The sequence below is a fragment of the Caballeronia sp. BR00000012568055 genome (assembly GCF_029439455.1).
GTDB lineage: Bacteria > Pseudomonadota > Gammaproteobacteria > Burkholderiales > Burkholderiaceae > Caballeronia.
On sequence record NZ_JAQFVG010000268.1, the window covers coordinates 142,825 to 199,532 of the forward strand.

General features: G+C 61.5%; 53 protein-coding genes and 1 pseudogene (1 of these 54 running past the window's edge). 28 read left to right on the forward strand and 26 right to left on the reverse strand.

Features of this window, described 5'->3' with window-relative positions:
* Nucleotides 1–3,069, reverse strand: a 3,069-nt coding sequence (gene dnaE / locus P7F28_RS16260) for a DNA polymerase III subunit alpha (protein WP_277185541.1), incomplete at its 3' end; no start/stop codon positions are given.
* Nucleotides 3,070–3,320: 251 nt separating this feature from the next.
* Here dnaE and P7F28_RS16265 point away from each other — a divergent pair.
* Both P7F28_RS16265 and gluQRS read left to right on the forward strand, forming a co-directional pair.
* Complete coding sequence (locus tag P7F28_RS16265) at nt 3,321–4,187, forward strand: sulfurtransferase (protein WP_277185542.1); 867 nt, start codon at nt 3,321–3,323, stop codon at nt 4,185–4,187.
* Nucleotides 4,184–5,083 (forward strand): tRNA glutamyl-Q(34) synthetase GluQRS, encoded by a 900-nt coding sequence (gluQRS, locus tag P7F28_RS16270; RefSeq protein WP_277185617.1) that lies wholly within the window; start codon nt 4,184–4,186, stop codon nt 5,081–5,083. Before P7F28_RS16265 ends, gluQRS begins: the two co-directional genes overlap by 4 nt.
* Nucleotides 5,084–5,113: 30 nt before the next feature.
* Here gluQRS and P7F28_RS16275 read toward each other — a convergent pair whose 3' ends face one another.
* The 4 genes from P7F28_RS16275 to purT all read right to left on the reverse strand — a co-directional run bounded on the left by P7F28_RS16275 (nt 5,114) and on the right by purT (nt 8,762).
* Nucleotides 5,114–6,604, reverse strand: coding sequence for a DEAD/DEAH box helicase (locus P7F28_RS16275; RefSeq protein WP_277185543.1), 1,491 nt, complete (start codon nt 6,602–6,604; stop codon nt 5,114–5,116).
* Nucleotides 6,605–6,969: 365 nt separating this feature from the next.
* On the reverse strand, nt 6,970–7,326 hold the full coding sequence (locus tag P7F28_RS16280) for an MliC family protein (RefSeq protein ID WP_277185544.1): 357 nt from the start codon (nt 7,324–7,326) through the stop codon (nt 6,970–6,972).
* A gap of 19 nt (nt 7,327–7,345) precedes the next feature.
* Entirely contained in the window at nt 7,346–7,516 is a 171-nt protein-coding gene (locus P7F28_RS16285; RefSeq protein WP_277185545.1) for a DUF6726 family protein, read from the reverse strand.
* Nucleotide 7,517: 1 nt separating this feature from the next.
* Nucleotides 7,518–8,762, reverse strand: a complete 1,245-nt coding sequence (gene purT, locus P7F28_RS16290; RefSeq protein ID WP_277185546.1) for a formate-dependent phosphoribosylglycinamide formyltransferase — start codon at nt 8,760–8,762, stop codon at nt 7,518–7,520.
* Nucleotides 8,763–9,012: 250 nt separating this feature from the next.
* Between purT and P7F28_RS16295 the strand changes: the two genes are divergently transcribed.
* Entirely contained in the window at nt 9,013–9,555 is a 543-nt protein-coding gene (locus P7F28_RS16295; protein ID WP_370467334.1) for an META domain-containing protein, read from the forward strand.
* Nucleotides 9,556–9,715: 160 nt separating this feature from the next.
* Nucleotides 9,716–13,012 carry a DNA translocase FtsK gene (locus tag P7F28_RS16300; RefSeq protein WP_370467337.1) on the forward strand — a complete coding sequence of 1,099 codons (3,297 nt, stop codon included), beginning with the start codon at nt 9,716–9,718 and terminating at the stop codon, nt 13,010–13,012.
* A gap of 18 nt (nt 13,013–13,030) precedes the next feature.
* Here P7F28_RS16300 and P7F28_RS16305 read toward each other — a convergent pair whose 3' ends face one another.
* From P7F28_RS16305 to P7F28_RS16315, 3 genes are all read right to left on the reverse strand, one after another.
* Nucleotides 13,031–14,083 carry a transporter gene (locus tag P7F28_RS16305; RefSeq protein WP_277185548.1) on the reverse strand — a complete coding sequence of 351 codons (1,053 nt, stop codon included), beginning with the start codon at nt 14,081–14,083 and terminating at the stop codon, nt 13,031–13,033.
* Between the two features lie 95 nt (nt 14,084–14,178).
* Nucleotides 14,179–14,763 (reverse strand): antimicrobial peptide resistance and lipid A acylation PagP, encoded by a 585-nt coding sequence (locus tag P7F28_RS16310; RefSeq protein ID WP_277185549.1) that lies wholly within the window; start codon nt 14,761–14,763, stop codon nt 14,179–14,181.
* A 74-nt stretch (nt 14,764–14,837) separates the two neighbouring features.
* The gene (locus P7F28_RS16315; protein WP_277185619.1) at nt 14,838–16,031 is read right to left on the reverse strand and encodes a lactonase family protein; all 1,194 of its coding nucleotides are present in this window, start codon (nt 16,029–16,031) and stop codon (nt 14,838–14,840) included.
* Between the two features lie 319 nt (nt 16,032–16,350).
* On the opposite strand from P7F28_RS16315, the gene P7F28_RS16320 reads away from it, so the two are divergent.
* Complete coding sequence (locus P7F28_RS16320) at nt 16,351–16,503, forward strand: DUF3096 domain-containing protein (RefSeq protein WP_277185550.1); 153 nt, start codon at nt 16,351–16,353, stop codon at nt 16,501–16,503.
* A gap of 149 nt (nt 16,504–16,652) precedes the next feature.
* On the opposite strand, the gene P7F28_RS16325 is transcribed toward P7F28_RS16320, so the two are convergent.
* Nucleotides 16,653–16,901 carry a hypothetical protein gene (locus P7F28_RS16325; protein WP_277185551.1) on the reverse strand — a complete coding sequence of 83 codons (249 nt, stop codon included), beginning with the start codon at nt 16,899–16,901 and terminating at the stop codon, nt 16,653–16,655.
* On the opposite strand from P7F28_RS16325, the gene P7F28_RS16330 reads away from it, so the two are divergent.
* From P7F28_RS16330 to P7F28_RS16340, 3 genes are all read left to right on the forward strand, one after another.
* Nucleotides 16,842–17,327, forward strand: coding sequence for a hypothetical protein (locus P7F28_RS16330; protein ID WP_277185628.1), 486 nt, complete (start codon nt 16,842–16,844; stop codon nt 17,325–17,327). The two genes, P7F28_RS16325 and P7F28_RS16330, sit on opposite strands and share 60 nt — an antisense overlap.
* Nucleotides 17,306–19,168 carry a glycoside hydrolase family 15 protein gene (locus P7F28_RS16335; protein WP_277185552.1) on the forward strand — a complete coding sequence of 621 codons (1,863 nt, stop codon included), beginning with the start codon at nt 17,306–17,308 and terminating at the stop codon, nt 19,166–19,168. Before P7F28_RS16330 ends, P7F28_RS16335 begins: the two co-directional genes overlap by 22 nt.
* 328 nt (nt 19,169–19,496) lie before the next feature.
* Nucleotides 19,497–20,768 carry a polyhydroxyalkanoate depolymerase gene (locus P7F28_RS16340; RefSeq protein ID WP_277185553.1) on the forward strand — a complete coding sequence of 424 codons (1,272 nt, stop codon included), beginning with the start codon at nt 19,497–19,499 and terminating at the stop codon, nt 20,766–20,768.
* Between the two features lie 125 nt (nt 20,769–20,893).
* Here P7F28_RS16340 and P7F28_RS16345 read toward each other — a convergent pair whose 3' ends face one another.
* Nucleotides 20,894–21,526 carry a TetR/AcrR family transcriptional regulator gene (locus P7F28_RS16345; protein WP_277185554.1) on the reverse strand — a complete coding sequence of 211 codons (633 nt, stop codon included), beginning with the start codon at nt 21,524–21,526 and terminating at the stop codon, nt 20,894–20,896.
* A gap of 333 nt (nt 21,527–21,859) precedes the next feature.
* On the opposite strand from P7F28_RS16345, the gene rsxB reads away from it, so the two are divergent.
* The 3 genes from rsxB (at nt 21,860) to P7F28_RS16360 (ending at nt 23,797) form a co-directional block, all read left to right on the forward strand.
* Nucleotides 21,860–22,663 (forward strand): electron transport complex subunit RsxB, encoded by an 804-nt coding sequence (gene rsxB / locus P7F28_RS16350; RefSeq protein WP_277185555.1) that lies wholly within the window; start codon nt 21,860–21,862, stop codon nt 22,661–22,663.
* Nucleotides 22,660–23,304, forward strand: coding sequence for an endonuclease III (gene nth / locus P7F28_RS16355; RefSeq protein WP_277185556.1), 645 nt, complete (start codon nt 22,660–22,662; stop codon nt 23,302–23,304). The genes rsxB and nth overlap by 4 nt, the downstream gene beginning before the upstream one ends.
* A 61-nt stretch (nt 23,305–23,365) precedes the next feature.
* Nucleotides 23,366–23,797: a DUF1841 family protein gene (locus tag P7F28_RS16360; RefSeq protein ID WP_277185557.1), complete on the forward strand. Its 432-nt coding sequence runs from the start codon at nt 23,366–23,368 to the stop codon at nt 23,795–23,797.
* Between the two features lie 79 nt (nt 23,798–23,876).
* Here the strand turns inward: P7F28_RS16360 and P7F28_RS16365 are convergent, their stop codons facing one another.
* On the reverse strand, nt 23,877–24,245 hold the full coding sequence (locus P7F28_RS16365; RefSeq protein ID WP_370467335.1) for a cytochrome c: 369 nt from the start codon (nt 24,243–24,245) through the stop codon (nt 23,877–23,879).
* Between the two features lie 43 nt (nt 24,246–24,288).
* A complete protein-coding gene (locus tag P7F28_RS16370) occupies nt 24,289–24,654 on the reverse strand; it encodes a c-type cytochrome (protein ID WP_277185558.1) in 366 nt (121 codons plus the stop codon).
* Nucleotides 24,655–25,064: 410 nt separating this feature from the next.
* Here P7F28_RS16370 and P7F28_RS16375 point away from each other — a divergent pair, with 410 nt between their 5' ends.
* The 6 genes from P7F28_RS16375 to P7F28_RS16400 all read left to right on the forward strand — a co-directional run bounded on the left by P7F28_RS16375 (nt 25,065) and on the right by P7F28_RS16400 (nt 30,815).
* Entirely contained in the window at nt 25,065–25,907 is an 843-nt protein-coding gene (locus P7F28_RS16375; protein ID WP_277185559.1) for a MoxR family ATPase, read from the forward strand.
* Between the two features lie 9 nt (nt 25,908–25,916).
* A complete protein-coding gene (locus P7F28_RS16380) occupies nt 25,917–26,507 on the forward strand; it encodes a GNAT family N-acetyltransferase (RefSeq protein ID WP_277185560.1) in 591 nt (196 codons plus the stop codon).
* Nucleotides 26,508–26,531: 24 nt separating this feature from the next.
* Nucleotides 26,532–27,707, forward strand: coding sequence for a VWA domain-containing protein (locus P7F28_RS16385; RefSeq protein WP_277185561.1), 1,176 nt, complete (start codon nt 26,532–26,534; stop codon nt 27,705–27,707).
* Nucleotides 27,708–27,731: 24 nt separating this feature from the next.
* A complete protein-coding gene (locus tag P7F28_RS16390; RefSeq protein WP_277185562.1) occupies nt 27,732–28,928 on the forward strand; it encodes a benzoate/H(+) symporter BenE family transporter in 1,197 nt (398 codons plus the stop codon).
* 297 nt (nt 28,929–29,225) lie between these two features.
* Nucleotides 29,226–30,179, forward strand: coding sequence for a transaldolase (tal, locus tag P7F28_RS16395; RefSeq protein WP_277185563.1), 954 nt, complete (start codon nt 29,226–29,228; stop codon nt 30,177–30,179).
* 192 nt (nt 30,180–30,371) lie between these two features.
* Nucleotides 30,372–30,815 carry a VOC family protein gene (locus P7F28_RS16400; RefSeq protein WP_277185564.1) on the forward strand — a complete coding sequence of 148 codons (444 nt, stop codon included), beginning with the start codon at nt 30,372–30,374 and terminating at the stop codon, nt 30,813–30,815.
* Nucleotides 30,816–30,852: 37 nt separating this feature from the next.
* On the opposite strand, the gene P7F28_RS16405 is transcribed toward P7F28_RS16400, so the two are convergent.
* The 4 genes from P7F28_RS16405 to P7F28_RS16420 form a co-directional block, all read right to left on the reverse strand.
* A complete protein-coding gene (locus P7F28_RS16405; RefSeq protein WP_277185565.1) occupies nt 30,853–31,938 on the reverse strand; it encodes an FUSC family protein in 1,086 nt (361 codons plus the stop codon).
* A 107-nt stretch (nt 31,939–32,045) separates the two neighbouring features.
* Nucleotides 32,046–33,596 (reverse strand): monocarboxylate uptake permease MctP, encoded by a 1,551-nt coding sequence (gene mctP, locus P7F28_RS16410; protein ID WP_277185566.1) that lies wholly within the window; start codon nt 33,594–33,596, stop codon nt 32,046–32,048.
* The gene (locus P7F28_RS16415; RefSeq protein WP_277185621.1) at nt 33,593–33,832 is read right to left on the reverse strand and encodes a DUF3311 domain-containing protein; all 240 of its coding nucleotides are present in this window, start codon (nt 33,830–33,832) and stop codon (nt 33,593–33,595) included. Before P7F28_RS16415 ends, mctP begins: the two co-directional genes overlap by 4 nt.
* Before the next feature lie 168 nt (nt 33,833–34,000).
* Complete coding sequence (locus P7F28_RS16420; protein WP_277185567.1) at nt 34,001–34,885, reverse strand: spermidine synthase; 885 nt, start codon at nt 34,883–34,885, stop codon at nt 34,001–34,003.
* 181 nt (nt 34,886–35,066) lie between these two features.
* Between P7F28_RS16420 and P7F28_RS16430 the strand changes: the two genes are divergently transcribed.
* A complete protein-coding gene (locus tag P7F28_RS16430; protein WP_277185622.1) occupies nt 35,067–35,324 on the forward strand; it encodes a type II toxin-antitoxin system Phd/YefM family antitoxin in 258 nt (85 codons plus the stop codon).
* A 2-nt stretch (nt 35,325–35,326) separates the two neighbouring features.
* On the forward strand, nt 35,327–35,584 hold the full coding sequence (locus tag P7F28_RS16435) for a Txe/YoeB family addiction module toxin (RefSeq protein WP_306805921.1): 258 nt from the start codon (nt 35,327–35,329) through the stop codon (nt 35,582–35,584).
* Here the strand turns inward: P7F28_RS16435 and P7F28_RS16440 are convergent.
* Nucleotides 35,578–36,075 (reverse strand): DNA-deoxyinosine glycosylase, encoded by a 498-nt coding sequence (locus P7F28_RS16440; protein WP_277185568.1) that lies wholly within the window; start codon nt 36,073–36,075, stop codon nt 35,578–35,580. The two genes, P7F28_RS16435 and P7F28_RS16440, sit on opposite strands and share 7 nt — an antisense overlap.
* A complete protein-coding gene (locus P7F28_RS16445; RefSeq protein WP_277185569.1) occupies nt 36,072–36,689 on the reverse strand; it encodes a chorismate lyase in 618 nt (205 codons plus the stop codon). The genes P7F28_RS16440 and P7F28_RS16445 overlap by 4 nt, the downstream gene beginning before the upstream one ends.
* Before the next feature lie 133 nt (nt 36,690–36,822).
* Here P7F28_RS16445 and P7F28_RS16450 point away from each other — a divergent pair, with 133 nt between their 5' ends.
* Nucleotides 36,823–37,086 (forward strand): hypothetical protein, encoded by a 264-nt coding sequence (locus tag P7F28_RS16450; RefSeq protein WP_277185570.1) that lies wholly within the window; start codon nt 36,823–36,825, stop codon nt 37,084–37,086.
* A gap of 50 nt (nt 37,087–37,136) precedes the next feature.
* Here P7F28_RS16450 and htpG read toward each other — a convergent pair whose 3' ends face one another.
* Complete coding sequence (gene htpG, locus P7F28_RS16455; RefSeq protein ID WP_277185571.1) at nt 37,137–39,038, reverse strand: molecular chaperone HtpG; 1,902 nt, start codon at nt 39,036–39,038, stop codon at nt 37,137–37,139.
* A 108-nt stretch (nt 39,039–39,146) separates the two neighbouring features.
* Between htpG and P7F28_RS16460 the strand changes: the two genes are divergently transcribed.
* A complete protein-coding gene (locus P7F28_RS16460; protein ID WP_277185572.1) occupies nt 39,147–39,680 on the forward strand; it encodes a Rhs element Vgr protein in 534 nt (177 codons plus the stop codon).
* On the opposite strand, the gene P7F28_RS16465 is transcribed toward P7F28_RS16460, so the two are convergent.
* Nucleotides 39,660–41,099, reverse strand: coding sequence for a PLP-dependent aminotransferase family protein (locus tag P7F28_RS16465; protein WP_277185573.1), 1,440 nt, complete (start codon nt 41,097–41,099; stop codon nt 39,660–39,662). The two genes, P7F28_RS16460 and P7F28_RS16465, sit on opposite strands and share 21 nt — an antisense overlap.
* Before the next feature lie 162 nt (nt 41,100–41,261).
* On the opposite strand from P7F28_RS16465, the pseudogene P7F28_RS16470 reads away from it, so the two are divergent.
* The 6 genes and pseudogenes from P7F28_RS16470 to P7F28_RS16495 all read left to right on the forward strand — a co-directional run.
* Nucleotides 41,262–41,927 (forward strand): annotated as a pseudogene (locus tag P7F28_RS16470) (VOC family protein); the annotation flags it as partial.
* A gap of 131 nt (nt 41,928–42,058) precedes the next feature.
* On the forward strand, nt 42,059–42,982 hold the full coding sequence (locus P7F28_RS16475; RefSeq protein ID WP_277185575.1) for a DMT family transporter: 924 nt from the start codon (nt 42,059–42,061) through the stop codon (nt 42,980–42,982).
* A gap of 47 nt (nt 42,983–43,029) precedes the next feature.
* Nucleotides 43,030–44,226, forward strand: coding sequence for a PLP-dependent aminotransferase family protein (locus P7F28_RS16480; protein ID WP_277185576.1), 1,197 nt, complete (start codon nt 43,030–43,032; stop codon nt 44,224–44,226).
* A 24-nt stretch (nt 44,227–44,250) separates the two neighbouring features.
* A complete protein-coding gene (locus P7F28_RS16485; RefSeq protein ID WP_277185577.1) occupies nt 44,251–44,712 on the forward strand; it encodes a RidA family protein in 462 nt (153 codons plus the stop codon).
* Between the two features lie 106 nt (nt 44,713–44,818).
* Nucleotides 44,819–45,712: a PhzF family phenazine biosynthesis protein gene (locus P7F28_RS16490; RefSeq protein WP_277185578.1), complete on the forward strand. Its 894-nt coding sequence runs from the start codon at nt 44,819–44,821 to the stop codon at nt 45,710–45,712.
* Nucleotides 45,713–46,147: 435 nt separating this feature from the next.
* Nucleotides 46,148–48,586: an EAL domain-containing protein gene (locus tag P7F28_RS16495; protein WP_277185579.1), complete on the forward strand. Its 2,439-nt coding sequence runs from the start codon at nt 46,148–46,150 to the stop codon at nt 48,584–48,586.
* Nucleotides 48,587–48,589: 3 nt separating this feature from the next.
* Here the strand turns inward: P7F28_RS16495 and P7F28_RS16500 are convergent, their stop codons facing one another.
* From P7F28_RS16500 to P7F28_RS16520, 5 genes are all read right to left on the reverse strand, one after another.
* Nucleotides 48,590–49,048: a CopD family protein gene (locus P7F28_RS16500; protein WP_277185580.1), complete on the reverse strand. Its 459-nt coding sequence runs from the start codon at nt 49,046–49,048 to the stop codon at nt 48,590–48,592.
* Between the two features lie 169 nt (nt 49,049–49,217).
* The gene (parC, locus tag P7F28_RS16505; RefSeq protein ID WP_277185581.1) at nt 49,218–51,536 is read right to left on the reverse strand and encodes a DNA topoisomerase IV subunit A; all 2,319 of its coding nucleotides are present in this window, start codon (nt 51,534–51,536) and stop codon (nt 49,218–49,220) included.
* Between the two features lie 33 nt (nt 51,537–51,569).
* Nucleotides 51,570–53,549, reverse strand: a complete 1,980-nt coding sequence (locus tag P7F28_RS16510; protein WP_277185624.1) for a DNA topoisomerase IV subunit B — start codon at nt 53,547–53,549, stop codon at nt 51,570–51,572.
* Nucleotides 53,550–53,822: 273 nt separating this feature from the next.
* Complete coding sequence (locus P7F28_RS16515; RefSeq protein ID WP_277185582.1) at nt 53,823–55,757, reverse strand: ATP-binding cassette domain-containing protein; 1,935 nt, start codon at nt 55,755–55,757, stop codon at nt 53,823–53,825.
* 79 nt (nt 55,758–55,836) lie between these two features.
* The gene (locus P7F28_RS16520; protein WP_277185583.1) at nt 55,837–56,253 is read right to left on the reverse strand and encodes a DUF4399 domain-containing protein; all 417 of its coding nucleotides are present in this window, start codon (nt 56,251–56,253) and stop codon (nt 55,837–55,839) included.
* Between the two features lie 199 nt (nt 56,254–56,452).
* Here P7F28_RS16520 and P7F28_RS16525 point away from each other — a divergent pair, with 199 nt between their 5' ends.
* Nucleotides 56,453–56,635 (forward strand): rubredoxin, encoded by a 183-nt coding sequence (locus tag P7F28_RS16525; protein ID WP_277185584.1) that lies wholly within the window; start codon nt 56,453–56,455, stop codon nt 56,633–56,635.
* A 14-nt stretch (nt 56,636–56,649) separates the two neighbouring features.
* Here the strand turns inward: P7F28_RS16525 and P7F28_RS16530 are convergent, their stop codons facing one another.
* A protein-coding gene (locus P7F28_RS16530) for a bifunctional 2-polyprenyl-6-hydroxyphenol methylase/3-demethylubiquinol 3-O-methyltransferase UbiG (protein ID WP_277185585.1) crosses the window boundary here: on the reverse strand, nt 56,650–56,708 show its end. Its footprint extends 658 nt past the window's final position; 59 of the gene's 717 nt are visible here — the last part of the coding sequence; its start codon lies off the right edge, out of view; its stop codon occupies nt 56,650–56,652.

Genomic DNA, 56,708 nt, shown 5'->3' on the forward strand with positions numbered 1-56,708 from the left:
GTTGAATACGGTGACTTCGCACTGGCCGCTGCCATCGTCGAGATTGACGATCAGCATCTTGCCGCGCTGAGTCATTTGCGTGCGCAGCGAGGAAATCACGCCCGCGACGAGCTTCTCGCGCCCTTCCTTCAGTTCACCGATTTTCTGGCGCACGAAGCGGCGCACTTCGCCCTTGTAGGCATCGAACAAATGGCCGGACAGATAGAAGCCGAGCGCGGTCTTTTCTTCCTGCAAACGCTTCTTGTCGGACCACATGGGTTCATCGACATATTCGTGTTTGGCGAGCGGCGCGTCGCCCATATCGAACAGGCCGGCTTGCATGGCATTGGCGGCGGCCTGATCGGCGGCTTCCATTGCCATCGGCACCGAGGCGAGCAGTTGCGCTCGATTCGCATGCATGGAATCGAACGCGCCCGCGCGAATCAACGCTTCCACCGTGCGCCGATTCACCACACGCCGGTCGATCCGCTCGCAGAAATCGAACAGATCGACGAACACGCCGTCTTCACGCGCCCGCAAAATCTCTTCGATGGCGTTCTGCCCGCTACCCTTCACCGCGCCCAGACCATAGCGAATGGTCTTGGAGCGCGTGCCGTCCGTTTCCGCAACCGGCTCGAAGCGATACGCCGATTGGTTGATATCCGGCGGAAGCACCGCGAGTTTATTCGTCGCGCAGTCTTCGAAAAGAATCTTGACCTTGTCGGTATCGTCCATCGCGAGCGACATATTCGCCGCCATGAACTCCGCCGGATGATGCGCCTTCAGCCACGCCGTGTAATACGCCAGCAACGCATACGCGGCCGCGTGCGACTTGTTGAAGCCGTAGCCCGCGAACTTTTCCATCAAGTCGAAAATTTCGTCCGACTTGGCGCGCGTGAGGCCGTTGACCGCCGCGCCCTCCGCGAAAATCTCGCGGTGCTTGGCCATTTCCTCGGGCTTCTTCTTACCCATCGCGCGACGCAGCAAGTCCGCGCCGCCCAGCGAGTAACCGCCGATGATCTGCGCCATCTGCATCACCTGTTCCTGATAGACCATGATGCCGTAGGTCTCTTTCAGAACAGGTTCGACGCGCGGGTCCGGATACTCGGTGATTTCGCGTCCGTGCTTACGCGCGCAGAAGCTCGGAATCAGGTCCATCGGGCCGGGTCGATACAGCGCCACCAGCGCGATGATGTCCTCGAAGCGGTCCGGCTGCGCGTCTTTGAGCATGCCTTGCATGCCGCGACTTTCAAGCTGGAACACGGCAACGGTGTTCGCTTTCTTCAGAATCGAGAACGATGCGGGATCGTCCAGCGGCACCTGCGCGAGATTCCAGTCTTTCTTCGATTCATCCAGCCGGCGAATATAGCGCTCGGCCCAGTCGAGAATCGTCAGCGTGGTCAGGCCCAAAAAGTCGAACTTGACGAGACCGACCGCTTCCACATCGTCCTTGTCGTACTGACTGACGACGCCGCCGTCTTCGCCCTGCGTGTACAGCGGGCAGAAATCCGTCAGCTTGCCCGGCGCGATCAACACGCCACCCGCGTGCATACCGACGTTACGCGTCAGCCCTTCCACGCGCTGGGCGAGTTCGAGCAACTGATGCACGTCGTCTTCCGAATCGAAGCGCTCCTGAAGCGTCGGTTCTTCCTTCATCGCATCCGCGATGGTCACGTGCTTGCCCGGCTTGAACGGAATCAGCTTGGCGACGCCGTCGGTGAACATATAGCCGAGATCGAGCACGCGGCCGATATCCCGCACCGCCGCCTTCGCGGCCATCGTGCCGAAGGTCGCGATCTGCGAAACCGCGTCCGCGCCGTACTTGCCCTTTACGTACTGAATGACGCGATCACGCCCTTCCTGACAGAAGTCGATATCGAAGTCAGGCATCGACACGCGTTCCGGATTCAGGAAGCGCTCGAACAGCAGGTTGTAGCGAAGCGGATCGAGATCGGTAATGCCGAGCGCGTACGCGACCAGCGAACCCGCGCCCGAACCCCGGCCCGGACCGACCGGCACGCCATTGTTCTTCGCCCACATGATGAAGTCGGCGACGATCAGGAAGTAGCCCGGAAAGCCCATTTTGATGATGGTCCCGCACTCGAAATCCAGTCGCGAGTAATACGTCTCGCGCTGCGCTTCGCGTTCGGTGGCATCGGGATAAAGCTGTTGCAGGCGGACTTCGAGCCCTTCCTTCGACAACTGGATGAGGTAGTCGTCGAGCGACATGCCATCGGGTGTCGGGAACAGCGGGAGTTTGGGCTTGCCGAGTTCCAGCGTGAGATTGCATCGCTTGGCGATTTCGACCGTGTTCGCGAGCGCCGACGGAATATCCGCGAACGCCGCGCACATCTCGTCCTGTGTGCGGAAAAACTGGTCCTGCGTAAAACGCTTCTGCCGACGCGGATTCGCAAGAATATCGCCTTCGGAAATGCACACGCGCGCTTCGTGCGCGGTGAAATCGTCGGGCGTCATGAACTGCATCGGATGCGTGGCGACGACGGGCAAACGTAGCTTGGCGGCAAGCTTCACGGCATCGGCGATATACGTCTGTTCGCCCGGCTGACCGGAGCGCTGCAATTCGATATAAAACGCGTTCGGGAACAGCGTGGCCCAACGCTCGGCGTTGCGCTGCGCGCTCGCCGCATTGCCCGCCGCGAACGCCATGCCGATATCGCCGCTCTGCGCGCCGGACAATGCGAGCAAGCCTTCCGCAAGCCCTTCTTCCAGCCACTCGACCAACACTTCCGCGCGTCCGCGATACTGATTCGTCAGCCACGCGCGGCTCAGCAGTTCGCACAGATTGAGATAGCCCTGCTTGTCGCGCACCAGCAGCAGCAAACGCGAGGGCTTATCGCGATCAGCGGGATTGGTGATCCAGACATCGCAGCCGGCGATGGGTTTTACGCCCTTGCCGCGCGCTTCCTGATAGAAGCGCACGAGACCGAACGCGTTGCTGAGATCGGTCAGCGCGAGCGCGCCCTGACCGTCTTTCGCCGCCGCGGCGACGACGTCGTCCAGCCGCACGATGCCGTCGGCAATCGAGAATTCGGAGTGGACGCGGAGATGGACGAAACGGGGATCTGACATGGCGGTATTGTACATGCGGGTCATCGCGAAATTGCCTTGTAAGCCCGCGTTGGCCTATCGGATAAGGGCATGTTTCACAACGCGTGAACGGTCGATTTTGCGCTCACGCAAAAGGGACGCAACATCCGCGGCGAGGCCACGCCGGCGCGCGCGCCGTTTGCGGGATAATAGTGGTTTGGCGGGACATCACGCGCCCGCATTTTTTACCCTTTTTGTTTAAGCCGTCTGGCCGTATCCGGCATCACCTCACCATGAACATTCTGAACCTCTCCGCCTACAAATTCGTCACCATCGACGACTGCCCCGCGTGGCGGCCGCTCGTCACCGAACGCTGCAACGCGCTCGGCCTGCGGGGCACGATTCTGCTGGCGCCGGAAGGCATCAATCTGTTCGTCGCGGGGCCGATTGCGCAGGTGCGCGAATTTATCGACTACATGCGCACGGACGCGCTGTTCGAAGGCCGTTTCGCCGATCTGCAATTCAAGGAAAGCCTTTCCGCCAAGCAGCCGTTCCGCCGCATGCTGGTGAAACTGAAGCGCGAAATCATCACGATGAAAAAGCCCGCGATCAAGCCGGAACTCGGCCGCGCGCCTTTCGTCGATGCCCCCACGCTCAAAGGCTGGCTCGATCGCGGTCACGACGACGAAGGCCGTCCGGTCGTCATGCTCGACACACGCAACGCGTTCGAAGTCGATGTCGGCACATTCGATAACGCGCTGGATTACCGCATCACCAAGTTCAGCGAGTTTCCGGAAGTAATCGAGCAGAACCGCGCGGATCTGGAAGGCAAGACTGTCGTATCGTTCTGTACGGGCGGGATTCGCTGCGAAAAGGCCGCGATTCACATGAAGGAAGTGGGCATCGATCATGTGTATCAGCTCGAAGGCGGCATTCTGAAGTACTTCGAGGAAGTGGGCGGCGCGCATTACAACGGCGAGTGCTTCGTGTTCGATTACCGCACCGCGCTCGATCCGAATCTCCAGCCGACCGCCACCGCGCAATGCTTCGGCTGCCGCGCCGTGGTGAGCGTCGAGGCGCAGGAATCGCCGTTCTACAAGCCGGGCGAGACGTGCCCGGCGTGCCATCCGGACGCGAAGAAGGTCAGCCAGGCGGCATGACATATCGCGGCCGCTTCGCGCCCTCGCCGACCGGACCGCTGCACGCGGGCTCGCTGGTCAGCGCGCTCGCCAGTTATCTGGATGCGCGGGCGCACGGCGGAAGCTGGATCATCCGAATCGAAGATGTCGATACGCCGCGCACCGTGCCCGGCGCCGCCGATGAAATCCTCGCCACGCTCGCACATTTCGGCATGGTTTCGGACGAAACGCCGGTCTGGCAAAGCGCACGCGGCGATGCCTACGCAGAGGCTTTCGAGCGCCTGCAAGCCGATGGCTTTATCTATCCCTGCGGCTGCACGCGCCGCGAAATCGCCGATTCGCTCGTTCATGCACACGCGCGGCATGCGACGCTGGCTTATCCCGGAACGTGCCGCGATGGTCTGCATGGCAAGCCCGCGCGCGCGTGGCGGCTGCGCGTGCCGGATGGCGACGCGGCTGTCGTGACGTTCGAGGATCGCTGGCAGGGAACGCAGTCGCAAAATCTGGCGAACGAAGTCGGCGATTTCGCGCTGAAACGCGCGGACGGCTTGTGGGCGTATCAACTCGCCGTCGTCGTCGATGATGCCGAAGCGGCCATCACCCATATCGTGCGCGGCGCGGATCTGCTGGATTCCACCGCGCGTCAAATACATCTGCAACGATGTCTGGGCGTGCCAACGCCGTCGTATCTCCACGTTCCCGTGGTCAGCAATCACGCGGGCGAAAAGCTCAGCAAGCAGACGGGCGCGATGCCACTCGACCGCAGCACGCCGCTCGATGCGCTCGTGCAGGCTGCGCGGCATTTGGGTATCGAAACGAGAGAAACGGAATATCTCGATGCCTTCTACGCCGAAGCCACGGCGCAGTGGGCGCGGCGATTTGGGCCACACTCCGGGCCAGAATCCGGGCCAAAATAAAGGCAACCGCCAGGGTTGCCTTTTTCTACATCACGACGATTTACGCGGCATTCCAAGTCCACCGAGCAAGGCCGCAAGCGGCTGCTTCGGCGCACTCTTGCGCTCAGGCTCCGCGCTTTCTTCCTGACGCTTCATCGCGGACGGCGACGGCTCATAAGGCTTGAGGAAGAAGTCGTCGATTGGCTGCTGGCGCGAACGCGGACGATCATGCGACGTCCCGCTGCGACGGCGCGAACCCGCTTCTTCACGCGTCGAATGACGATGCTCGCTGCGCTCACTGCGCCCGAAGCGCTCTTCACGACGCGGCGCACCGCCATCGCGACGCGCAGGCGTGGTCACTTCCAGCGCTTCCACTTCCAGCGGACGTTTGATCAGCTTTTCGATATCGGCAAGCTGCTTGCGCTCGTTCGCGCTGCACAGCGACAGCGCATCGCCGGACGCGCCCGCACGCCCCGTTCTGCCGATGCGGTGCACATAGTCTTCCGCATTGAACGGCAGATCGAAGTTGATCACCGCCGGCAGTTCCGCGATATCCAGCCCGCGCGCCGCGACGTCGGTAGCGACCAGCGCTTCGATTTCGCCGCGCTTGAACGCGTCGAGCGCCTGCATGCGCTCGCTTTGCGAACGATCGCCGTGAATCGCGGTAGCGACGATGCCATCGCGCTCCAGCACACGCGCCAGCCGGCTCGCGCCGATCTTGCTGTTGCAGAACACGATCACCTGCTTCAGTTCGCGCTCGCGGATAAGCTGCGCGACCGCGCCCGATTTATCGCTTTCGTGTACTTCGTAGACGATCTGACGCACGTTCGCGTTGGTCGAATTGCTGCGCGCGACTTCGATCGTCTGCGGGTTGCGCAGATACGTCGATGCGAGCTTCTTGATTTCCGCCGAGAACGTCGCCGAAAACAGCAGCGTCTGACGTTCCTTCGGCAGCAAATTCAAAATGCGCTGCAAGTCGGGCAGAAAGCCCATGTCGAGCATGCGGTCGGCTTCATCGAGCACGAGCATTTGCACTTGACCGAGATTGACGGTCTTTTGCTGCACGTGGTCGAGCAGACGGCCCGGCGTCGCGATCAGAATTTCCACGCCGCGTCGCAGCGCGTCCGACTGCGGGTTCATATCAACACCGCCGAACACCACCGTGCTGCGCAGCGGCGTGTGCTTCGAATAGGTTTGCACGTTCGCGGCGACCTGATCGGCCAGTTCGCGCGTGGGCGTGAGCATCAGCGCGCGCACCGGATGCCGCGCCGGCGATGCGCTCGTGTTCGCGCTCGGCAGCAGACGCTGAATGATCGGCAGCGAGAAACTCGCGGTCTTGCCGGTGCCGGTCTGCGCCGCGCCCATCACGTCGCGGCCCGCGAGGACCACGGGAATGGCCTGTGCCTGAATTGGCGTCGGCGTGGTGTAGCCGGACTCGCGCACCGCCTTCAGGATGTCGGGCGACAATCCGAACTGGTCGAACGTAGGGGCGGCCTGCGCGGAATCGGCTGCGTGCGAGTTCGTGGCGACGGAATCTGACATGGTGATGATGTTGGCTTTCGCTAAAAGTCCGCTCGACGCGGTCCGCGTAAGGAAGCGGTCGTGATCGCCTGGTTACGCGTGGGTGATTCTGTGGCGCGGAATGATCCGCGACGGCCTGAGGCTCGGGCGCGGCGGTGAGAAACGGCGCGCCGCTCGGTGTTGCTCCTCGGTGTTGCTCGATTGCGCGCTCCGATGGAACACGGCTTCTATGACGTTTTCAAGGCACGGCGGCATGTGACGTCATGCACATATCGCGGGCGGCGGGTCGGATTGACGGCCGGCACCGGTTTTGAGTGCCGGAAAGCCCGACATTGTAGCACCGTGCGTCAAGCGGCTCCGACGCCCGCCGCGCCGGGCTTGCGGTCTTATTTGCTGCGTGCATGGCAATCCGCCAGCAGCGGCGGCGAATCTTTCGCGGCCATCTCGTCGTACAGATTGGCTTCGGGGCCTTTGGTCCACCACGTGTACTGATCGGCGACGTATTTCGCGCCCGATCCGGCGATCACGTTGACGAACAGAAGCTTGCGGCCATCCACGGTCAATGCCGCGAAGCTCTGGTGGTTGCGCGTGTTTGTGTACTGCACAGACACGCTCTTGCCGTCCTTGCAGTCATAACGCGTGGTTTGCGTCGATGCGGTCTGAATCTGCGGCACGGTGAGCGGCATCGCAGATGCGCTGATCGATGCGGCCAGCAAGCCGCACAAAGCCAAAAGTCGTTTCATGATTGGATCCGCTGCGGGTTCATGGATCGATAACGTCGGCGCAGGCATCGGTCGGGGCGGCGGCCACATGCCCGACCACCGGCACGATCTCCAGCCCCGCCGATGCCACTCTGCACGGCGCAGCAGCCAGTCCGCAGCCCGAAAGCGACACCGCCAGAAGCAGTAACGCGCCCGACACGATCCGTTTCATCTCACACTCCGTTGGCCGATACCGGCCGCACCTTCGATGCCGCCAGCTTCGCACGTTCACGTGCTTCGGGCACATCCGCGCCGGTCGCGAGCGCCACGCCCATGCGGCGCTTCGCAAAGCTCTCCGGCTTGCCGAACAGCCGCAGATCCGCGCCCGGCACGGCGAGCGCCTCAGCCACGCCTTCGAACGCGATGCCCTTCTCATCCAGCCCGCCATAAATCACCGCCGATGCGCCCGGCGTGCTCAAGGTCGTATCGACGGGTAAGCCGAGAATGGCGCGGGCGTGCAGTTCGAATTCGGAGAAACGCTGCGTGGCCAGCGTGACGAGGCCGGTGTCGTGCGGACGCGGGCTGACTTCGGAGAACCAGACATCGTCGCCGCGTACGAACAACTCCACGCCGAACAGACCGCGCCCGCCGAGCGCGGTCGTTACTTTCGCGGCGACGTCGCGGGCTTTTTCGAGCGCGGCGGGAGGCATGGCTTGTGGCTGCCAGCTTTCGACGTAATCGCCCGCGACCTGAACGTGGCCGATCGGCTCGCAGAAATACGTCTGCGTCTGGCCGCTGGCGGGATCGGCGGCGCGCACGGTGAGTTGCGTGATTTCGTATTCGAAGTCGATAAAACCTTCCACGATCACGCGCCCGTGATTCACGCGGCCGCCCTGCATCGCATAATTCCAGGCGGGTTCGATATCGGCGTCGGTCTTGAGCACGGACTGGCCCTTGCCCGACGAGGACATCACCGGTTTCACCACGCACGGAAAACCGATCTTCGCGATGGCCGCCTTCATTTCATCGAGCGACTGCGCGAACGCATACGGCGAAGTCGGCAAGCCGAGTTCTTCGGCAGCAAGACGGCGAATGCCTTCGCGATTCATCGTCAATTGCGTGGCGCGCGCGGTCGGAATGACGGTCGCGAGTCCTGCGGATTCGATTTCTGCCAGTGCGTCCGTGGCGATGGCTTCGATCTCCGGCACGATCAGATGCGGCCGTTCCTTCTCCACCAGCGCGCGCAGCGCCGACGCATCCGTCATGTCGATCACATGCGCGCGATGCGCCACCTGATGCCCCGGCGCATTCGCATATCGATCCACGGCAATCACTTCCACGCCCAGCCGCTGCAACGCGATGATCACTTCCTTGCCCAGTTCGCCCGCACCAAGCAGCATCACGCGCGTGGCCTGCGCCGACAAGGGCGTGCCGATGCGCTGCGGCGTGTCACTCTGGCTGTGTTGATCGGTTTGCATGCGTGCTCCGGAAGTCGTTCGAAATAACGGGGAATGCCATGAATATCAGCGAATTGGGCGCGATGTTAACACGCACCGCGAACTGCACACACCTCGTCCGTTCGGTCTATTGACAAGTCTCGCGCGACCGGAATTCCCTTGAGAAAATCGATCGAAACATCGCCGCCGATCATTTTGTTGCACGTGATGGCTAGACAAATCATAGGACCAGTGCGATACCCTTACGGTTTCGCCCGCTTCAGGACCTTCGATGCCTTTGTCACCCTTCCGCGCGCAGCCTTCGCGCGCATCGTCACGCTTCCTGTCCTGCATGGCGACACTCGCCGCAGCCGCTTTTGTCGCGGGCTGCGCACTGCCACAGCATCCCGACACAGCCGCGCCGCCGACCGATCCTTATAATCCTGCCGCCACGCAATTGCTCGATGACACGCAATGGGATCTCACGCGTTGGTCCGACGCAAATGGTCAGCCACGCACCTTGCCTTCTCTGCCTCAGAGCAGTCAACCGCTGTCGCTCGATTTTTCGACGGAAAGCGGTTATCGCCGGGCAAGCGGCTTTTCCGGCTGCAATCGCTTCACTGGCACGTACTCGCTCAAGGACGGCAAACTCGCGCTCGGTCCGCTCGCGGGCACGCGCATGGCGTGCGCGGGCGCGGCGGCATCGCTCGAACAGCCTTATCTCGACGCACTCGCGCATGTCGCCAAAAGCGGCGTGCAGATGAACCCGCCGCAAGCGCTCGAACTCACGCTCGACAACGGTCAGGTACTGATCTTCGCCCGGCGCGCGAAGTAAGCGTGTTGCGCGCCCGCACCATGAACGTCGGCGCGATGCGCCAGCCGTTACACTGCGACATCGACTCGAACGGCGCGTGCATGCCTGGCTTTACGATGCGCACGCCGCAGTATCCGTTTTATCGGTCTCACCCAAAACTGGTTCATTCTCAAGCATGCACATGGTAGTTCTCGGCTGGTTCGGTGCATCAGTCGTCTGGTTTCTTCCGCTGCTATGGCGCGTCGTCAAGACGATGCTGCCCGGCGGCGATGGCTTGCGCGGACCGGGCACCATCCGGCTGTGGTTCGGCTTTCTTTGCGTACTGCTTTCGAGTGCGACGCTCGAAGGCGCGTTGGCGGCTGCGTTCGAAACGCAGTTGGATATCAATCGCGTGGGACGTGCGCTGGCGGGCGCGCTGTCATCGCTTGCGCATCCGGGCGGCGCGACGGCGATTGCCGCGCTGGTGCTCGCGGTGACTGCGCCGTGGCTGGTCGAATTCAGTTGGCGTTCGGTTCTCGCCTGGGCGGACGAGTCTTTTGGCTTCGGACTGCCGCAAAGCTGGATCACGCCCGCGCCGCGCGAAGCGAAAGAGCGCGAACCGCGTCCGCGTCGCGAATCGCGCAAGGCCGCAAGCAAGACACCGAGCGATAAAGCCGGCTGGTGGCGCGAGCGCCGCGAACGCGAAAAGAAGCAGCCTGCCGACGCACAAGCGCGGGGTATCGGCGAACGGTTCGAGAGTACGTCGCCGCGCGTGGCGAGCGAAGAACCGACGATCGGTTTGCCGAACGGCAATAAATCCGGGCGATATCAGCGTCCGACCGCATGGAAACCGCCTGCCTCGACCAAAAGTGGCACCGTGAATCGCGCGGCTGCATCGGCTGATGCGCCGAAGCGCGCGGCACACGTCGAACCGATTGCACCGGCTGGCTGGCTGAAACCCGCTTCGGCATCGGTGGGCACAAGTGCATCGACGGCGGCGCGCGCTTCGCAGACGGTTGCGCGCGCGCCTGCATCCGTAGCGCCTTCGAATCGGCCCGCAGATGGTTCGCGTCCGGGCGGCACGAGCGTGAGTCCGGGTGCGCGCAAACCGCTTCCTTCTCAGCCGATGCCATCGCCGCAGCGGCAGGTCACGCAGGCATCGCCCGCGCTGGTGCGTCGCCCAATGCCGCCGAGACAGCCCGCGCCCGTCAGCGAATCCGCGCAGGATTTCGCATCGACGCTGTTTTCGCCGCCCGCGTTCTCGCGTGCGCCCGCTACGCCGAAACCACCGCCCGCGCCCGAGTCCGTGCAGGCTACGCTGCGTTCGATCGAAGAGAAAACGGCGCTGTGGACATCGCTTGCGGGCGCGAGTCTGGCGCGCCATCACGACGCGCTGGTGAATGCGGACGCACCCTCCCCTGCTCCGATCGAAACGAAGGAAGAGGACTTCACGCACGTCACGCCGTCGCCGATTCAGTGGGAAGACGTGCAAACGGCTGAGGCTGAGGCCGAACCGCCGCACGAATTGATGATCGCTGCGCCGTCGGCTTTCGTGCAGTTAAAGGAAGAGGAAGAACACGCGCCCGTTGAGCCGGTGCTGGCTCAACCGGAACCTGCCTTCGAAGCCCCCGCCGAGCCTTCCATCACGTTCGATTCCGATCCCGAACCCGTAGCGCCATCTCCCGACGACGCCTGGCTCGAGGCGCGCGCCGATTTCGCGCCGCCCGCCGCCGAGCCGGAACCGGAACTGCTTCCGCCGCCGCTGCCTTCGTTCGCGCCCGTGCATCTGCCGGAGCCGGAGCCTGAGCCAGCACCGCCGCTCGCCCTCGCGGAGCCGGAGCCGGAAGAAGAGGAAGACGAACCGCCGACGACTAACGTCGTGCGCTTTCCCATCGTCACGGCGGTCACAGCAGCCGTGCCGCAACCGGAAGCGCCGAAGCAGCCAGAAGCCCCGCGCGCGCCGATTCGCGGCTCCGCGCCGACCGAGTTCGAATTTCACGCGCCGCACGCATCATCGATCGAACTGCCTACGCTCGATTTGCTCGAACCCGCATCCGATACCGCCGAGCCCGTCTCCGAGGAACGCCTCAGCGAAACCGGCCTGCTGATCGAACAGCGTCTGCAAGAGTTCAAGGTGCCGGTCACCGTCGTCGGCGCATCGGCCGGGCCGGTGATCACGCGTTTCGAAGTGGAACCGGCGCTCGGCGTGCGCGGCAGTCAGATCGTCGGGCTGATGAAGGATTTGTCGCGCGGCCTCGGTCTCACGTCCATCCGCGTGGTCGAAACGATTCCCGGCAAGACCTGCATGGGCCTCGAATTGCCGAACGCCAAACGGCAGATGATCCGCCTGTCCGAGATTCTCGAAGCCGACGTGTATCGCGCGTCGAAGTCGAATCTGACGATTGCGATGGGCAAGGATATCGTCGGCAATCCGGTCGTCACGGATCTGGCGAAAGCGCCGCATATGCTGGTCGCGGGCACCACCGGTTCGGGCAAATCTGTCGCCATCAACGCGATGATTCTCTCGCTGCTTTACAAGGCGAAGCCCGAAGACGTGCGCCTCATCATGATCGACCCGAAGATGCTGGAGCTGTCGGTCTACGAAGGCATTCCGCATTTGCTCGCGCCGGTCGTCACCGATATGAAGCTGGCGTCGAACGCGCTGAACTGGTGTGTCGGCGAGATGGAGAAGCGGTATCGGCTGATGTCGGCGGTCGGCGTGCGCAATCTTCAGGGCTTCAATCAAAAGATTCGCGCGACCGAAGCCGCGGGCAAGAAGCTGACGAACCCGTTCTCGCTTACGCCCGACGCGCCGGAACCGCTCTCTACCCTGCCGCTGATCGTGGTCGTGATCGACGAACTCGCCGACCTGATGATGGTCGCGGGCAAACAGATCGAACAGTTGATCGCGCGTCTGGCGCAGAAGGCGCGCGCCGCCGGCATCCACCTGATTCTGGCGACGCAGCGTCCTTCCGTCGATGTCATCACCGGGCTGATCAAGGCGAATATTCCGACGCGCGTGGCGTTCCAGGTTTCCTCGAAGATCGACTCGCGCACGATTCTCGATCAGATGGGCGCGGAATCGCTGCTCGGCGCGGGCGATATGCTGTTCCTGCCGCCCGGCACCGGTTATCCGCAGCGCGTGCACGGCGCGTTTGTCGCGGACGACGAAGTGCATCGCGTGGTCGAGTATCTGAAGCAGTTCGGCGAGCCGGAGTACGAGGAAGGCATTCTCTCGGGTCCGGCGTCGGAAGGCGCGTCGCAGGATTTGTTCGGCGACTCGCCGGATACCGAAGCCGATCCGCTTTACGACGAAGCCGTGTCCTTCGTGTTGCGCACGCGGCGCGCATCGATTTCGTCGGTGCAGCGGCAGTTGCGCATCGGCTATAACCGGGCGGCGCGATTGGTCGAGCAAATGGAAGCGGCGGGCCTCGTCTCGCCGATGGGTAACAACGGCAATCGCGAAGTGCTCGCGCCGCCGGGACCGGGCGGCGACTGATCGGCGACTGGGCGCGCTTTACCAGAGGCGAAGTTTGCGCAGCAGATAAATCGTGATGGCGGCGCAACCCGTCATCACGCCGACCACGACCCAGAACGACGCCGGATCTTTCGTTCCCGGCAAGCCAGCCACATTCATCCCAAAGATGCCCGTCACGAGCGTGGCGGGCAGCAGCAAGGCCGACATGATCGCGAGCCAAAGCAGCTTGCGATTGATATCCTCGGACAGCGCTGCGGCGATCTCATCCTGCAGGAGCTTCGCGCGTTCGTAGAGTCCTTCGAGTCCCGCGCCCAGGCCGTTGAGCACCTGAATGGCCTGAATCAGCGCTTCCATGGAACGCGGCTCGGCCCATTCGAGTTTGCGCAGCACGAGTTGCGACAGCGCGTTGCGTTCGGGATCGATAAAGCGTTTCACTTCGACCAGACGGCGGCGTACATCGCCGAGTACGGCACGGCATTTCGAATGGCTGCCTTCGAGCACGTTCTCTTCGACATCGTCCAGACAATCGCCGATTTCATCGATACGATCCGCGAAAGTCTCGTTCAACGCGCGAATCAGGCCGGCGAACAGATCGACGGTATCGCGGAATTGCGTGCCTTCGAGCACCGCGTGGCGCAGCCGATCGGTCGATTGCAACGGCCGCGCACGCACCGTGATCATGCGGTTTTTATCGACGTAAAAGCGCAGCGCGCCGGTCGCGCGCACGACTTCGCGCAGATCGGGCGCGGCGGCATCCGGCGTCTTCGCGACCAGTTCAAGGTCCGCGACCACGCCGTACATGTAGTTGGTGCCCATGTGCACGCGCGGGCGCTTGTCCTCGCCATTGAGGAATTCGCGCGCGACATCGGGCATCGATGTGACGCCTTCGAGCCAGCCTTCCACGGTGTCGTCGTTGGCGGAAAGATGCAGCCAGGTCGGGCCGTCACCGGCGATCGCCTCGCGCGCTTCGTCCCATGAAAGCCGCAGCGCTTGTCCATCGACGAAACGGAACGCGGTGATAAAGCCCGGCGGCGTGACGCCTGCGCTTTGTTTGGCGCGACGATCCGCGCTGTAAGTCGAAGAGGTTTCCAAATCTTTTTCCCCGCTATTCACTTGCCATTGCCTTGCAAAATATTCAGGATACCTTTCAGTCGATGTGAGACTCAGGCATCTCGGCACGCATCGTACTAGAACTCGTAGCGGCCCCAGAAGAACGCGACATCGCCATCGTTCAGACCGGGAATGCGCGGAATGAATGTGCCCATGATCGACGCCTTCCGATACCTCACCGACGCGATCGGCAACGCCAGCGGCAAAGGCGCGTAATGCGCGGTGTCGCTGCGCGCGGTGACGCCGATGAAATAGCCGCCGCCCGCCTGCAAACCGCCGAGCACGGACTTCGTGTACCACTGCCGCGCATAACCGCCGATCGGCTCGAAGTTGTGATGCGAGTCGGAAAACGCGAAGGCGAACAGGATGTCTTCGTTGCCGTCGGCGTCGGTCCAATGCTTGCCCGCGCCACCGCCGTACGACCACGGATTCAGTTCCTTGCGGCGGCCGTCAAAGCCATCGATATGCCAGCCATAGCCGGTCACGTAAAGATCCCAGCTGCCGTCGCGCGCCACGCGCATCACGCGCTGGCACGCCGACGACATCCAGTCATGCTTGAAGTCGCATTGCCCGTCGCCCGCATCGCTCGATGAAGCGGCGAGCGTCGCGACCGACATGCACGACAGTGAAACGGTGAGCGCTGTGAGCAGAGTTTTTCTCATTTTCATCGGAACGCGTGCCGCTCTGGGTACTTCTTTTTAGCTGCTTTTTTCTGCGATGCCTGCTGCAAATCTCGTCACGATGGCGATACGAACTTGAAATCGACCGGCGAACCGATGGAAAGCTGCTTCGGGTCGGAGGCCAGTTCGCCCGTCTGCGGATCGCGCCGGAAGAAATACGCCGTATCGCTGTCCTGATTACCGACGATCAGCCATCGGCCGCTCGGGTCCATCGCGAATTCGCGCGGCGTTTTGCCGAGCGTCGAATAGCGCTTTTCCAGCTTGATATGCCCGTTCGGTTCGATGCCAAACTGCACCAGTTGATTCACGTCGCCGCGGTTGGTCGCATAGAGGAAGCGTCCGTCCGGCGAGAGATGAATCGCGCCGCCGCCGATCTTGCCTTTGAAGCCCGGCTCGGTCATGGCGACGGTTTGCACGGGCGTGAGCTTGCCGTCGTTGTAATCGAAGACGGTGACGGACGCGTTCAGTTCGGTGGTCAGGTAGGCGTGCTTGCCGCTGGCATCGAAGACGAGATGGCGCGGGCCGGAGCCGGGTTTGATCGGCACATAGCGCGCTTCGGTCGGACCGAACAGACCGCGATTGCTCGCGCCCGGATCGGGCGTGTATCGATACGCAAAGACCTTATCGACGCCCAGGTCCTGCGCGAACAGATACTTGCCATCGGGCGAGAACACGGTCGAATGAACATGCGAGTTGTCCTGTCGCCCTTTCACCGGACCGCCGCCTTCGTGATGCACGGTCAGCACGGAATTGCCGACCTGGCCATCGCCTGAAAGCGGGAAGACGGCGAAGCTGCCGCCGGGGTTCGCGGCGACAGAATAGTTGGCTGTCAGCAAATACTTGCCATCGGGCGAGAGCGCCAGATAACACGGATCGTTGCCATCGGATGACACGCGGTTCAGGAAGCTCAACTGTCCGCTCGCCCGATCGAAACGAAACGCGCTGATGCCGCCGCGTTGCGAAGCGGGACCATTGTCACCCGGCAATTCGTTCACCGCGTACACGTAATTGCGGTCACGGCTCACGACGAGATACGACGGATTCACCGTCTGCGCCGATGCCACGCGCGTCAGCTCACCATTGTTGGTATCGAAACGATAGACATAGATGCCTTCGCTTTTGCCGCCACCCGTGTACGTGCCGATCAGCAAGTCGTACACATCCGGCGACAGCGTGGCGGGCGCACCGCTGCTGCTTGCGGCGGCGGTCGGTGTCTGCGCGAAGGCCTGCGCTGCTGCCAGCGAAAGCATCACGGCGATACCCTTCGCCCATGATGATCGTTTGAGCTGGCGCGCAGCTTGCAAGGAAACGCTGCCGTCCGGCGCATAACGGGGTGCCGGGGACGTTGGAAGTGTTGGACTTGGGCGCATCGAAATCTCCTCATCGTCTTTTTGCTGCTTGTTCTCAGGAAGGGATGGAGCGCGTTAGCGTCCGAATGCTTCGAAGGTCTGACGAGAGCAAATTCTGCTCCCACGCGAACCAGGCGGAATCAAACGGAATCAAACGGAATCAAGCGCGAACACGCCAACCAGTTATCCGATACAACTCGAATCAACAAAAGGAGCTGCCATGACCATTCATTTAAGCCTCGCCCCGCTCGTCTCGCTGATTGCCGGGATTCTGATTCTGGTGATGCCGCGGCTGCTGAACTTCATCGTGGCGATCTATCTGATCGTGATCGGGCTGATCGGATTGTTCGGCATGAACGGCACGCATTTCTGAGTGCGTGTGCGTTGTGACGCCAATATGCGTCGGCGGTTCCGCTTACGGTGCGTAAGGGTTTAAGCGCGTGCGCAAATGCACGCGAGATGATTCGCGTGCTTGCGCAAAGTGTCACGGAAGGAGGACACGCGCGGCGTGCCCGTTGGAGATTAGTTGATCGTCAGGGAGTCGAGACGCATGCGCCCTTGCAGCGACAACGCGCCGACCGAAAATCCGCTCGTGCCAAAGGTAAAGCGATTGAAACAGCCGCGCTCCGTCAAAAACACGGCGGCATTGACCAGCGCATTGCGCGACAAACCGAGACGGGTGTGATCGAGTGCGAGCAAGGAATCTGTGTCATGAACGCGGCTCGCGGCAGACAGTATGGCGATGCAGTCGGCTTTCGACGGGTGGAGCATGATTCCGTTCCTCGTGAATTGACAACGCGTGAAGGGACGAACTGCGATGCTTCTGCGACCGAAAATACAGCTTACAAGAAGCTTCATTCTAAACATCAGTCGAATGAAAGATCAATGACTGAATCGGGCGTGATCGGCGCATCGCTCGCCGTTATCCGCCAGGCGGGCGCGGCATGCTGTCGCGGTCCATATTCGCTTGGTCGTACGCCCCATCGGACGACCCATCGAACGACGCACCGGACCGCTTTCCTGCCGACTCCGAACGATTTTGGCAGAATGCGGCGAGAACTTATGCGCGGGCGCGCCATCCGTACAAGTCGTGATGTTCGTATCGGCTATTTCGTTCAACCCGCGGTGCGCTGGCTTTTCTTTGAAGCGCACTGCCAGCAGGAAGATGTTTGCTTATGCCACGTTCGCCAGCTTTGATTGAAGACTATGCGATGGTCGGTGACGGCCATACCGCTGCCCTGATTTCCCGCGACGGCTCGGTCGATTGGCTGTGTTGGCCGCGCTTCGATTCGAGCGCCTGTTTCGCGGCGCTCCTCGGCAAACCCGAACACGGCCGATGGCTGATCGCGCCGGACGTGGCTGACGACGAGCAACCCATCGTGCGGCGCCGTTATCGCGGCGATACGCTGATTCTCGAAACCGACTTCGAGACGCCCGAAGGCGCGATCACCGTGGTCGATTTCATGCCGTTGCGCAACGGCCATTCGGAGTTGGTGCGGATTGTCGTCGGCAAGCGGGGAACGGTGCGGGTGAAGATGGAACTGGTGCTGCGCTTCGATTACGGATCGGCGGTGCCGTGGGTCAGCCGCTTACCCGACGATAGCGGCATTCGCGCCATCGCCGGTCCCGATCTCGCGGTGCTGCGCACGCCGGTCGAACTCGTCGGCGAGAACATGCGCACGACCGCCTGTTTCGATGTGAGCGAAGGCGAGCGCGTGCCGTTCTCGCTGTGCTATTCGCAATCGCATCTGCGGCTGCCGGCCGCGCACGATCCGCATACGCAACTCGCGCGTACCGAAAACCACTGGCGCGAATGGTCCGCGCAGAGCGAGCTGAAGGGCCGCTACGCGCCCGCGATCCGCCGCTCGCTCATCACGCTCAAGGCGCTCGCTTATGAGCCGACGGGCGGTATCGTCGCCGCGCCGACTACGTCGCTGCCGGAGCAATTGGGCGGCACGCGGAATTGGGACTATCGCTTTTGCTGGCTGCGCGACGCGACCATCACCCTGCTCGCGATGATGCGCGGCGGCTACTACGACGAAGCTCGCGCGTGGCGGGCGTGGCTGGGCCGCGCGATGGCCGGATCGCCTTCGCAGATTCAAATCATGTACGGCATCGCGGGCGAGCGGCGTCTGGCCGAGTGGGAAGTGCCGTGGCTGCCGGGCTATGAAAACTCGCAGCCGGTGCGTATCGGCAATGGCGCGGTCGATCAGTTGCAACTCGATGTGTACGGCGAAGTAATGAACGCGCTGCACCTCGCACGCGTCGGCGGCTTGCAAAGCGACGAAAACGCCTGGTCGATTCAATGCGCGATGCTCCAGCATCTGGACACCGTCTGGGAGCAGCCCGACGAAGGCATCTGGGAAGTGCGCGGCGGCCGCCAGCACTTCACGTTTTCGAAGGTCATGGCGTGGGTCGCGTACGACCGCGCGATCAAATCGGCGGAAATGTTCGAACTGCCGGGCCCGGTCGATCACTGGCGTGAGATGCGCGCCCGCATCCGCGCCGAGGTGCTGAAGAAAAGTTGGAATCCCAAGCTCAACTCCTTCGTGCAGGCCTACGGCAGCGACGCGCTCGACGCCAGCCTGCTCCTGATTCCATTGCTCGGTTTTTTGCCGCCAAACGATCCGCGTGTGACCGGAACCGTACATGCGATCGAGACGACTTTGACGCACGATGGTCTCGTCAAGCGTTATCACACCACCGAGGTATCGGACGGTCTGCCGCCAGGAGAAGGCACGTTTCTGGCTTGTAGTTTCTGGCTTGTCGACAATCTGGCGCTGCAGGGCCGTATCGACGAGGCGCATGAGATGTTCGAGCGTCTGGTCGGGCTGGCGAACGATGTCGGCTTGCTGGCGGAGGAATACGACACGGTGGCGAAGCGCATGGTTGGCAATTTTCCGCAGGCCTTCACGCACGTGGCGCTGGTGCACACGGGCATGAACCTGATGCGTCACGAGGAAGAAATGGCGAAAGCCACCGGCCAGCCGACGGGTTCCGAAGACGCAACCATGCAGGCGGCGACTGGGCGTCAGTAACTAATTTCACGATTCTTTCGTTTGAAGGAATGACGCTTAGCCGGTACGATGGTGCATCGCACAAAAATGTGTTGTGAAATAGCCGGTAAATTTGTACTAATTGGTTGAATTCATTGCACGTTGGCCGGAAAATGCTGCGAATCCGGCTCAAGTCTTTGATGTGAAGGGTCGTTATTCACATGGAGCCGGGTAGTTTTTCGGTAAGCAATTGCCTGATCGTGCCCCGGCGCGCGGAACAGCCACCGCGCATCGGGGATCATCAAAAGCCGTCGAAGCCCTTGCAGGTCCGGCGGACGTACCGGTAGAAACCGGAGTTACTGGGGCAAAAATGCTCTATCAAATCCACGAATTCCAGCGGGCTCTGCTGTCCCCCCTCACAGCCTGGGCCCAGGCCGCCTCCAAGTCTTTTGTGAATCCGGCCAGCCCGCTAGCCTATGTTCCCGGTTCGAGCCGTCTGGCCGCCGGTTACGAATTGCTGTATCGGCTGGGCAAGGACTACGAAAAGCCCGAGTTCGAACTGCATCAAATCGGCAAGGACGGCCATAACATTCCGATCGTCGAACAGACGGTCGTCGAAAAGCCGTTCTGCCGCCTGCTGCGCTTCAAGCGATTCGCCGACGACAGCGCCACCGTCACCAAGCTCAAGAACGAGCCGATCGTGCTGGTCTGCGCGCCGCTCTCCGGCCATCATTCGACGCTGCTGCGCGACACGGTGAAAACGCTGCTGCAAGACCACAAGGTGTACATCACCGACTGGATCGACGCGCGCATGGTGCCGACCGAGAACGGCCCGTTCCATCTGGACGATTACGTCGAATATATTCAGGAGTTCATCCGTCATATCGGCGCGAAGGATCTGCACGTCATTTCCGTGTGCCAGCCGACCGTGCCGGTGCTCGCCGCCATTTCGCTGATGGCGAGCCGTGGCGAAGACACGCCGCGCACCATGACCATGATGGGCGGCCCGATCGATGCGCGCCGCAGCCCGACCTCGGTCAACTCGCTGGCCAACGAGCACTCGTACGAATGGTTCGAGAACAACGTCATCTACACGGTGCCGGCTAACTATCCGGGCGTGGGCCGCAAGGTCTATCCGGGCTTCCTGCAACACGCCGGTTTCGTCGCGATGAACCCCGAGCGCCATCTCACGGCCCATTGGGACTTCTATCAAAACCTGCTGCGCGGCGACGATGAAGACGCCGAGCAACATCGCCGTTTCTACGACGAATACAACGCCGTGCTGGATATGGCCGCCGAGTATTACCTCGAAACCATCCGCATCGTGTTCCAGGAATTCCGGCTCGCGGAAGGCACGTGGGAAGTGAACGGCGAGATGGTGCGCCCGCAGGACATCAAGAAGACGGCGCTGTTCACCATCGAAGGCGAACTGGACGATATTTCCGGCAGCGGCCAGACGCGCGCCGCGCACGATCTGTGTGACGGCATTCCGGCCAAGGACAAGCGTCATTTCACGGTGGAAAAGGCCGGCCACTACGGCATTTTCTCCGGCCGCCGCTGGCGCGCGATGGTGTATCCGCAATTGCGCGAGTTCATCCTCGAGCACGACAAGACGCCGAAAACGGAAGCAGTTCCGGCCTAAGCGGAATTTGTTCGGATTACTTGCGGCGGGATCGGTCCAATGATTTGAACCGGTTCCATCGGCAGAAACAAAAACGTCGCGCCCTGCAAAGAGCGCGACGTTTTTTTCATCCCATGCGAGTCTGACTATTTTCTCGTCAGATACGCAAGCAGCAATTCCGTATTCATCCGCACCATTTGTTCGCGCTGCGCGGCCTGGCTGAAATCCAGCCCGAAACTCGCCTCCAGCGTGAAACGATTCGACACGATGTAATATCCGAGCCCCGACAAGGTGATGTAGAACTTCAGCGGCTCGACGTCGGCGCGAAATAATCCTGCTTTCTGTCCGCGTTCGAGAATGCCGGTCAGCGTTTCGACGATCGGCGAAATCAGATCGCGAATGCGATTCGATCCCTTGATGTATTTCGCCTCGTGCAGATTCTCGTTATTGATCAGCCGCAACAGCTCGGGGTGATCTCGATAATAATCCCAGACGAAATGCGCAAGCCGCGTCATCGCTTCGATCGGCGCAACGCCTTCGAGGTCGAGCGTGCGTTCCGCTTCGACGAGTGCGGACAGCGCATGTTCGAGCACGGCAGTGAAAAGCTGCTCCTTGCTGCCGAAGTAGTAATAGAGCATGCGCTCGTTGGTTTCGGCCCGGCGGGCGATCTGATCGACGCGCGCGCCGAACAGTCCGCCTGCTGCAAACTCTTCCGCAGCAGCAAGCAGGATACGGCGCCGGGTGCCTTCAGGATCTCTTTTGATTTTCGGCTGATTCATGGTGGCATGATTCGGGAGCCGCGTTGCCGGATATGCGTCACGCGGCCCGCGCTGAGGGGTACATGACGTGAACGGGCGCGCCAAGGTTATTGGGGAACACCGTCCTGCGGTCTAACGATAAAGCGCTTCGATTATGCGCACATCGCAGCGCCATTGGCAATTGGGATCGAAAGCCACCTGGCACCGCGATTGCCGACTTCGGCGATAATACGAACTGTTGAATCGAAACTAGTCGAGCGCGCGCCGGGTCATCGGACGAACGCCGAATGCGCGGATTATCGTTTGCGCACATTCCCCTGCATCAAAGCAATTATCGCGATATTCGCGCTTCCCGTGACCGCCATCGTTTCAAAGACGCTCGCTGAGCGCATCGAAGACCTGCTGCCGCAGACCCAGTGCACCAAATGCGGCTCTCCCGCCTGCCGGCCGTATGCGGACGCCATCGCTGCGGGCGAGGCCGGTTATAACCAGTGCCCGCCGGGCGGCGAGGAAGGTATCGCGCGGCTGGCCGCGTTGCTCGGCAAACCCGTGATTCCGCTCGATACCACCCACGGCGTCGAACGCGCGCGGCCTGTTGCCGTGATCGATGAAAACGTGTGTATCGGATGCACGTTATGTATGCAGGCGTGTCCGGTCGATGCCATCGTCGGCGCGGCGAAGCTGATGCACAGCGTGATTCCGGAACTGTGCACGGGCTGCGATCTGTGCGTGCCGCCCTGCCCGGTCGATTGCATCGACATGATCGCCGTCACGGGCGATGCCACCGGCTGGGACGCGTGGAGTCAGCCGCAGGCGGACGCCGCGCGCGAACGCCACGACCGGCGCGTCGCGCGGCTTGCACGCGATCGTGCGGAGGCCGAAGCGCGCAAAGCGTCGCGCGCTGCCGTGGCTGAATCGCCCAAAGAAGCCCTACCCGAAGCCGCGCCCGAAGTCGCTCAAGAAGACCCCGAAGCGAAGAAGCGCGCCATCATTCAGGCCGCGATGGAACGCGCGCGCAAGAAGAAGGAAGAGATGATGCAGCAAGGCGCGGGGCCGAAAAACACCGACCATGTCAGCGCCGCCGTGCAGGCGCAAATCGATGCAGCCGAAGCGCGCCGCAAACGCCTCGGCCTTATCGATAAAAACGAAAAAAAATGAACCCCGCCAAGCGACGCGCCATCTTCGAAACGCTGCGCGATCTCGATCCGCATCCGAAGACCGAACTCGAATACACCACGCCGTTCGAACTGCTGATCGCCGTAATGCTGTCCGCGCAGGCCACCGACGTGTCCGTCAACAAGGCGATGCGCAAGATGTTTCCCGTCGCCAATACGCCGGAGACGGTGCTCGCGTTGGGCGAGGAAGGCGTGACGGGGTATATCAAGACCATCGGGTTGTATCGGACGAAGGCGAAGAATGTGATCGCCACGTGCCGTATGTTGATCGAGCAATACGGCGGCGACGTGCCGGACGATCGCGACGCGCTGGAAGGACTGCCGGGCGTCGGGCGCAAGACCGCGAACGTAGTCCTCAATATCGCGTTCGGCCATCCGACTATCGCGGTCGATACGCACATCTTTCGCGTCGCCAATCGCACGGGACTCGCGCCCGGTAAGGACGTGCGCGCGGTCGAAACGGCGCTTGAGAAATTCACGCCGAAGGATTTCATCCACGACGCGCATCACTGGCTGATCCTGCACGGTCGATACATCTGCAAGGCGCGCACGCCCGAGTGCTGGCATTGCGCGATCGAGCCGCTGTGCGAGTTCCGGCCGAAGACGCCGGCACCCATCGAATAAGCATCCAGGCGCGCTCAGGATTACAATAGCGGTCTGAATCACGCAATCGAATCAACAGCTTATGTTCAATCCCAGCCGCGACGAAGTTCGCCAGTTTTTCACCGACGCGTGGCGCAAGGAGCGCGCGGGCGAGATTTTGACGCCGCTCGAAAGCATGGCCGCCGACTGGATCGGCGAGCATCCCGAATATCACGAGTCGCTCGCCAATCCGGATGCCAAACAGACCGATTATTCGCCGGATCGCGGCCAGACCAACCCGTTTCTTCATCTGTCGATGCATCTGGCCATCAGCGAGCAGTTGTCGATCGATCAGCCGCCGGGCATCCGCCGCGCGCACGACAAGCTCGTCGCGCGGCTCGGCTCGCCGCACGACGCGCAACACGCGATCATGGAGTGCCTCGGTCAGGTGATCTGGGAAGCGCAGCGTTCGAATACGCCGCCGGATACGGATCAGTATCTTGCGTTGATCGAACGGCGTGCTTCGCGGGACTAACTAAGCATCACGCAAGGCACAAAGCAAAACACCCCGCATCGAGCGGGGTGTTTTGTTTGAGCGGAGGTAAGAAGCGAAGTTACTTCTTCAACACCAGCGCTCCATCCAGCGATTCGATATACGCCGCCAGATCCTTCAGATCGCTCTGCGACAGGCTTTGCACTTGCGCGGCCATGATCGCGTTGTTGCGGCCAAAGTTCGGATTGCCGTTGCCGATCTGATACTGGCGCAGCGCCCAGTAAATATACGTCGCATGCTGGCCCGCGAGCTTCGGATATTCACCGCTCACCGGCTTGTTGAGATTGGGACCGTGGCAGGCCGCGCAATTATGGCTTTCCGACAGCGCCTTGCCGTTGCCCGCATCCGCTGCGCGCGCGACGTTCAGCGTCGCCATGCCGATCAGCGCAGCCGCACCCACCGCTTTAAAGATTGCCTTAGAGGGCATCATGAATTCTCCTGTCCTGCGTCACGCTTCACGCGCAGCGCCCGGATCACTTGTCGGGATTGTTCTTCGATTGAGGGGTTTGCGCGGCGTAGTACGCGGCGATATCGGCGATATCCTGATCGGACAGCGTGGTCGCGATGGCGCGCATGGTCTCGAAGTGGCGGTCGCCCTTCTTGTACGCGTGCAGCGCATTGGCGATGTACTGCGCGTTCTGGCCGCCCAGCATCGGCACTTCGTAGACTTCGGGGTACGCGGTGCGATAGCCCGGAATGCCGTGGCAGCCGATACACATCGCAACCTTGCCTTCTGCGGCTTTGGCGTCCCCCACGACGTCGGCCGACGCCTGGGTCGCGAAGCCGGCAAGACCCGACAGCGCTGCAATCACGGCACATTTGCCGACGAAATTGTTCATAGCTTCTAACCTGGCATGAGGGGAAATCCGGCGCTCGTCAGCCTTGGCCCGCGCCGAGCGCTTCACAACTGCTTGACAACCTTCTCGGGACTGTTCTGCTTGTTGACCGCGCAGGCCAAAAAAATCGCGCTAATTGTACCGCGCGACCTCGGGACCGTCCACAATCGAGAACGCCCGGAAGCCTTGCTGGCAATGGGAGTCGGCCCAAAAGCAGCTTTTTAGCCTGCGACAATTCGTCCCTGTACAAAATCGCGGCACCGCGCGCGTGCGTTCGAAACCGGCTCGCGCGCAGCATGTTCGATACAGCCATCGCCCGATCCGGCGCGGCTCAAACGATACCGGGCGCACGCCCATGCCGAAAGGTCTTCTGACTTATACTGGGATTTTTTTCCTCCACCGGAATCTTCGTTATGCGTTTCGAAGGCTCATCGCAGTACGTCGCAACCGACGATCTCAAACTCGCGGTGAACGCCGCGATGACGCTTCAACGCCCCTTGCTCATCAAGGGCGAGCCCGGCACCGGCAAGACCATGCTCGCGGAAGAAGTCGCGGGCGCGCTCGGCATGCCGCTCCTGCAATGGCATATCAAATCGACGACGAAGGCGCAGCAAGGTCTCTACGAATACGACGCCGTCTCGCGACTGCGCGACTCGCAGCTCGGTGACGAGCGCGTGAAGGATATCCGCAATTACATCGTCAAGGGCGTGTTGTGGCAGGCTTTCGATGCCGACCAGCAGGCGGTCTTGCTGATCGATGAAATCGACAAGGCGGATATCGAATTCCCGAACGATTTGCTGCGCGAACTCGACCGCATGGAGTTCTACGTCTACGAGACGCGCGAGCTGGTGAAGGCGAAGCATCGGCCGCTGGTGATCATTACATCGAACAACGAGAAGGAGCTGCCCGACGCGTTCCTGCGCCGCTGCTTCTTCCACTACATCAAATTCCCCGATGCCTCGACGATGAAAGACATCGTCGAAGTGCATTTTCCGAATATCAAGCAAGACCTGCTCGCCGCCGCGATGCAGAGTTTCTTCGAACTGCGCAACGTGTCGGGACTGAAGAAGAAGCCGTCCACGTCCGAACTGCTCGACTGGCTCAAGCTGCTGCTGGCCGAAGATATTCCGCCCGAAGCGCTGCGCTCGGACGATCAGAAGCAGATCATTCCGCCGCTGCACGGCGCGCTGCTCAAGAACGAACAGGATGTCGCGCTGTTCGAACGTCTGCTGTTCATGAACCGTAACCATCGTTAAGCACACGACATGAGCCGCTGGATCGAACCCGTCACGCTCGAAGGCGAGCACGTGAAACTCGTGCCGCTGTCGCTGGAACACGAGCCCGCGCTGAGCGCCGCCGCGCGCGATGGCGAGTTGTGGAAACTCTGGTACACCTTCGTGCCCTCGCCGGAGGAAACGCGCGCGTATATCGAAACTGCGCTGGATATGCGCGACCGGCTCGGCGCGCACCCCTTCGCCGTGATCGATACGAAGACCGGCGATATCGTCGGTTCGACGCGCTTCTTTGCGGCGGAGCCCGCGCATCGGCGGCTGGAGATCGGGCATACGTGGTACGCCAAACGCGTGCAGAAAAGCCCGCTCAATACCGAAGCGAAGCTGCTTCTGCTCACGCATGCGTTCGACAAGCTCGGGTGTATCGCGGTCGAGTTCCGAACGCATTTTATGAACCACGCATCGCGGACGGCGATTGCGCGGCTCGGCGCGAAACAGGATGGCATTCTGCGCAATAACGGCATCGGGCGGAACGGCGTGTATCGCGATACGGTCGTGTTCTCGATCATCGAATCGGAATGGCCGGCGGTGCGGGCCAATCTGAACTTCCGGCTCGATCGCTGATACAGAAAAAAGGAGCGCGCGTTCATGCTGATCGACTTCTTCTACTCGCTGCGCGACGCGAAGCTGCCCGTCTCCGTCAAGGAATATCTGACGCTGCTCGAAGCGCTCAAGGCGCAGGTGATCCAGCCATCGCTCGATGAGTTCTACTTTCTCGCGCGCATGACGCTGGTGAAGGACGAGAAGTACTTCGACAAGTTCGATCGTGCGTTCGGCGCGTATTTTCACGGCGTCATGCAGATTCCCGACGACGCCTTCGAGATTCCGCTCGACTGGCTCAAGAAGCGCCTCGAACGCGATTTCACGGCCGAAGAGAAAAAGCGCATCGAAGCGCTCGGCGGGATCGACAAGTTGATGGAGCGGTTCAAGGAACTGCTCGACGAACAGAAAGGCCGGCACGAAGGCGGCAATAAGTGGATCGGCACGGGCGGCACGTCGCCGTACGGGCACGGCGGCTATAACCCGGAAGGCTTTCGGATCGGCGGGGAATCGTCGGGGAATCGCAGCGCCGTGAAGGTGTGGGACGAGCGTGGGTATCGCGATTACGACGATCAGGTGGAAATCGGCACGCGCAATATCAAGGTGGCGCTCAGACGCTTGCGGCGCTTTGCGCGTGAAGGCGCGGCCGAAGAACTCGATCTGCCCGATACCATCCGCAGCACCGCCGCCAACGCCGGCTGGCTCGATCTGAAGATGGTCCCGGAGCGTCACAACAACGTCAAAGTGCTGATGCTGCTCGATGTCGGCGGCTCGATGGACGATCACATCAAGCGCGTGGAAGAGTTGTTCTCGGCGGCGGAGGCGGAATTCAAACACCTCGAGTTTTACTATTTCCACAACTGCGTCTACGACTTTCTGTGGAAGAACACCCGCCGCCGTCACACTGAACGCACGCCCACGTTCGACGTGCTGCACAAGTTCACGCCCGACTACAAACTCATCTTCGTCGGCGATGCCACCATGAGCCCGTACGAAGTCCTGCAACCGGGCGGCTCGGTCGAGTACAACAATGCCGAAGCGGGCGCGGTGTGGCTGCGCCGGCTGGCGGATCAGTTTCCGCATCATGCGTGGCTCAATCCGGAGCCTGAGCGGCTATGGGAATATCGTCAGTCGATCGGCGCGATCCGCAACGTGCTCGGCAATCGCATGTACGGCCTGACAATGGCCGGTCTCGAAGCCGCCATGCGCGCCCTTTCCAAATAACGATTCAAGCTCTGTAAGACCGCGATGAAAGCCTCGTCTCCGGCGCAGCCCGCGCCGCGCTTCCTCTTTGACACCTCCGTTTCCACCATCGTCGCCGGCTTCGTCGCGATGATGACCGGCTACACGTCCTCGCTCGTTTTGATGTTCCAGGCCGGGCAAGCCGCCCATCTGAGCGATGCCCAAATCTCCTCGTGGATCTGGGCCTTGTCGATGGGCATGGCCGTCTGCACCATCGGCCTGTCGATGCGTTACCGCGCGCCCATCGTCGTCGCGTGGTCCACGCCGGGCGCGGCGCTGCTGATCTCGTCGATGCCCCACGTCGCTTACAGCGATGCGATCGGCGCGTTTATCGTCTGCGCGGTGCTGCTGACCGCCGTCGGCCTCACCGGCATCTTCGATACGCTGATGAAGCGCATTCCGTCCGGCATCGCGGCGGCGTTATTGGCGGGCATTCTGTTCGAGATCGGCATCGAAATTTTTCATGCGGCGGAACATCAGACGGCGCTGGTGCTGGTGATGTTTTTCACGTATCTCGTCGCGAAACGCTTCGTGCCGCGCTACGCGATTCCATCGACGCTGATTGCGGGAATCGTGGTCGCGGGCGCGCTCGGATTGCTCGATTTCTCGCGCTTTCACGTCGCGCTCGCGCATCCCGTTTTCACGATGCCGACGTTTTCGGCGGCGGCGGCGATCAGCATCGGCGTGCCGCTTTTTATCGTGGCGATGGCGTCGCAGAATGTGCCGGGCATCGCCGTGCTGCGCGCCGATGGCTACACCACGCCGTCCGCGCCGCTGATTTCCGCGACGGGTTTGGCATCGCTTGTGCTCGCGCCGTTCGGCTCGCACGGCGTCAATCTCGCCGCCATTACCGCCGCGATCTGCACGGGGCGCGAGGCGCACGAAAATCGCGACAAGCGTTACACCGCGGCGGTCTGGTGCGGCATCTTCTATCTGCTCGCGGGCACCTTCGGCGCGACCATCGCGGCGCTGTTCGCATCGTTTCCGCAGGCGCTGGTGGTATCGGTCGCGGCGCTCGCGCTGTTCGGCTCGATCATGAGCGGTCTCGCCAATGCGATGCACGACGTGCGCCAGCGCGAACCCGCGCTCGTCACGTTCATGGTAACGGCGTCGGGTCTCACGTTGTTATCGATTGGTTCGGCGTTCTGGGGCTTGATCGCGGGCGTGTTGACACATTTGGTGCTGAACGCGCGGCGCGCATGAGATCGCAAGTCGCCCGACCTACAATGACGGATTACGCTGAACATTGACGAAAACACGATCGATCCGTGCGACGCCTCTGCGCGCGCCAGATTGAACGCACGGCGCGCCGGTGCAGTCGAATTCAGCGCATGTAGCACGCTGCGAGCGCGAATCCGCCGCGCGGGACTAGAATGATGCAGTGAGATTCAAGGGGCGCGCCGTGCAAGGCAGTACGCACAGCAACACGCACGGCGTCGCGATCATGGCCAATCCGCGGGATACCGCAATTTGACGAGGCGCACGCGCCTGAGACACGACATGACATCCGCTCTCGACCAGCTCAAGCAATACACCACCGTCGTCGCCGACACGGGGGATTTCCAGCAGTTCATCGAATTCAAGCCGCAGGATGCGACGACGAATCCGTCGCTGATTCTGAAGGCTGTGCAGAAGGACGACTACAAGCCGCTGCTCGAAAAGACCGTCAAGGAGCACAAAGGCAAGCCGATGGGTCAGATCATCGATCATTTGCTGATTGCTTTCGGCACCGAAATCCTGAAGATCGTGCCGGGACGCGTGTCCACAGAAGTCGATGCACGTTTGTCGTTCGACACCAAGGCGTCGATCGATAAAGGCCGCGAGATCATCAGGCTGTACGAGGCGGCCGGTATTGACCGCAAGCGCGTGCTGGTGAAGCTGGCATCGACGTGGGAAGGCATCCGCGCGGCGGAAGTGCTGCAGAAGGAAGGCATCCACTGCAATATGACGCTGCTGTTCTCGCTGGCGCAGGCCGTCGCCGCCGCTGAAGCGGGCGCGCAACTGATTTCGCCGTTCGTCGGCCGCATTTACGACTGGTACAAGAAGTCGGCGGGCGCGGAGTGGGATGAAGTCAAAAACGGCGGCGCGAACGATCCGGGCGTGCAGTCGGTGCGCCGCATCTACGCGTACTACAAGAAGTTCGGCTACAAGACCGAAGTGATGGGTGCGAGCTTCCGCACCGTCAGCCAGATTACCGAACTGGCGGGCTGCGATCTGCTGACCATCAGCCCGGATCTGCTGAAGAAACTGGCCGATAGCAACGACACCGTCGAGCGCAAGTTGTCGCCGGAAAGCGGCAAGAACGAGAATATCGAGAAGATCGCGGTAGACGAGCCGACCTTCCGTTTCCTCGTCAACGACGACGCGATGGCCACCGAAAAGCTTGCCGAAGGCATCCGCGCGTTCGCGGCCGATGCCATCAAGCTGGAAAAGCTGATCGCGGCGCTTCAGTAAGCTCGCCGGAAGCATTGAAAGAAAACGCGCGATTCGTTCGCGCGTTTTTTTTCGCTCGTACAATCGGTCTTCGAAACATGCTGTTTCCGCATCATTTGACCTAAATCGACCTATTCCGAGCCGATTCAGCGCAGCCGTGCAATAGACTTCGAAGCTTTCGCGGGCGTGCCCGCATCTGCACGGTAGTCATTTATGCAACTCGATACCTATCTGTTCTTCAACGGCGACTGCGCCGACGCACTCGCGCTCTATCAGGCCGCGCTCGGTGCGCAGGTGCACACGCTGATCCGCTTTCGCGACACGCCGGACGCCGCCACTATCGCGCCCGAATGGCAGGACAAGGTGATGCACGCGAGCTTCAGCGTCGGCGCGTCGTCGATCATGGTGTCAGACGGCCAGTTCGGCCAGCCGCGCAAGGACCACGCGGGCTTCACGCTCTCGATCGCGGCGGACGACGCCGAATCTGGCGAGCGCATGTTCACCGCGCTGTCGCAAGGCGGCGAAGTGCTGACGCCGTGGCAATCGACATTCTTCACGGCGGGTTTCGGCATGACCAAGGATCGTTTCGGCGTGCCCTGGCTCATTAACGTGGTCAACGCCGCCGAACTCGAAGGCGAAGGCGCGCAGCCCGCCTGACGCGTTTTACGCATTTCGCGCGCATCTCACGCGCATCTCACACACTAAGCGGCCGCGCCCCTTCAATATTCCACTGCCGCTCGATCTCCGCTAACCGCAAGCGCATGCGCTCGACCTGCTCCGCGAAGCGCATCGCGAGCCAGTGCATGCCTTGCGTCGCCGTATCGGCGGCTTCGGGCGGTGGACAAGCCACTGCCGGCACGTTTCGATACAACAGCGTCACGCGGCCAAACCGCAACGCACGCGCCATTTGCAGCAATTGCTGGCGCACTTCGTACTCGCGCGGCGTGCAGGCGATGGCGTAGGTATTCTCGGCTTCCGGCATCGAATTGATCAGCATTTCCAGCGCCGCGAGAATCGAGCGATGCAGGCGCTGAATCTCTTCCAGTTGCGGGAGTGGCACGCCCGTTTCCTTCGCCACCGAATCCATCAGCGCGCGTGACTGCACGAGCCGCTGGCTCATCGCGTAGAAGCGACGCGCGGTTTCTTCGGGCAAGAGATGCTTGCCGTCGAGCAACGCACCGTAAAGCCGCGAGCACTCACGCAGATTGTCGGCGAGTCGATATCGCCAGGAAAACGTCGCGTATTGCGGCAGCACGAAGGAAAACGCCAGCGCGATCGCAATGCCGATCAGCACGTTCGCCGTGCGCCACAAGCCCACCGAAAAAGGCAGATCGCCGTGACCGGACACGATGACCATCGTGATTGCCGTCAGCAGCGCGACGTAACCCGCCTTGCCGATCGCGTAATACGCGCAGCCGCCCGCGATGATCGACATCAGGAAAAAGAACAGCAGCTGCGAGCCGAACAGCGTCTGCACGAGGATCAGAAACAGCCCGATCAGTGCGCCGAGCATGGTGCCGAGCGCGCGTTCAGTCGCCTTCTTGCGGATATTGCCGTAGTGCTGCAAGCCGCCCACCACCACCAGCAGCGACACCGTCGCCCACACGCCATGCGGCACGTCGATACCCGTCGTGACCAGAAACGACGTCGCCATGCCCAGCGCCACGCGCACGGCGTGGATCATGTTCGCGTGTTTGTATCGAAAGTACGGCGAAGTCAATGCGTGCAGAAGACGCCCGATGCGGCCGCGTCGCGCCAGCGAGGAAGTCGGAGAAAGCATGGTTCGCCCGTATCGAATCGGTTCGATCTGTCTCGATGAAAAAACGCCCGCAACGGCCAGAAGCTGTTACGGGCGTTTTACCAGCATTTCGCCGAGCGCGTCGGTTTTCAGCCTTCCACGATGTCGAGGTAGTCTTCGGGACGCGTGCGGTCTTCCGAGCGCTTCAGCCCGAACACGCGCACCAGCATGCTGATGACGATCGACACCACGAGGTTGATGATGAGCGCCCACACGGCCGCGTAGCCTGGAATCGCGTAGCCGAACAGGTTGACCGTGAAGATCGAACCCTTCAGTTGCAGCGATGCCGCCATCCACGTGCCGGACGCAATGCCCACCGCCCAGCCGATCAGCAAACCGCGATGATCGAGCACGCGCGTGTAGAGGCCGAGCACCAGCGCGGGCAGCGTCTGAATGATCCAGATGCCACCGAGCAATTGAAGCTGAATGGCATAGGTCAGCGGCAGCGCGAGAATGAACACCACCGCGCCCACCTTCACGATCAGCGACACCAGCTTGGCGACGTTGGTTTCCTGCTCCGGCGTCATCGACGTGTTGATGAACTCGCGATGTACGTTGCGCGTGTACAGATCCGCCGCCGCAATCGACATGATCGCCGCCGGCACCAGCGCGCCGATGCCAATGGCCGCGAACGCCACGCCCACGAACCACGACGGGAAAAAGTGCAGGAACAGCGCCGGCACCGCGAAGTTCGCACCGTAGGCCTTGAAGTACGACGCGTACTCCGGCATATCCTTCACGCCCGAGGCGAGCGCCATGTAGCCGAGCAGCGCCAGCAGGCCGAGCACCAGCGAATACGCGGGCAAGAGCGCCATGTTGCGTCGAATGGTATTACCCGAATTCGACGACAAAATCGCCGTGACCGAGTGCGGATACAGGAACAGCGCCAGCGCCGATCCCACCGCCAGCGTCGCGTAGGCGCTGTAGCCGTTCAGGCTCGCCGTGTCCGGCGCTTTGAGCAGCAGCTTGCCGCCCGGCACCGAGCCGAAGATATGCCCGAAGCCGCCGAGCTGCGCCGGAATCACGATCATCGCGGCGATGATGGTTATGTAGATCAGCACGTCCTTGACCACGGCGATCATCGCGGGGGCGCGCAGGCCGGAGGTGTACGTGTACGCGGCGAGAATCGCGAACGCGATGATCAGCGGCAGATCGCCCATCAAGCCTTGCGTCGAGAAGCCGAGCGCGCCGATCACCACTTCGATACCGACCAGTTGCAGCGCGATATACGGCATCGTCGCGACAATCCCCGTCACGGCGATCGCCAGCGCCAGCATGCGGCTGTTGTAGCGCGCGTGCACGAAGTCGGCGGCGGTCACATAGCCGTGACGCTTCGCGATGCTCCACAACTTCGGGAACACGACGAACGCGAACGGATAGATGAGAATCGTATAAGGCAGCGCGAAAAAGCCGGTCGCGCCCGCGCCGAACACCAGCGCCGGCACCGCGACGAAGGTATAGGCCGTGTAGAGATCGCCGCCGAGCAGGAACCACGTCACGATGGTGCCGAAGCGGCGTCCGCCGAGGCCCCATTCGTCGAGCTGGCCGAGATCGCCCTTGCGCCAGTGCGCGGCGACGAAGCCGAGAATCGTCACGCCGACGAAGAACAAAACAAAGACAAAGGTTGCGGTCGAGTTCATCGCGCGCCTCCGCGAGAAGAAGGCAACGCTTTCGTCTTTTTATAGACGACCGCGGTGATGACCGCGCTGATCAACACCCACAGAAGCTGATACCAGTAGAAAAACGGAAAGCCCCACAAAACGGGCTCGATCTTGTTGTAAAACGGCACCCACACCACGCCAATCCACGGCAGGATCAACAGCCAAAGCCAGGCCTTGTTGCGCGGTTGTCCGGTGCGGCTCATATCTTGAGCCATGAACGGTCTCTCCTCTTGTTTTGAGCATTCGCCTTCTATCCGCTCGATGAGAAACATCGCCGCTGAAAGCGCCCCGAAATAACAGAGGGAGTATATGGACCGTCACAATTCGATCAAACAAGGGGAATCCCGACCATTCCGCTGATGTGAATGATCGGGACACTGCACTTAAATGGTGAAACTTCCGTCGAGCGGTACGCCCGCGCTCTCGGCAAGCCCCTTCACCCACGAACGCGCGGGCAGCTTCAACTCCGATTCGATCAGCTTCGCGCGTTGCATCAGCGCATCGAACGGGATGTCGATGGCGGGACCGGCGAACGCCAGCGCGATGCGATTGCCATCGTGCACTTCCGGCAGCGCGATCACGCGGCGATCGAAGGCTTCGTTCAGATGGCGCATATTGCGCACGAAGCTCGGGTGATCGCCGAACAGGTTGATGGTGACCACGCCCGCGTCCGGCGTCAGACACGCCCGGCACGCGCGATAGAACGACACGCTGTCTAGCACGGGACCGCGCGCCGTGGCATCGTAAATATCGATCTGCAAGGCGCCGACGGTGCCGTGGTTACTGCGGTCGTTGACGAACTCCCAGGCATCGCGTTCGGTGACGGTGAGGCGGGCGTCGTCGTAGGGCAATTCGAACATCGCGCGCGCTGCGATTACAACAGCCGGATTCAATTCGACCGCTTCGACCTTCGCGCGCTTCAGAAAGCGATAGCAGAACTTCGTCAGCGCCGCCGAGCCGAGACCCAGTTGCACGATGCGCTCGGGCGTCTCCAGAAACAGCAGCCAGGCCATCATCTGCTGCGCGTATTCCAATTCGATGTGATCGGGCTTGCGGATACGCATGGCACCCTGAATCCACTCGGTGCCGAAGTGCAGGTAGCGCACGCCACCCTCTTCCGAGAACGTCACGGGCGCGAAACGCGGCTTGCGCGGCGCTTCGATGCGCGGGGCGTTATCGAGATCGTCTTCGTCGTCGCGCTTGTTGCTGCCTTTCTTGCGGCTAAATGCACGTGCTTCCGCGGACGCGCGCTTGATCAGTTTCGTCATGAGTCAGTGAGGATATCGCGCCAGATGCGCAGTTTTTGGTCGAACGAGAGAATAGCATTGGCCGCGCTGGAGGACGGGAGGATGAGGGTGGCGTAGCCGGGTTTGATGTCGATCGGAACATGTACAATATAATGTACATGTGCTAGAGTCATGAACTTCCGTACCTCCTTTGGAGAACACGATGCGAACTGTCCACTTTACTGATGCTCGAAGCAATCTGAAAACCGTCATCGATCAGGTCGTCGAAGATGCGGATGTGACGTTGATCACGCGCCGGGATGCGCCTAACGCGGTCGTGATGTCGCAGGAGTACTACGACAGCCTGATGGAAACCGTGCATTTGCTTCGGTCACCGGCAAACGCCGCTCACCTTGAACGTTCGATTGCTCAGTTGCGCAAAGGAAAGTTGTCTGAACGTGCGCTGGACGAAGATCAATAACAATGCGTCGGGTGCTATTTACCGCAGAAGCGTGGGATGACTATGTCTTCTGGCAATCTCAAGATCGAAAGACCCTCAAGCGCATCAATCAACTTATCAAGGATACGCAGCGCAGTCCATTCGAAGGAATCGGCAAACCAGAGCCACTCAAGGCGAATTTGTCTGGTTTCTGGTCACGTCGCATCGATGACGCAAACCGGCTGGTCTACGAAGCCGACGAAAAGCAGATCAACATCGTGGCTTGTCGCTACCACTATTGATTCTGCATCGGACGTAATGCGGCCCAAGCCGTCAGCTTGTCGGTATATGGCATTGCCGCATACGCCGCACTGCTCGACGGCAATCGCACGGTCCGATACAGCCGGGCAAGATCGCCAAGCGCCTTCTCGCCGATCTTTGCCGCCGTTCCGCCATTGAACGCGATCGTATGAAGCTGCGGAAAACCGCTCACCAAAGCGTGAAGGTCGTTGGCCGAATGATTTCGAATCGCGCTGTCCAGACTGCCTTGACGCTGCGCCTCAGCAATGACATCCCATAAACCTATGCCATTCGCGACCAGCCTCTTCAGCCGATCCTCATAAGCCATTTCATGCAGCGGCTCGTCAATCGCCGCGCCGACCAGCCGCCAGAACTGGTTACGCGGATGCGCGTAATACTGCGTCACCGCCAGCGATGCCACGCCGGGAAAGCTGCCGAGAATGAGCGTATGCGTATCTACATCGCCAACAGGAGCGAAACCTTCGAGCTTCATTTCGCCTCGCCGCGCACGACGCGCTTCGCATGCGAACTCAGATGCTCATACGCCCGCGCATGATCGCGCCGACGCGGGCTGCGCGATTCATCGAGCCGGGTCCATAGCGCATCGAGCATACATTCGGTGACCATCAGCGGTGCGCCGTGACGCTCGAACACCGAACGCCGCGCGACCAGCGTATTACGCGTATCGGTCAGCCGATGCAGCGGATGCCGTGCCGTAATCCTGCGATTCACCAGCATCGAACGCGATACGCTGCTGTCGCTATAGAGCAATTCGGCAAGCGGACGCGTTCGCAGACGGCGTATCGATTGCCATACTCCGATGCTGTGTTCCAGCGCGACGATGCTGTGCGCGACGACCATCGGCACGCCGTCCACTTTCAACGCGACTTCGCGCGTCCACATCGGCGTGCGCGGGGTCGCGCGGAGCGCTGCGTATTCGTCACGCCAGGCTGTATCGACGGCTTCGCGTGTCACATCGACCGTCACCGCGCCGAGCGTGCGCAGATGCGCAGTCAATGAACCGCCGCGCGTGAGCCAGTCTTTTTGGGTATCGGTAAGCGAAGGAGGCGGCGTAATGCGCCAGTGAGAATCGGTAGGCGTGAGCATCGGGCGATTATAAAACCGTGCGCTTTCGGTAACGATTCGGAGTTTTCGTGTGGACTCACATGTGCGCTCTAGCTATACGTAAGTCACGCGACGACATCCGGCGACGCGCGACCACACACTCAGAGGTTCGAACATGGCAGATAGCATCAACAAAAAACAGTCGTCAAAAGCGATGACTGCGCTTGCCGAGAAAACCATCCACGATCCGCACGCTTCGAAAATCGCAAAGAGCCTCGCCGGTTCTGTGATCTCGCAGCGAAACACCACGAAGCAGACCGGCGTGGAAATGGAAACCAAGGCGGCAAAGGTGCTGAAAAGCAACAAGTATGCAGAGGAGACGCGCGAGTTGGCTGGCTCGGTGGTAGCTCAGGCAAACAAGAATCGCAAAGGCAAATAAAAAACGCGCCGCCGGTTCCCCGGCGGCGCGTTTTCTTTATCGCTCAGAGCTTAACGCGACAACAACAGCGCATTCGTCCGCTTAACAAAGCTCGCCGGATCATCGAGTTGGCCGCCTTCGGCCAGCAACGCCTGATCGAACAACAGATGACACCAGTCCGCAAAATTGGCGTTATCCGCGCTCAGCGCCTTCACCAGCGGATGCTCCGGATTCACTTCAAGAATCGGCTCGGCTTGCGGCGCATTCTGGCCCGCAGCCTTCAGCATGCGTTGCAGATAGCCGCTCATATCGCCTTCATCGGCGACCAAACAGCTCGGCGAATCCGTCAAACGGAAGGTCAGACGCACGTCCTTGGCCTTGCCTTCGAGCGCTTCCTTCATCTTCTCGACCAGCGGCTTCAGTTCTTCGCCAACCTTTTCCTGCTGCTGCTTTTCTTCATCGTTCAGCGCGCCCAGATCGAGGTCGCCACGTGCGACGCTCGCCAGCGGCTTGCCATCGAACTCGTTGAGGAAGGACAACATCCATTCATCGACGCGATCCGTCAGCAGCAACACTTCCACGCCCTTCTTGCGGAACACTTCGAGGTGCGGACTATTTTTCGCGGCTTGCCAGGCATCGGCGGTGACGTAATAGATCTTGGTCTGCTCGGGCTTCATGCGCGAAACATAATCCGCCAGCGAGACGTTCTGCTCGTTCACATCGCTATTCGTCGATGCAAACCGCACCAGCTTCGCAATACGCTCACGATTGCCAAAATCCTCGCCGATGCCTTCCTTCAGCACCTGACCGAACTCGTTCCAGAAGGTCTGATACTTCTGCTTGTCCGCGTCTTCGGTCGCTTCCGCCGATGAAGTCGCGATTTCTTCCAGCATCGACAGCACGCGTTTGGTCACGCCTTCGCGAATCGCCTTCACATCGCGGCTTTCCTGCAAGATTTCGCGCGATACGTTCAGCGGCAAGTCAGCCGAATCCACCACGCCCTTCACGAAACGCAGATACGCGGGCAGCAATTGCTCGGCATCGTCCATGATGAAGACGCGCTTCACGTACAGCTTCAGCCCGCCGCGATGCTCGCGGTTCCACAGATCGAACGGCGCGTGCTTCGGCACATACAGCAATTGCGTGTACTCGCTGCGGCCTTCCACACGATTGTGCGTCCAGGCGAGCGGCTCGTCGTGATCGTGCGAAATGTGCTGATAAAACTGCTTGTACTGCTCGTCGGTGATGTCGTTCTTGCCGCGCGTCCATAGTGCGCTCGCCTGATTGACGGTCTCGTCTTCATCCTTGACGACCATCTCGCTCTTTTCGGCATCCCATTCTTCCTTCTTCATCAGAATGGGCAGCGCGACGTGATCCGAATATTTCTGGATGATCGATTTGAGCTTGTGCGTGGAGAGCAGATCGTCTTCATCGGCACGCAGATGCAGCGTGATGGTCGTGCCGCGTTGCGCGCGCTCGATATCCTCGACTTCGAAATCGCCCTCGCCCGCGCTGGTCCAGCGCACGCCTTGCGATGCCGGCAGACCGGCGCGGCGCGTTTCGACCGTGATCTTGTCCGCGACGATAAAGCCCGAATAGAAGCCCACGCCGAACTGGCCGATCAGCGCCGCGTCCTTCTGCTGATCGCCGGAGAGCTTCGAGAAGAATTCCTTGGTGCCCGACCGCGCGATGGTGCCGAGGTGCGAAATGGCTTCCTCGCGGCTCATGCCGATGCCGTTGTCGTCGATGGTGACCGTGCGCGCGGCCTTATCGAACGACACGCGGATGCGCAGGTCGGCATCGTTCTCGTACAGCGCGCTGTTTTCGATGGCTTCGAAGCGCAGCTTGTCGGCGGCATCGGAGGCATTCGAAATCAGTTCGCGGAGGAAAATTTCCTTGTTGCTATAGAGCGAGTGGATCATCAGTTGCAGAAGCTGCTTCACTTCTGCCTGAAAGCTCATGGTTTGCGCCATGTCGGTTCCTCTTTTCGATTGCGTGTTTTTATGGCCTGCGTTGGCCGATTCGTGCGATGTATGGGCGCAGTGCGCGATTTCAAGAGCGTTTCCCGTACGATAAACGCCATGCCGACTAAACGCCCGCTCACCTCAGACGAAATCGCCCTCGCCCGCCTCGTTTTCGCCGATGCCATCGACTATTCGAGCGTGCGCGTGCACGCGCGCGGCTATTTGCCGTTCGGTCTGCAACCCTCGCATATCGCGATGGCGCCCAACGGCAGCCTCTATTTTCCACGCGCCTGTTTTCAGGACGATTTCTCCGCCTGCGACCTCAGGCAGCGCATGTGGTTCATCCACGAAATGACGCATGTGTGGCAGTTTCAGCTTGGCTATCCGGTGCGGCTGCGCGGCGCGATTCGCATCGGTTTGAGTTACGGCTATGCGCTCGGCGCTGGCCGGAAGCTGGCCGACTACAACATGGAAGCGCAAGGCAATCTGCTCGCCGATTGGTTCGCGCTGCGCTTCTGCAATGGGCAACACGCGCTGTACGAAACTCGTTATCGGTCGATGCCAGACGCGCTCGCGCTGTACGAAAACGTGCTTGCGGAGTTCATCGCGTCGCCATCGTCGAAACGAAACTTACCGCGACGCGCGCGCTAAATGCGCCGCGAGCATCTCCGGCAGCGCCGGATCGCCGCAATTGGCGACGTTGAAGCGCATCCACGTCGTCGGCGACTGATGCGGCGAAAACAGGCTTCCGGGCGTCAGCAAAAACCCGGCTTCGTGCCCTGCCGCCGCGAGTCCATCGGAATCGACGCCTGCATCGGCCCATAAAAACATCCCCGCCGATGGCTGCGTGAACAGCTTCATGCCGGTTTTCTCCAGCATCCGCGCGGTCTTGTCGCGCACGCCGTCGAGCCGCGCGCGCAGCCGCTCGACGTGCCGCCGGTAGTGCCCTTCCGTCAGCACCTTGTAGACCACACGTTCGTTCAGTTCCGGACTCGTCATGCCGACCAGCATCTTCTGATCGGCCAGCGCCTTCGCCACGTCCGCCGATGCCGCCACATAGCCCACGCGCAGATTCGCCGCCAGCGTCTTCGAAAAGCTGCCGAGAAAGATCACGCGCTTCAACTGATCGAGCGATGCCAGGCGCGTGGCGGCAAAGTTCGTCGGGCACAGATCGCCGTACACATCGTCTTCCACGACGATAAAGTCGTACTCCTGCGCAAGCTGCAATATCCGATACGCCTGTGCCGCCGTCAGCGACGTGCCGGTCGGATTCTGCAAGACCGAATTGACGATCAGCATCTTCGGCCGCCACGTGGCGACGAGCGTTTCCAGCGCATCAAGGTCGGGACCATCGGGCGTGTATGGCATGCCGACCAGCCGCGCGCCCTGCGATGCAAAGCGGCCGAACATCTGGAACCACGCCGGATCGCCGACGATCACCGCATCGCCCGGCTTGACGTACAGCCGCGCGATCAGATCGATGGCCTGCGTAATCCCCGACGTCAACACAATCTGCTGCGCCGATGCGCCGATCTCCAGTTCCTCCAGCCGCGTCTGCAATTGCTGGCGCAGCGGCAGAAAACCCTGCGGCGTGCCGAAGCCGAGCATTTGCGCGCCGGACAAACGGCTCATCGAACGCAATGCATTGGTGATGAGTTCGCCGTCCAGCCAACGCCCCGGCAGATAGCCGAGGCCCGGCCCTTTCTCGGGACTCGCCGTATGCAGCATATTGCGCAGCAGCCACACCACGTCGATGGTGCTCTGCACCGGCTCGTGCTTCGTATCGACGGGCACGACGGTCAGCGTCGGCGCGCCGCGTTCGCGCACGTAAAAGCCCGAGCCGCGCCGCGAATCGAGATAACCGTGTGCGACCAGCCGTTCGTACGCCTCGACCACCGTGAAGCGCGACACGCCCTTGTCCAGCGCGAGTTTGCGGATCGACGGCATACGCATGCCCGGCCTGAACACCCGTTCGTCGATACGCCGCCGTCCCCACTGCACCAGTTGATCGACCAGCGTGAGTTGCGCGGCGTCGTGCGGAGCGGGGATTTGATCGAGCGGAACGGACATGAGAGCCTCCAGCGTGTGCACTACGGCATCGGCCGAAAAGTGTACCGAATGGTAATGGGCCGATTGTACCGTTACTGTCACGGTGATAGGCGCTACATTCTTCGTTCGGCCGAAGCGGTTGGCGTTATGCTATCGGCCCTTATTTCGCTCGTATTTGCCGCCATGACGTCTCATCCGCTCAAGCTCGACCATCTCGTGATCGCCGCCCGCACGCTCGAAGAAGGCGCGCGTTTCGTCGCCACGAAATTCGGTATCGACCTGACGCCGGGCGGCGCGCATCCGTCGATGCGCACGCACAATCGCCTGATGAATCTCTACGGCGGCGCATATATGGAAGTGATCGCGATCGATCCGGCCGCCGCGCCCGTTACCTCGCCGCGCGCACGCCTGTTCGCGCTCGACGATCCGTCGATGCAGCGGCGTCTCGAAGAACATGGCCCGCAACTCGTGCATTGGGTCGCGAAGGTGGATCGGCCGAAGTCGCTGGCGCGCTGGCGCGAGCAGTTTCCCGAGCGCATTGCCCCGGTCGCGGCGATGTCGCGTGCCGGGAATACATGGAGCCTGACCGTCCCCGATGACGGCGCGTTTCCATCGTGGCAAAACGCAGGCGATGGCGTGCTGCCCTCGCTGATCCAATGGGACACGCCGCGCCATCCGAGCGATGTGCTGCCGCCAACCGGCATCGCGCTGCGTTCGCTGACGGGTTATCACCCGAACGCGGAGGCTGTGGCGGAGCAGCTTGAATGGCTCGGCGCATTGCATTTAATGAAAGTGGAAACGACGGCAGGCGCGCCGGTCATCGTCGCGGAATTCGAACTGGCGGATGGTTCCATCGTCACGCTGGGTGAATCGGCGGAATCTGTGGAAGCGGCGCGGCGCGCGCAGGAACAAGCGCAGGCCGCCGCGGGCAAAAAGCGCCGTGCGAAACCTAAAACAATCGAAGAGGGAGACAGTCAAGAATGAAAACCCGCGAAACCGAAGGCATGTTGCTCGGCCTGATCGGCGTGATCATCTTCAGCCTGACGCTGCCGATGACGCGCATCGTCGTGGCGGAAGTGCATCCGTTGCTCAACGGCCTCGGGCGCGCGCTGGTCGCGGCGATTCCCGCCGGCCTCTTGCTCGCGTATCGGCGCGAAAAGTGGCCGACGTGGCCGCAGGTCAAGAGCCTTGCCGTGGTATCGCTGGGCGTGATCATCGCGTTCCCCGTGTTCTCGGCCTGGGCGATGAAAACCGTGCCCGCATCGCACGGCGCGGTGGTCAACGGCTTGCAGCCGCTGTGCGTCGCGATCTACGCGGCGTGGTTATCGCACGAACGTCCGTCGAAGGCTTTCTGGGCCAGCGCACTCGCGGGCAGCGCGATCGTCGTCGCGTTTGCGTTGCAAACGGGCGGCGGCGGCTTTCAGGCGGGCGATCTGCTGATGCTGGTTGCGGTCGGTATCGGCGCACTCGGTTACGCCGAAGGCGCGCGGCTGGCGCGTCAGATTGGCGGATGGCAGGTGATCTGCTGGGCGCTAGTGCTGTCCGCGCCGTTTCTGCTGCTGCCGGTCGGCTGGCTGGCGTGGGCGCATCACGCGGCGCATCCCGAACCGCTTTCGCTCAAGACGTGGCTCGCGTTCGGTTATGTGACGCTGTTCTCGCAGTTCATCGGCTTTTTCGCGTGGTACGCGGGTCTGGCGATGGGCGGAATCGCGCGCGTCGGGCAAGTGCAACTGCTGCAAATCTTCTTCACGATGGCCTTCTCCGCGTTGTTCTTCGGCGAGCACGTGTCCGCCGTGACGTGGATTTACGCGACGGCCGTGATCGTCACTGTGATCATCGGCAGAAAAGCGGCCGTACGCCCCGCGCCGATTCCGAATACCGTCGCGAAGCCACTCGCGCGATAATCAGCGTCTCAGCACATTTCAACATTCCGGAACCCACCGAGGATTTCATGAATCAAGCCGATCTCCGCGCCACGCCCTGGCAACTCTCCGAACGCGCCCGCAAGCTCACCAGCTCGGCGATTCGGGAAATCCTGAAGGTCACGGAACGGCCTGAAGTCATTTCCTTCGCGGGCGGCCTGCCCTCGCCCGCAACCTTTCCGGTCGAGGAAATGCGTCATGCGTCGGAGCGCATTCTGCGCGATCAGCCCGCCGCCGCGCTTCAGTACAGCGCGACCGAGGGCTTCATGCCGCTGCGCGAGTGGATCGCCGCGCGCTATTCGGTGAACGGCGTGCAGATTCGTCCGACGCAGGTGCTCATCACCACCGGCTCGCAACAAGCGCTCGACCTGCTCGGCAAAGTACTCGTCGATCCGGGCAGCCGCGTGCTGGTCGAAACGCCGACTTACCTCGGCGCGCTGCAATCCTTCTCGCTGTTCGAACCGGACTACGTGCAGGTTCCGACCGATGAATCCGGCCTGATTCCCGAAGGTCTCGATGCCGCGTTGACCGCGAACGCGCGCCTGCTCTACGCGCAACCGAACTTCCAGAATCCGACCGGCCGACGCCTGCCGCTGGAACGCCGCCGCGCGCTCGCCGCCATCGCGGAGAAGGCTGCGTTCCCGATCATCGAAGACGATCCGTACGGCGCGCTCGACTACGCGGGCGCGCCGCTGCCGACGCTGCTGTCGATGTCGCCGGACCATATCGTGCATCTCGGTTCGTTCTCGAAGGTGCTCGCGCCGGGTCTGCGCGTGGGCTACATCATCGCGCCGGAAGAACTGCACTTCAAACTCGTGCAGGCCAAGCAAGCGACCGATCTGCACACGCCGAGCCTCACGCAGCGCATCGTGCATGAAGTCGTCAAAGACGGTTTCCTCGATACCCACGTGCCCAAGATCCGCGCGCTGTATCGCGATCAATGCGAAGCGATGTTGTCCGCGCTCGAACGCCATATGCCTGCCGGTGTCGAATGGAACCGGCCGGAAGGCGGCATGTTCGTGTGGGTGAAGCTGCCCGCGCATCTCGATTCGATGAAGCTGCTCGAACAATCGATCGCGCAGCATGTGGCCTTCGTGCCGGGCGGTCCGTTCTTCGCCAACGACGCCGCGCACAACACGATGCGCCTCTCCTTCGTCACCGTGCCGCCCGCGACGATCGACGAAGGCGTGGCCAAGCTCGGCGCGCTGATCCGCGCGAGCCTCTGATTTCCCTCACACTCAGGAGCAACGATGGCATCGAACGTTTATGACAAGCTGAAGGAACTCGGTATCGAATTGCCCGTGGCGGGCGCGCCCGCAGCCGCTTACGTGATGAGCGCGCAGAGCGGCAACACGGTGTACCTGTCGGGGCATATCGCGAAGAAGGACGGCAAGGTGCACGCTGGCAAGCTCGGCCACGACATCAGCACGGAAGAAGGCAAGGCGGCGGCGCGTAACGTGGCCATCGATCTGATCGCGACGCTGCACGCGCATGTGGGCGATCTGAACAAGGTGAAGCGCATCGTCAAGGTGATGAGTCTCGTGAACTCCACGTTCGAATTCACCGAGCAGCATATCGTGACCAACGGTGCATCGGAACTGATCGCGGACGTGTTCGGCGATGCAGGCAAGCATGCGCGTTCGGCGTTCGGCGTCGCGCAGATTCCGCTGGGCGCGTGCGTGGAAATCGAGTTGATTGCTGAAGTGGCTTAAGTGGCATAAGCGCTTTCGTCAACTCGGCTTGATCAGAAAACCGGCGCACTACGCGCCGGTTTTTTTATACTCGCCGTTTTGATTCGACTCGACACATAGGCAAGCCATGTCACCGCGCACCGTTCAGTTCAAACAAGTCGATGTCTTCACGTCCGTGCCGTTCAAGGGCAATCCGCTCGCCGTCATTTTCGATGCCGATGGTCTCTCGACCGAACGCATGCAGCAGATCGCGCGCTGGACCAATCTGTCGGAGACCGCGTTTATCTTGTCGCCGAGCGATGCGCGCGCGGACTATCGCGTGCGAATTTTCACCACGGCGGTTGAATTGCCCTTCGCCGGCCATCCGACGCTCGGCAGCGCGCATGCCGTACGCGACGCCGGTTATCAGCCGAAAACGCCCGGCAGGATGGTGCAGGAATGCGGCGTCGGACTCGTAGCGCTGGAAGAACGCGCGAATGGCGCGTGGGCGTTCGCTGCGCCGCCTGCGACCATCGTTCAGCTCGATGAAAGTCAGCGCAAGCGGCTCGCCGATGCACTTGCGCCCGCCGTAATCGATTTCACCGCGCCGCCTTGCGCAGTGGATAACGGCGTGCCCTGGCTCGTCGTGCGCGTAAAAGATGCCGCGGAATGTTTCGCTCTCGCGCCAACCGGCGATAAGCGTGAAGCGCTTGCTGCGTTGTGCGCCGAGGTGAAGACGCACGGTATCGTCGTGTATGGCGCGCACCCGGATGCAACGCCAGCGACGTTTGAACTGCGCACCTTGCTGCTCGGTGCGGAGAATATCGAAGACCCCGTCACCGGCAGCGCCAACGCCGCGCTCGCCGCGCTCCTCACCGCGCAAAATCTCCGTCCCGGCGACGCCTACACCGTGCGCCAGGGCACCGCGCTCGACCGCGACGGACGCATCTCGATCACCTACGACGACACCAACGCAAGCGGTCCGACGGTGTGGATCGGCGGCCATGCAGTGACGGTGATCGACGGAACTTTCTCCTTGTGAAACAATGACCTGACGGCAGTTTTTGCCGTCCCGCCGACGCGCGTTAACCCCGAGCCGCTCCCCTATCTTATTCGCAGTGCCTTCAGTACTATCTGAACAATGAGCGACCGGATAACAGCGCGGCGCATCGGTTTTCCGAAGTGTTCGCGCCATAAGCAAACGTATGCTTTCAACGAGGCCGAGCGCTCGTCGTCTTGTTCAAGCCGGGGTGCGGGCGCGCGAGCGAACGCGTGTTAGCCGAATGACGACGGGTGTAATGAATGATGCCACGCGCCGCCGTATCTCACGCGGCGCGCACGGCATCGCACCGCCGCCTTATCCGCACGGTATATTGATTGGTTTAAGCCGCCCGCTTCGAGACATGCATCGCTTCTTATTCTTAGCTTCGCTTGCAGCATGTCCGGCGCCAGGCGTTTTCGTCCCGCAAGGCTTCGCATGATGCGCGTTCGCAATTACGCCGCGAACGATCCGCGCCTCGGCCCGCCGTCGATGCGCAGGCGGCGCTTGCTGCTCGCCATTCCCGTGCTCGGCACTATCGTGCTGGTGATTCTGTGGGCCGTGATCTTCGCGCGGCTTTCGGTGGAGCGCGAGGCGACCACGCACGAGTCGATGTCCTCCGCCGCCATTCTCTCGTCGGCGCTCGAACAGCACACCATCAAGGCGATCCATCAGGTCGATCAGATCACGCGCTTCGTCAAATACGAGTATGAGAAATCGCCCGATAACTTCGATCTCATCGCCACGGTCGAGAAAGGCGTCGTGCAGAGCGACACGCTCGTGCAAGTCGCCCTGATCGATGAAACCGGCATGCTGATCGCCACTACGGCCGACCCGCATCCGAAGCCGATCGATCTGTCCGATCGTGAGCACTTCAAGGTGCATCTGCATTCCAACGACGATCTGCTCTATATCAGCCGCCCGGTACGCGGGCGCGTGTCGGGCTTGTGGACGCTGCAGATCACGCGGCGGCTCAACCATCCGGACGGCTCGTTTGCGGGCGTGGTGGTGGTATCGGAAGATCCGGCGTATTTCACCAGCGACTTTTATAACGTGGCATCGATCGGACACGAAGGCGTGATTGCCGTGGTGTCCGACAACGGCGCGGTGCTCGCGCGCAGCACGGGCAGCGGCGCTTCCGATGCGCCATCGGCGACGGCGGTGGCTAAAGGCAGCGCGGCGCGCAACGCGTCTTCAACCGACCACGCCGCGCCCGCGCACGGCGAATTCAGCGCAAGCGGCGTCTATCCAACCATGGACCACGCTTCGGGTATTTACGTCGATCCGATCGATCACGTGAAGCGCATCGTGTCGTATCGGCATATCGATGGGTATCCGCTGGGCGTGCTGGTCGGTCTCTCCGAACGCGAGGAGATGATCGACTACAACCACACGCGCAACGTTTATCTGCTGATGGCGACATTCATTTCGCTCGCCATGCTCGGCTTCTTCGCGGTGGCGACGGGTCTGATCGGCAAGCTGCTGGGACGCGAGCGTGAGATGACGCATCTGGTCGAATACGATCTGCTCACCGGTTTGCGCAATCGCTATTCGACGCTGCGCGGACTGCGGCAGGACGTGGCGCAGGCGGAGAATATCGGGCGGCTGGCGCTGCTGTTTATCGATCTCGATAACTTCAAGACCGTGAACGATACGCTCGGCCACAATGCCGGCGATATCGTGCTGCAAATGACCGCATCGCGGCTGGCGGAAACGGTCGGGCAAAGCGGCACGCTGTCGCGTATCGGCGGCGATGAATTCGTGGTCGTGGTCAAGGGCGACGATGTCGAGCAAAGCGCGGTCACACTCGCCAACGATATCGCCACGATGTTCTCCACGCCGTTCGATGTGCGCGGCAGTGCGTTCGTGCTGCATGCGAGCATTGGCATCGCGCTGTTCTCGGTATCGAACGAAAGCGAAATCGATCTGCTGAAAAAAGCCGATCTGGCGATGTACAGCGCCAAGGATGCGGGCAAAAACTGCTACCAGTTCTACTCGCCGCAGTTGTCGCATCGCGCGGATCATCTGATGAAGTGGGAACAGCAGCTTCGCGTCGCGCTGACGGAGGAGCAACTGTTCCTCGTGTATCAGCCGAAAATCGATCTGGCGCGGCGCTGTATCACCGGTTTCGAAGCGCTCGTTCGATGGAACCATCCGCAGCATGGGCTGATTCCGGCGAACGAATTCATTCCGGTGGCGGAATCGACGGGATTGATCGTCGCGGTTGGCGACTTCGTGATTCATACGGCGTGCAATCAGCTCGCGCAATGGCAGCGCGAAGGTTATACGGGGCTATCGCTCGCGGTGAATATATCGGCGGTGCAGTTCTGGCGCGGTGACCTGCTGGAAACCGTCGCGCGCGCGATCACGAACAGCGGTATTCCGCCCGAGAAGCTCGAACTCGAAATCACCGAAACGGTGATGATGGAGTACCCCGAACTCGTGCAGGACAAGATCGCGGCGCTGAAGAAGCTCGGCGTGAGGATCGCGCTGGACGACTTCGGCACGGGTTATTCGTCGCTGTCGTATCTGAACCGCTTTTCTGTCGATACGCTCAAGGTGGATCGCTCGTTCATTCAGGCGATTCCCGAAGACCGCAGCGTCTGCGTGATGGTCGCGGCGATCGTGAATCTGGCGCGTTCGCTCGGACTGACCGTGGTGGTCGAAGGCACCGAGCGCGAGGAACAGATTGCGTGGCTTGCGGCGCTCGGGCCGGTAGAAGCGCAAGGCTTCCTGTTCTCGCGGCCCGTTCCGGCGGATGGCGTGCAGGCGCTGCTCGATCGATTCGGCGTGTGCGGATGGTTGCGCGGTGCGGCGCCGCGTACGCGTCCGGGTGTGGGACGCGAGCCGTCGAGTACCGAAGTCAGCGGGCGTTGATCTTTAAATGCCGCGTGACAGCACTGCCGTTCCGACCGTTACCACGCCCAACACGAGATTGATCACCACGAGCCGGCGCACCGTCGCGACGGCGCGTGCGCCATCGGGCCAGTTCTGCGCCTGCACCGCGCGTCTGATGCGCGGAAAGACCGCGAAGCGGATATGTCCGTAGATCAGCATCATCACGATGCCCAGACCGGCCATCGCGTGCAGAGGCCACGCGGCATGACCGCCGCCGTACTGCATCAGCATAAATCCGCCGGTCAGCAGAATCACGATCACCGCGCCCGCAACCCAGTTGAAGAATCGCCCGAACACCGCTTCCCAAAGCGGCAGGCGCAGTTGCGGCGCGAGATCGCCCAAGGCGGGACGCAGGCAAAAATGCGCGAAAACCATTCCGCCGATCCACACGGCCACGCCGAGGAGATGGAGGAACAGCGCGGCTTCGATGGCTTTGGACATTGTGGGTGTGGGTGACGCTTGGCGGCGCACGTCTGCTTGGAATAGAGACTAGGAAAGCGCCGCTTATGGTGAGTTCCCTATTCAGGGAGAATTTGTTTCACGCTTCTTAGGTTAGGGCTGCGTATCTATCCCAGTCGATTCGACAGCAGCCCTATACGCGATTACGACATCAGCCTTCGAACACCGGCCTCAAATCCGTCACCTTCAACGACGAATCCGGCGCGCGCCCCTTCCGCGCCCGCTTGCCGATATGCAACTCAAGTTGCGAGCCACTGAGCTTCTCGTCCCGCACTTTGCCGCCGCGCCCGGTGCCGATCATCACCACGCCTTGCTTGTCGATCGCCAGCGCCTGACGCAGCGTTTCCTTCGGATCGAGCGCCATCAGAATGACGCCGCGTCCGCCGCCCGACAGCGTCTTCATCTCGTCCATGCCGAACACGAGCAGACGCCCCGTGCTCGACAGACACGCGACCGCAGAAGCACCCGGCACGACCGGCATCGGCGCAAGCGGAACCGCGCCTTCATCGATCGTCATGAACGCCTTGCCCGCCTTCTGGCGACTGATGAGATCGCCGAGTTTGGCCATAAAGCCAAACCCGTTACTCGATGCCAGCAACAACGGCTGCTCCGCATTCGCCGCAAAGTAGTGCAGCAGATGCGTGCCCGATTCCAGTTCGATCAGCGACGTCACCGGCACGCCATCCCCGCGCCCGCCCGGCAGCGATGCCACCGGCACCGAATACACGCGCCCCTTGCTGCCCCACGCGATCAGCGAATCCGGCGTGCGCGCCTGGAACGCGGCATACAGCCCGTCGCCCTGCTTGAACGTGAAGCCGGCCGGATCGAGCCCATGGCCCTTCAGCGCGCGCACCCAGCCCCGCTGCGATACCACCACCGTTACCGGTTCATCCACCACCTTCGCTTCGAAAGTCGCGCGCGTGGCCTGCTGGATCAGCGTGCGGCGATCGTCGCCGTATTGCTTGGCATCGGCTTCGATTTCCTTGATGAGCAGGCGCTTCATCGAAGCATCGCTGTTGAGCAGTTCTTCGAGCTTGTTCTTCTCTTCGCCGAGGTCCTTCAACTCCTGTTCGATCTTGATCGCTTCGAGCCGCGCCAACTGACGCAAGCGGATTTCGAGAATGTCTTCCGCCTGCCGATCCGACAGATTGAAGCGCGCCATCAGCGCCTGCTTCGGTTCATCGCTTTCGCGAATGATGCGAATGACTTCATCGATATTCAGGAAGACGATCATCCGCCCTTCGAGAATATGGATACGGTCATTGACCTTGCCCAGACGATGCTGCGTGCGCCGCGTCACCGTCGCGAAGCGGAAGCCGATCCACTCGTGCAGAATTTCGACGATGCCCTTCTGACGCGGCCGTCCGTCCGCGCCGATCATCACCAGATTGATCGACGCGTTCGACTCCAGACTCGTATAAGCCAGCAGCGTATTCACGAACTCCGTCTGATCGATACGGCTCGACTTCGGCTCGAACACCAGCCGTACGGGCGCGTCCTTGCCGGATTCATCGCGTACGGCGTCGAGCAGCGCGAGCATCGACTGTTTGGTCTGTGCTTGTTCGGGCGTGAGCGCCTTTTTGCCGAGCTTGATCTTCGGGTTGGTGAGTTCCTCGATTTCTTCGAGCACTTTCTGGCTCGACGTGCCCGGCGGCAATTCTTCGATCACCACTTGCCACTGCGCACGCGCCAGTTCTTCGATCTTCCAGCGTGCGCGAACCTTCAGCGAGCCGCGGCCGTTCTCATACGCCGCCGAAATTTCGGCCTGCGACGAGATGATTTGCCCGCCACCGGGGAAATCCGGTCCGGGCATTTTCTCCATCAGACCCGCGTGGCCGATCTTCGGATCGCGGATCATCGCGACTGCGGCGGCGGCGACTTCGCGCAGGTTGTGCGACGGAATTTCCGTCGCCATCCCCACCGCAATGCCGGATGCGCCGTTCAGCAGCAAGAACGGCAAACGCGCGGGCAACAGCTTCGGTTCTTCGAACGCGCCGTCGTAGTTCGGCATGAAATCGACAGTGCCCTGATCGATTTCATCGAGCAAGAGACGCGCGATCGGCGTGAGGCGCGCTTCGGTGTATCGCATGGCGGCGGCGCCGTCGCCGTCGCGCGAGCCGAAATTGCCCTGACCGTCGATGAGCGGATAGCGCATCGAAAAGTCCTGCGCGAGACGCACCAGGGCGTCGTATGCGGATTGATCGCCGTGCGGGTGATATTTACCCAGCACATCGCCGACCACGCGCGCGGACTTCACCGGCTTGGCGTTGCTGGCGAGGCCCATCTCGCTCATCGCATAGAGAATGCGGCGCTGGACCGGCTTCTGGCCGTCGCTGACATCGGGCAATGCGCGGCTCTTGACCACGCTCACGGCGTAGTCGAGATAAGCGCGTTCGGCGTAATCGCCTAGCGTGAGTCGTTCGCCGTCCGGTGCGGTTTGCTCGGCGAAGAGATCGTCTGAAATTCCCATCGATTAAATTCTTCCTGATCCGTTCCTGAGGCGTCAGATATCCGCTTCGACTTCGTTGCCCTTCTCTTCCAGCCAGCTTCTGCGCGATGCCGCTTCGCCCTTGCCCATCAGCATGGTCATGCGCGAAACGGTCAGATCGAAGCCGAGGTCGCCGAGATGCACGGGCAAGAGGCGGCGCGTGTCGGGGTTCATCGTCGTATCCCAGAGTTGTTCGGCGCTCATTTCGCCCAAGCCCTTGAATCGGCTGATGCTCCACGCGGTTTCGCGCACGCCGTCCTTGCGCAGCTTGTCGAGGATGGCTTCGAGTTCGCCTTCGTCGAGCGCGTAAAGTTTCTGCGCGGGCTTCTTGCCGCGCGCGGGGGCATCGACACGAAACAGCGGCGGACGCGCGACGCACACATGACCGCGTTCGATCAGCTGCGGGAAGTGCTTGAAGAACAGCGTGAGCAGCAACACCTGAATATGCGATCCATCGACGTCCGCGTCCGAGAGAATGCAGATCTTGCCGTAGCGCAGATTCGAGAGATCGATCTGATCGTCGGGACCATGCGGATCGACGCCGATGGCCACCGCAATGTCATGCACTTCGTTGTTGGCGAACAGGCGATCGCGCTCGGTTTCCCACGTGTTCAGCACCTTGCCGCGCAAGGGCAGAATCGCCTGAAACTCCTTGTCGCGGCCCATTTTTGCGGAGCCGCCCGCCGAATCGCCCTCGACGAGGAACAGTTCGTTACGCGTGATATCCGTCGATTCACAATCGGTCAGCTTGCCGGGCAGCACCGCCACGCCCGAGCTTTTCTTCTTCTCGATCTTCTGGCCCGCACGCGCGCGCGCCTGCGCCTGGCGGATCACCAGTTCCGCGAGCTTCTTGCCGTATTCGACGTGCTGGTTCAGCCACAACTCCAGCGCCGGCCGCGTGAACGACGACACGAGTTTCACCGCATCGCGGCTGTTCAGACGTTCCTTGATCTGGCCTTGGAACTGCGGGTCCAGCACTTTCGCCGACAGCACGAAGGACACGCGCGCGAACACGTCTTCCGCGAGCAGCTTGACGCCCTTGGGCTGCAAGTTGTGAATCTCGACGAAGTTCTTCACGGCCTGAAACAAGCCATCGCGCAGACCGGATTCATGCGTGCCGCCTGCGGGCGTCGGAATCAGATTGACGTAGGACTCGCGCAAGAGCGTGCCCTCTTCGCTCCACGCGACTACCCACGATGCACCCTCGCCTTCGGCAAAGGTCTCTTCGGTGTTCTTCGAGCTTTCGGCGTAGCGCTCGCCTTCGAACAGCGGGATCAGCAGATCGCTGCCGCCCATGCCTTCGAGCAGATAACCGCGCAGACCGTCTTCGTATTTCCACGACTGACGCTCGCCGGACTTTTCGATCACCAGCACCACTTCCACGCCCGGCAACAACACGGCTTTCGAGCGCAGCAGGCGCTGCAATTCGCCGAGCGGCAGATTCGCGGAATCGAAATATTTCGGGTTTGGCCAGGCGCGCACGCGCGTGCCGTTCTTCTTCTCGCCGCGTTCGAGTGAGCGCGTGGTCAGTTGTTCGATGACATCGCCATTGGCGAAGGCGAGTTGCGCGGCCTTGTTGTCGCGCCAGACCGATACTTCGAGGCGCGTCGCCAGCGCATTCGTCACCGATACGCCGACGCCGTGCAAGCCTCCCGAGAACGTGTACGCGCCGCCTGCGGCTTTATCGAACTTGCCGCCCGCGTGCAAACGCGTGAATACGATTTCGACCACCGGCACGCCTTCTTCCGGATGCATGCCGAATGGAATGCCGCGCCCGTCGTCCTCCACCGACACAGAGTTGTCCGTGTGCAGCGTGACGATGATCTGGCGGCCGAAACCGCCGAGCGCTTCGTCGGAGGCGTTATCGATGACTTCCTGAATAATGTGCAGCGGATTTTCGGTCCGCGTGTACATGCCCGGCCGCTGCTTGACCGGCTCCAGTCCCTTGAGCACCTTGATCGATGCTTCGCTGTAGCCGGCGGCCTTGGCCTGCATGACAGACCGCTTGCCGCGTGTCGTGTCGATGGCGCTGGATTGTTTGGTGGACATAGTTGAACGTTGATTCGGGTTCGTGCTTCATCGTGCTTCGTGCACAAAGCCCCTGCGAATGCGTGATATCAGGCTTGGCCGGATCAGCGGCAAACCGGGCTGAAAGCCCGCCCGCCGATCCGAGCCGCGCTAGGAGAATAGCGGTTTTCGCTCGCCGCGCCCACCTCGGGAGCATAAAACGCTTGATGCGCGGCGCGCGTGACAACGATGTGAAGCCGATTATTTGCGCTTCGCTTCCAGCTCTTCCCAGCGTTCCAGCGCGACCAGCAACTCGTCTTCGATCGCCGCGTGACGTTCGGACAAGCGTGCGCCTTCCTTGGCGTCTTTGGCGAAGATCGAGCCGTCCGCAAGCTGCGCGCCGATGCTCGCCTGCTCCTGCTCCAGCGCCGCGATCCGCTCCGGCAGCGCTTCGAGTTCGCGCTGCTCCTTGAACGACAGCTTCACCGTGCGCTGCGCATTGCGGCCCGCCGCGCTTTCCTTTGGCCCTTCTTCCTTCGGCGCTTCTTTTGCCACCTGACGCGCCGCTTCCTCGGCGATACGCTCCGAACGTTCGCGCTGAATCTGCCAGTCGGAGAAGCCGCCGACATACTCGCGCCACTTGCCGCCGCCTTCCGCCGCGAACACGGACGTCACGACGTTATCGAGAAACTGGCGATCGTGGCTGACGAGCAGCACGGTGCCGTCGTAATCGGCGAGCAATTCTTCGAGCAGTTCGAGCGTGGGAATGTCGAGGTCGTTGGTCGGTTCATCGAGCACGAGGACGTTGGCGGGACGCGCGAACAAGCGCGCCAGCAATAGCCGATTCCGCTCGCCGCCCGATAACGATCGAACCGGCGAACGCGCACGTTCCGGCGCGAACAGGAAGTCGCCGAGATAGCTCATCACGTGCTTTTTCACGCCGTTCACTTCGACCCATTCGCTGCCGGGACTGATGGTGTCGGCAAGCGATTTGTCGAGATCGAGCTGCGCGCGCATCTGATCGAAATACGCGACCTGAATATTGGTGCCGACGCGCACGCGGCCATCGTCAGGCTGGAGTTCGCCCAGAATCAGCTTGAGCAGCGTGGTCTTGCCCGCGCCGTTCGGACCGACGAAACCGATCTTGTCGCCGCGCATCACGGTTGCCGTGAACTGATCGACGATAGTGCGATCGCCGTAGCGCTTGGTCACATCGGTGAGTTCGGCGACGATCTTGCCGGACTTCTCGCCCTGACCGACATCGAGCTTCACATTGCCTTGCACGTTGCGGCGTTCGGCGCGCTCGTTGCGCATTTCCACCAGCCGCGCAATCCGTCCGACGCTGCGCGTACGCCGCGCCTCGACGCCCTTGCGAATCCACACTTCTTCCTGCGCCAGCAGTTTGTCGAACTTGGCCTGCTCGACCTGTTCGATTTCAAGCTGCTGCGCCTTGCGCGTCTGATACGCGCTGAAATTACCCGGATACGACAGCAGCCGCCCGCGATCCAGTTCGACGATACGCGTCGCCACGCGATCCAGAAACGCGCGATCGTGGGTGATGAACAGCAGGCCCGTGCGCAGCGTGACCAGCAGTTCTTCGAGCCAGCGGATGCCGTCGAAGTCGAGATGGTTGGTCGGTTCGTCGAGCAGCAGCACGTCGGGCTGCACGACCAGCGCACGCGCCAGCGCGACGCGCTTTTTCATGCCGCCGGAAAGATCGCCCGCGCGCGCCTCGCCATCGAGGCCGATCTGCGCGAGCGTGGTAGCGACGCGCGTGCGCCAGCTCCAGGCATCGCGTAAATCGAGCGAGGATTGCAGCGCGTTCATGCGTGCGAGCAACTCGTCGTGTTTTACGCCTTCGGGCGTATCCGCGAGTGCGTGGGCGACGGCATCGTATTCGTCGAGCAGCGCGCGCGATTCGGTGAGGCCGGAGGCGACGACATCGAACACGGAGGCATCGAGATCGAATTCGGGTTCCTGCGGCACGTAGACCGTGGAGAGTTCGTTCTGGCGCGTGATGAGGCCGTCGTCGGGCGCGGCAAGGCCCGCGACAATTTTCAGCAGCGACGACTTGCCCGCGCCGTTGCGCCCGATCAGACCGACCCGCTCACCCGCTTCGAGCGAGAAGTCGGCGTGATCCAGCAATGCGACATGGCCGAACGCGAGTTGCGCGTCCGAAATGGAATAGAGCGACATGGGAGAACCACTTGCGTGACAACCGGAGGAAGCAGTGATTGTAACGGGCGATCCGTGCAGGACCGCCCCGCACGTTACGTTATTGCTTCACATGCACGTGAATCGTCGAACTCATCTCCGGCCCGTACGAGCGATGCGCACCGTCGGCGAACTGCATGGTCAGCGTGTGATCGCCGGGCGGCAGCTTCACATCGGCTTCGGTCTGGGCTTTGCCGTAGTGCAGATGCGTGTCGTCGAGCGGGACGACCGTGCCCTTGGGCACCGGTCCGCCGTCGATGATGATGTGATGGTGACCCGTGCCTTCCGTCATCGTGCCGGCGGGCGCGACGGTCATGCCGTCCACGCCGAATTTCACATGCACCGGACTGGTCACGGTCGCGCCGTCCTTCGGCTCGACGAAATACACGCGCGCCGATTGCGCCTGCGCCACACCCACGAACTGCGAGAGCACCAGCGCGCCGCAGAATACCGCGCCCCGGAAGGATTGCTTTAGCATCGTTTTCTCCTGTGATGGATTTCACCCGATGGCGCGCCTTTCATGCCACGGACGCAGCGCCACGGACGGCGACCAAGCATACACCGGACCTATCGCCGCAGCCGGTTAAGCCGTCATGGGAAATCGGGTAAGATGCGCCGCCGCGCGCCTCATTTTTGAGCACGCGCACCGTTTTCACCTTTTAAACCAAGAGTGTGTCGTGAGCGAAGTCATCGAATATAAAAGCTGGGTGTGTCTGATTTGCGGCTGGATTTATAACGAATCACAAGGCTTGCCGGATGAAGGCACCGCCGCCGGCACGCGCTTCGCGGATATTCCCGCCGACTGGCGCTGCCCGGAATGCGATGTCGGCAAGGAAGATTTCGTTGTCGTCGATTTCTGATTTTTGCGCGCGCTTTAACGGGCGACCGCGATCAGTTCGCGGCTCGCTCCATCCACCGGCGCGCGGTTCCAGT

Coding starts and splice junctions, on each gene's coding strand:
- P7F28_RS16265 (WP_277185542.1), top strand. CDS start 3,321: ATGAACATTCTGAACCTCTCCGCCTACAAATTCGTCACCATCGACGAC.
- gluQRS (WP_277185617.1), top strand. CDS start 4,184: ATGACATATCGCGGCCGCTTCGCGCCCTCGCCGACCGGACCGCTGCAC.
- P7F28_RS16275 (WP_277185543.1), bottom strand. CDS start 6,604: ATGTCAGATTCCGTCGCCACGAACTCGCACGCAGCCGATTCCGCGCAG.
- P7F28_RS16280 (WP_277185544.1), bottom strand. CDS start 7,326: ATGAAACGACTTTTGGCTTTGTGCGGCTTGCTGGCCGCATCGATCAGC.
- P7F28_RS16285 (WP_277185545.1), bottom strand. CDS start 7,516: ATGAAACGGATCGTGTCGGGCGCGTTACTGCTTCTGGCGGTGTCGCTT.
- purT (WP_277185546.1), bottom strand. CDS start 8,762: ATGCAAACCGATCAACACAGCCAGAGTGACACGCCGCAGCGCATCGGC.
- P7F28_RS16295 (WP_370467334.1), top strand. CDS start 9,013: ATGCCTTTGTCACCCTTCCGCGCGCAGCCTTCGCGCGCATCGTCACGC.
- P7F28_RS16300 (WP_370467337.1), top strand. CDS start 9,716: ATGGTAGTTCTCGGCTGGTTCGGTGCATCAGTCGTCTGGTTTCTTCCG.
- P7F28_RS16310 (WP_277185549.1), bottom strand. CDS start 14,763: ATGAGAAAAACTCTGCTCACAGCGCTCACCGTTTCACTGTCGTGCATG.
- P7F28_RS16315 (WP_277185619.1), bottom strand. CDS start 16,031: ATGCTTTCGCTGGCAGCAGCGCAGGCCTTCGCGCAGACACCGACCGCC.
- P7F28_RS16320 (WP_277185550.1), top strand. CDS start 16,351: ATGACCATTCATTTAAGCCTCGCCCCGCTCGTCTCGCTGATTGCCGGG.
- P7F28_RS16330 (WP_277185628.1), top strand. CDS start 16,842: ATGAACGCGGCTCGCGGCAGACAGTATGGCGATGCAGTCGGCTTTCGA.
- P7F28_RS16325 (WP_277185551.1), bottom strand. CDS start 16,901: ATGCTCCACCCGTCGAAAGCCGACTGCATCGCCATACTGTCTGCCGCG.
- P7F28_RS16335 (WP_277185552.1), top strand. CDS start 17,306: ATGCCACGTTCGCCAGCTTTGATTGAAGACTATGCGATGGTCGGTGAC.
- P7F28_RS16340 (WP_277185553.1), top strand. CDS start 19,497: ATGCTCTATCAAATCCACGAATTCCAGCGGGCTCTGCTGTCCCCCCTC.
- P7F28_RS16345 (WP_277185554.1), bottom strand. CDS start 21,526: ATGAATCAGCCGAAAATCAAAAGAGATCCTGAAGGCACCCGGCGCCGT.
- nth (WP_277185556.1), top strand. CDS start 22,660: ATGAACCCCGCCAAGCGACGCGCCATCTTCGAAACGCTGCGCGATCTC.
- P7F28_RS16360 (WP_277185557.1), top strand. CDS start 23,366: ATGTTCAATCCCAGCCGCGACGAAGTTCGCCAGTTTTTCACCGACGCG.
- P7F28_RS16365 (WP_370467335.1), bottom strand. CDS start 24,245: ATGATGCCCTCTAAGGCAATCTTTAAAGCGGTGGGTGCGGCTGCGCTG.
- P7F28_RS16370 (WP_277185558.1), bottom strand. CDS start 24,654: ATGAACAATTTCGTCGGCAAATGTGCCGTGATTGCAGCGCTGTCGGGT.
- P7F28_RS16375 (WP_277185559.1), top strand. CDS start 25,065: ATGCGTTTCGAAGGCTCATCGCAGTACGTCGCAACCGACGATCTCAAA.
- P7F28_RS16380 (WP_277185560.1), top strand. CDS start 25,917: ATGAGCCGCTGGATCGAACCCGTCACGCTCGAAGGCGAGCACGTGAAA.
- P7F28_RS16385 (WP_277185561.1), top strand. CDS start 26,532: ATGCTGATCGACTTCTTCTACTCGCTGCGCGACGCGAAGCTGCCCGTC.
- P7F28_RS16390 (WP_277185562.1), top strand. CDS start 27,732: ATGAAAGCCTCGTCTCCGGCGCAGCCCGCGCCGCGCTTCCTCTTTGAC.
- tal (WP_277185563.1), top strand. CDS start 29,226: ATGACATCCGCTCTCGACCAGCTCAAGCAATACACCACCGTCGTCGCC.
- P7F28_RS16400 (WP_277185564.1), top strand. CDS start 30,372: ATGCAACTCGATACCTATCTGTTCTTCAACGGCGACTGCGCCGACGCA.
- P7F28_RS16405 (WP_277185565.1), bottom strand. CDS start 31,938: ATGCTTTCTCCGACTTCCTCGCTGGCGCGACGCGGCCGCATCGGGCGT.
- mctP (WP_277185566.1), bottom strand. CDS start 33,596: ATGAACTCGACCGCAACCTTTGTCTTTGTTTTGTTCTTCGTCGGCGTG.
- P7F28_RS16415 (WP_277185621.1), bottom strand. CDS start 33,832: ATGGCTCAAGATATGAGCCGCACCGGACAACCGCGCAACAAGGCCTGG.
- P7F28_RS16420 (WP_277185567.1), bottom strand. CDS start 34,885: ATGACGAAACTGATCAAGCGCGCGTCCGCGGAAGCACGTGCATTTAGC.
- P7F28_RS16430 (WP_277185622.1), top strand. CDS start 35,067: ATGCGAACTGTCCACTTTACTGATGCTCGAAGCAATCTGAAAACCGTC.
- P7F28_RS16435 (WP_306805921.1), top strand. CDS start 35,327: ATGCGTCGGGTGCTATTTACCGCAGAAGCGTGGGATGACTATGTCTTC.
- P7F28_RS16440 (WP_277185568.1), bottom strand. CDS start 36,075: ATGAAGCTCGAAGGTTTCGCTCCTGTTGGCGATGTAGATACGCATACG.
- P7F28_RS16445 (WP_277185569.1), bottom strand. CDS start 36,689: ATGCTCACGCCTACCGATTCTCACTGGCGCATTACGCCGCCTCCTTCG.
- P7F28_RS16450 (WP_277185570.1), top strand. CDS start 36,823: ATGGCAGATAGCATCAACAAAAAACAGTCGTCAAAAGCGATGACTGCG.
- htpG (WP_277185571.1), bottom strand. CDS start 39,038: ATGGCGCAAACCATGAGCTTTCAGGCAGAAGTGAAGCAGCTTCTGCAA.
- P7F28_RS16460 (WP_277185572.1), top strand. CDS start 39,147: ATGCCGACTAAACGCCCGCTCACCTCAGACGAAATCGCCCTCGCCCGC.
- P7F28_RS16465 (WP_277185573.1), bottom strand. CDS start 41,099: ATGTCCGTTCCGCTCGATCAAATCCCCGCTCCGCACGACGCCGCGCAA.
- P7F28_RS16475 (WP_277185575.1), top strand. CDS start 42,059: ATGAAAACCCGCGAAACCGAAGGCATGTTGCTCGGCCTGATCGGCGTG.
- P7F28_RS16480 (WP_277185576.1), top strand. CDS start 43,030: ATGAATCAAGCCGATCTCCGCGCCACGCCCTGGCAACTCTCCGAACGC.
- P7F28_RS16485 (WP_277185577.1), top strand. CDS start 44,251: ATGGCATCGAACGTTTATGACAAGCTGAAGGAACTCGGTATCGAATTG.
- P7F28_RS16490 (WP_277185578.1), top strand. CDS start 44,819: ATGTCACCGCGCACCGTTCAGTTCAAACAAGTCGATGTCTTCACGTCC.
- P7F28_RS16495 (WP_277185579.1), top strand. CDS start 46,148: ATGATGCGCGTTCGCAATTACGCCGCGAACGATCCGCGCCTCGGCCCG.
- P7F28_RS16500 (WP_277185580.1), bottom strand. CDS start 49,048: ATGTCCAAAGCCATCGAAGCCGCGCTGTTCCTCCATCTCCTCGGCGTG.
- parC (WP_277185581.1), bottom strand. CDS start 51,536: ATGGGAATTTCAGACGATCTCTTCGCCGAGCAAACCGCACCGGACGGC.
- P7F28_RS16510 (WP_277185624.1), bottom strand. CDS start 53,549: ATGCAGGCCAAGGCCGCCGGCTACAGCGAAGCATCGATCAAGGTGCTC.
- P7F28_RS16515 (WP_277185582.1), bottom strand. CDS start 55,757: ATGTCGCTCTATTCCATTTCGGACGCGCAACTCGCGTTCGGCCATGTC.
- P7F28_RS16520 (WP_277185583.1), bottom strand. CDS start 56,253: ATGCTAAAGCAATCCTTCCGGGGCGCGGTATTCTGCGGCGCGCTGGTG.